General features: G+C 70.2%; 42 protein-coding genes and 1 tRNA gene (1 of these 43 running past the window's edge). 21 read left to right on the top strand and 22 right to left on the bottom strand.

From position 1 onward, the window contains the following. Positions 1-113: 113 nt before the first annotated feature. The gene (locus SSP24_RS27020; protein WP_141312310.1) at positions 114-2,264 is read right to left on the bottom strand and encodes an MDR family MFS transporter; all 2,151 of its coding nucleotides are present in this window, start codon (positions 2,262-2,264) and stop codon (positions 114-116) included. Between the two features lie 116 nt (positions 2,265-2,380). On the opposite strand from SSP24_RS27020, the gene SSP24_RS27015 reads away from it, so the two are divergent. Continuing rightward, entirely contained in the window at positions 2,381-3,277 is an 897-nt protein-coding gene (locus tag SSP24_RS27015) for a peptidoglycan-binding domain-containing protein (protein ID WP_141312309.1), read from the top strand. A gap of 22 nt (positions 3,278-3,299) precedes the next feature. Here SSP24_RS27015 and SSP24_RS27010 read toward each other — a convergent pair whose 3' ends face one another. Together SSP24_RS27010 and SSP24_RS27005 are read right to left on the bottom strand one after the other, a co-directional pair. Continuing rightward, positions 3,300-3,959, bottom strand: a complete 660-nt coding sequence (locus tag SSP24_RS27010; RefSeq protein ID WP_174864719.1) for an HAD-IA family hydrolase — start codon at positions 3,957-3,959, stop codon at positions 3,300-3,302. Positions 3,960-4,129: 170 nt separating this feature from the next. Next, positions 4,130-4,711 carry a TMEM165/GDT1 family protein gene (locus tag SSP24_RS27005; RefSeq protein ID WP_141312308.1) on the bottom strand — a complete coding sequence of 194 codons (582 nt, stop codon included), beginning with the start codon at positions 4,709-4,711 and terminating at the stop codon, positions 4,130-4,132. 398 nt (positions 4,712-5,109) lie between these two features. Between SSP24_RS27005 and SSP24_RS27000 the strand changes: the two genes are divergently transcribed. The 5 genes from SSP24_RS27000 to SSP24_RS26980 all read left to right on the top strand — a co-directional run bounded on the left by SSP24_RS27000 (position 5,110) and on the right by SSP24_RS26980 (position 11,005). Next, entirely contained in the window at positions 5,110-5,754 is a 645-nt protein-coding gene (locus SSP24_RS27000; protein WP_141312307.1) for an HNH endonuclease family protein, read from the top strand. 188 nt (positions 5,755-5,942) lie between these two features. Further along, positions 5,943-7,583 (top strand): alkaline phosphatase D family protein, encoded by a 1,641-nt coding sequence (locus SSP24_RS26995; RefSeq protein ID WP_141312306.1) that lies wholly within the window; start codon positions 5,943-5,945, stop codon positions 7,581-7,583. 236 nt (positions 7,584-7,819) lie between these two features. Next, complete coding sequence (locus tag SSP24_RS26990) at positions 7,820-9,721, top strand: FAD/NAD(P)-binding protein (RefSeq protein WP_229865143.1); 1,902 nt, start codon at positions 7,820-7,822, stop codon at positions 9,719-9,721. 78 nt (positions 9,722-9,799) lie between these two features. Continuing rightward, positions 9,800-10,267: a DoxX family protein gene (locus SSP24_RS26985; RefSeq protein WP_141312304.1), complete on the top strand. Its 468-nt coding sequence runs from the start codon at positions 9,800-9,802 to the stop codon at positions 10,265-10,267. A 123-nt stretch (positions 10,268-10,390) separates the two neighbouring features. After that, entirely contained in the window at positions 10,391-11,005 is a 615-nt protein-coding gene (locus SSP24_RS26980; protein WP_167529718.1) for a DedA family protein, read from the top strand. A gap of 484 nt (positions 11,006-11,489) precedes the next feature. Here SSP24_RS26980 and SSP24_RS26970 read toward each other — a convergent pair whose 3' ends face one another. After that, positions 11,490-11,723, bottom strand: coding sequence for a DUF2277 domain-containing protein (locus SSP24_RS26970; RefSeq protein WP_141312302.1), 234 nt, complete (start codon positions 11,721-11,723; stop codon positions 11,490-11,492). A gap of 210 nt (positions 11,724-11,933) precedes the next feature. Between SSP24_RS26970 and SSP24_RS26965 the strand changes: the two genes are divergently transcribed. After that, on the top strand, positions 11,934-12,836 hold the full coding sequence (locus SSP24_RS26965) for a ketopantoate reductase family protein (RefSeq protein ID WP_141312301.1): 903 nt from the start codon (positions 11,934-11,936) through the stop codon (positions 12,834-12,836). A gap of 55 nt (positions 12,837-12,891) precedes the next feature. Here the strand turns inward: SSP24_RS26965 and SSP24_RS26960 are convergent, their stop codons facing one another. The 3 genes from SSP24_RS26960 to SSP24_RS26950 are packed head-to-tail and all read right to left on the bottom strand — an operon-like array spanning position 12,892 to position 14,522. Next, positions 12,892-13,257, bottom strand: a complete 366-nt coding sequence (locus SSP24_RS26960) for an iron chaperone (protein WP_141312300.1) — start codon at positions 13,255-13,257, stop codon at positions 12,892-12,894. A 9-nt stretch (positions 13,258-13,266) separates the two neighbouring features. Next, complete coding sequence (locus tag SSP24_RS26955; protein ID WP_141312299.1) at positions 13,267-14,094, bottom strand: NAD(P)H-binding protein; 828 nt, start codon at positions 14,092-14,094, stop codon at positions 13,267-13,269. After that, positions 14,091-14,522, bottom strand: coding sequence for a nuclear transport factor 2 family protein (locus SSP24_RS26950; protein ID WP_141312298.1), 432 nt, complete (start codon positions 14,520-14,522; stop codon positions 14,091-14,093). Before SSP24_RS26950 ends, SSP24_RS26955 begins: the two co-directional genes overlap by 4 nt. Positions 14,523-14,654: 132 nt before the next feature. Here SSP24_RS26950 and SSP24_RS26945 point away from each other — a divergent pair, with 132 nt between their 5' ends. Beyond that, the gene (locus SSP24_RS26945) at positions 14,655-15,242 is read left to right on the top strand and encodes a TetR/AcrR family transcriptional regulator (protein ID WP_141312297.1); all 588 of its coding nucleotides are present in this window, start codon (positions 14,655-14,657) and stop codon (positions 15,240-15,242) included. Positions 15,243-15,272: 30 nt separating this feature from the next. On the opposite strand, the gene SSP24_RS26940 is transcribed toward SSP24_RS26945, so the two are convergent. Further along, positions 15,273-16,583: an MFS transporter gene (locus SSP24_RS26940; RefSeq protein WP_308439632.1), complete on the bottom strand. Its 1,311-nt coding sequence runs from the start codon at positions 16,581-16,583 to the stop codon at positions 15,273-15,275. A gap of 387 nt (positions 16,584-16,970) precedes the next feature. Between SSP24_RS26940 and SSP24_RS26935 the strand changes: the two genes are divergently transcribed. After that, positions 16,971-17,519: a DinB family protein gene (locus SSP24_RS26935; protein WP_141312296.1), complete on the top strand. Its 549-nt coding sequence runs from the start codon at positions 16,971-16,973 to the stop codon at positions 17,517-17,519. A gap of 193 nt (positions 17,520-17,712) precedes the next feature. Then, positions 17,713-18,063, top strand: coding sequence for a DUF8825 domain-containing protein (locus SSP24_RS26930; protein WP_141312295.1), 351 nt, complete (start codon positions 17,713-17,715; stop codon positions 18,061-18,063). Between the two features lie 113 nt (positions 18,064-18,176). Here SSP24_RS26930 and SSP24_RS26925 read toward each other — a convergent pair. Further along, positions 18,177-18,251, bottom strand: a tRNA-Val gene (locus SSP24_RS26925). A gap of 220 nt (positions 18,252-18,471) precedes the next feature. Between SSP24_RS26925 and SSP24_RS26920 the strand changes: the two genes are divergently transcribed. From SSP24_RS26920 to SSP24_RS26905, 4 genes are all read left to right on the top strand, one after another. Continuing rightward, the gene (locus SSP24_RS26920) at positions 18,472-19,308 is read left to right on the top strand and encodes a DUF4097 family beta strand repeat-containing protein (RefSeq protein WP_141312294.1); all 837 of its coding nucleotides are present in this window, start codon (positions 18,472-18,474) and stop codon (positions 19,306-19,308) included. Positions 19,309-19,382: 74 nt separating this feature from the next. Then, the gene (locus SSP24_RS26915) at positions 19,383-20,774 is read left to right on the top strand and encodes a coiled-coil domain-containing protein (RefSeq protein WP_141312293.1); all 1,392 of its coding nucleotides are present in this window, start codon (positions 19,383-19,385) and stop codon (positions 20,772-20,774) included. 134 nt (positions 20,775-20,908) lie between these two features. Next, positions 20,909-21,493, top strand: coding sequence for a DUF4383 domain-containing protein (locus tag SSP24_RS26910; RefSeq protein WP_141312292.1), 585 nt, complete (start codon positions 20,909-20,911; stop codon positions 21,491-21,493). A gap of 9 nt (positions 21,494-21,502) precedes the next feature. After that, positions 21,503-21,724 carry an FmdB family zinc ribbon protein gene (locus SSP24_RS26905; RefSeq protein WP_141312291.1) on the top strand — a complete coding sequence of 74 codons (222 nt, stop codon included), beginning with the start codon at positions 21,503-21,505 and terminating at the stop codon, positions 21,722-21,724. A 33-nt stretch (positions 21,725-21,757) separates the two neighbouring features. On the opposite strand, the gene SSP24_RS26900 is transcribed toward SSP24_RS26905, so the two are convergent. Then, the gene (locus SSP24_RS26900) at positions 21,758-22,402 is read right to left on the bottom strand and encodes a response regulator transcription factor (RefSeq protein ID WP_174864718.1); all 645 of its coding nucleotides are present in this window, start codon (positions 22,400-22,402) and stop codon (positions 21,758-21,760) included. Then, positions 22,393-23,487, bottom strand: coding sequence for a sensor histidine kinase (locus SSP24_RS26895; RefSeq protein WP_229865141.1), 1,095 nt, complete (start codon positions 23,485-23,487; stop codon positions 22,393-22,395). The genes SSP24_RS26900 and SSP24_RS26895 overlap by 10 nt, the downstream gene beginning before the upstream one ends. Positions 23,488-23,664: 177 nt before the next feature. Here SSP24_RS26895 and SSP24_RS26890 point away from each other — a divergent pair, with 177 nt between their 5' ends. Beyond that, positions 23,665-24,477: a DedA family protein gene (locus SSP24_RS26890; protein WP_167529717.1), complete on the top strand. Its 813-nt coding sequence runs from the start codon at positions 23,665-23,667 to the stop codon at positions 24,475-24,477. 44 nt (positions 24,478-24,521) lie between these two features. Here SSP24_RS26890 and SSP24_RS26885 read toward each other — a convergent pair whose 3' ends face one another. The 3 genes from SSP24_RS26885 to SSP24_RS26875 all read right to left on the bottom strand — a co-directional run bounded on the left by SSP24_RS26885 (position 24,522) and on the right by SSP24_RS26875 (position 29,580). Then, positions 24,522-25,334 (bottom strand): HAD family hydrolase, encoded by an 813-nt coding sequence (locus SSP24_RS26885; RefSeq protein WP_141312288.1) that lies wholly within the window; start codon positions 25,332-25,334, stop codon positions 24,522-24,524. After that, positions 25,334-28,255: a phosphoribosyltransferase gene (locus SSP24_RS26880; protein WP_141312287.1), complete on the bottom strand. Its 2,922-nt coding sequence runs from the start codon at positions 28,253-28,255 to the stop codon at positions 25,334-25,336. The genes SSP24_RS26885 and SSP24_RS26880 overlap by 1 nt, the downstream gene beginning before the upstream one ends. A 155-nt stretch (positions 28,256-28,410) precedes the next feature. Beyond that, a complete protein-coding gene (locus tag SSP24_RS26875; protein WP_141312286.1) occupies positions 28,411-29,580 on the bottom strand; it encodes an HpcH/HpaI aldolase/citrate lyase family protein in 1,170 nt (389 codons plus the stop codon). 209 nt (positions 29,581-29,789) lie between these two features. On the opposite strand from SSP24_RS26875, the gene SSP24_RS26870 reads away from it, so the two are divergent. After that, on the top strand, positions 29,790-30,677 hold the full coding sequence (locus tag SSP24_RS26870) for a TerD family protein (RefSeq protein ID WP_141312285.1): 888 nt from the start codon (positions 29,790-29,792) through the stop codon (positions 30,675-30,677). A gap of 57 nt (positions 30,678-30,734) precedes the next feature. Here the strand turns inward: SSP24_RS26870 and SSP24_RS26865 are convergent, their stop codons facing one another. The 6 genes from SSP24_RS26865 to SSP24_RS26840 all read right to left on the bottom strand — a co-directional run bounded on the left by SSP24_RS26865 (position 30,735) and on the right by SSP24_RS26840 (position 35,335). After that, a complete protein-coding gene (locus SSP24_RS26865; protein WP_141312284.1) occupies positions 30,735-31,472 on the bottom strand; it encodes a TerD family protein in 738 nt (245 codons plus the stop codon). Positions 31,473-31,663: 191 nt separating this feature from the next. Then, positions 31,664-32,800 carry a DUF475 domain-containing protein gene (locus SSP24_RS26860; protein WP_141312283.1) on the bottom strand — a complete coding sequence of 379 codons (1,137 nt, stop codon included), beginning with the start codon at positions 32,798-32,800 and terminating at the stop codon, positions 31,664-31,666. 162 nt (positions 32,801-32,962) lie between these two features. Next, positions 32,963-33,538 (bottom strand): TerD family protein, encoded by a 576-nt coding sequence (locus tag SSP24_RS26855; RefSeq protein ID WP_141312282.1) that lies wholly within the window; start codon positions 33,536-33,538, stop codon positions 32,963-32,965. 101 nt (positions 33,539-33,639) lie between these two features. Further along, positions 33,640-34,215 carry a calcium homeostasis/redox stress adaptation protein gene (locus SSP24_RS26850; RefSeq protein ID WP_141312281.1) on the bottom strand — a complete coding sequence of 192 codons (576 nt, stop codon included), beginning with the start codon at positions 34,213-34,215 and terminating at the stop codon, positions 33,640-33,642. Between the two features lie 113 nt (positions 34,216-34,328). After that, positions 34,329-34,787, bottom strand: coding sequence for a peroxiredoxin (locus tag SSP24_RS26845; RefSeq protein ID WP_141312280.1), 459 nt, complete (start codon positions 34,785-34,787; stop codon positions 34,329-34,331). Between the two features lie 110 nt (positions 34,788-34,897). After that, positions 34,898-35,335, bottom strand: coding sequence for a DUF3052 domain-containing protein (locus SSP24_RS26840; protein WP_167529716.1), 438 nt, complete (start codon positions 35,333-35,335; stop codon positions 34,898-34,900). Positions 35,336-35,720: 385 nt separating this feature from the next. On the opposite strand from SSP24_RS26840, the gene aceE reads away from it, so the two are divergent. Together aceE and SSP24_RS26830 are read left to right on the top strand one after the other, a co-directional pair. Beyond that, on the top strand, positions 35,721-38,468 hold the full coding sequence (gene aceE, locus SSP24_RS26835; RefSeq protein ID WP_141312278.1) for a pyruvate dehydrogenase (acetyl-transferring), homodimeric type: 2,748 nt from the start codon (positions 35,721-35,723) through the stop codon (positions 38,466-38,468). Between the two features lie 72 nt (positions 38,469-38,540). Then, entirely contained in the window at positions 38,541-39,284 is a 744-nt protein-coding gene (locus SSP24_RS26830; RefSeq protein WP_141312277.1) for a potassium channel family protein, read from the top strand. A 624-nt stretch (positions 39,285-39,908) separates the two neighbouring features. Here the strand turns inward: SSP24_RS26830 and SSP24_RS26825 are convergent. Then, positions 39,909-40,214 carry a small hydrophobic protein gene (locus SSP24_RS26825; RefSeq protein WP_141312276.1) on the bottom strand — a complete coding sequence of 102 codons (306 nt, stop codon included), beginning with the start codon at positions 40,212-40,214 and terminating at the stop codon, positions 39,909-39,911. A gap of 271 nt (positions 40,215-40,485) precedes the next feature. Further along, complete coding sequence (locus tag SSP24_RS26820) at positions 40,486-42,105, bottom strand: MFS transporter (protein ID WP_141312275.1); 1,620 nt, start codon at positions 42,103-42,105, stop codon at positions 40,486-40,488. A gap of 115 nt (positions 42,106-42,220) precedes the next feature. Here SSP24_RS26820 and SSP24_RS26815 point away from each other — a divergent pair, with 115 nt between their 5' ends. The 3 genes from SSP24_RS26815 to SSP24_RS26805 all read left to right on the top strand — a co-directional run. After that, the gene (locus tag SSP24_RS26815) at positions 42,221-42,880 is read left to right on the top strand and encodes a TetR family transcriptional regulator (protein WP_141312274.1); all 660 of its coding nucleotides are present in this window, start codon (positions 42,221-42,223) and stop codon (positions 42,878-42,880) included. A gap of 259 nt (positions 42,881-43,139) precedes the next feature. Beyond that, entirely contained in the window at positions 43,140-44,357 is a 1,218-nt protein-coding gene (locus SSP24_RS26810; RefSeq protein WP_141312273.1) for an alpha/beta hydrolase, read from the top strand. A gap of 66 nt (positions 44,358-44,423) precedes the next feature. Continuing rightward, positions 44,424-45,259, top strand: the 5' portion of a protein-coding gene (locus SSP24_RS26805) for a DUF4429 domain-containing protein (protein ID WP_141312272.1). Its footprint extends 13 nt past the window's final position; the window shows 836 of its 849 coding nt (coding positions 1-836); it begins with the start codon at positions 44,424-44,426; the stop codon falls past the right edge of the window.

Genomic DNA, 45,259 nt, shown 5'->3' with positions numbered 1-45,259 from the left:
CTACAGCAACCACGCACCCACAGCCACAGGCCGCCGCAGGCATGGCACCGGCACCCGTAGGCCCTACCGCCACCACGCACCCACAGCCCAAGGCCGCCGCAGGCACCCGCCCCTTACCTGAACCGCACCCCCGCCCGCACATCATGCGGCTGCTCCCGATCCGACCCGCACAGCTCCTCGTTCAACTCCCGCACCAGCTGCACCAGATCGGTAGGCCGCTCCGGCCCCCACCAGTCACCGAGCAACTCGGCCAGCGACTCCTCCCGCGCCCGCGCCAGCCGTTCGGCCACCACACGCCCCTGCTCGGTCAGCACAAGGTCGAGACCGTCGCGCACGGCAAGCCGCCGCACCTCGACCTGCCGGGCCCCTTCGAGGATGACCCCCAGCGGCACGGTACTGCGCTCGGCGAGCACCCCCGGCTCCACCCGCCCGTACCTCTTGATCCGCAGCAGCAGCCAACTCGCCGCAGGCACCAGCTCGTCGTACCCCGCCCGCACCGCGATCTTCCGGTACACCTCCTGCCGCCCCTCCCGCGTCCCGAGCACCGACAACGCACGGCACACCTCGTCGTACGACGACCGCTCCACCGGATTGCTCGCGAGCGTCTCGGTGACATCGGGCGCCGTGACGGACACCCGCAGCCGGTCCTCCTTCAGGAACCACGCCAGCACAAAGGCGAGGAACGCGACAGGAGCGGCGTACAGAAATACATCCGTGATGGCAGACGCGTAGGCGTGCAACGCCGGCGCCCGCAGCTCCGGCGGCAGATCGCCGATCCCCCGCGGATCCGCCTCCAGCCCCTCGATGGACACACCGCCCGGCAGCGGCACACCACGAAAGGCGGACGCCAGCTGATCATCGAGGCGCCCCGCGAAGACCGTACCGAACACAGCGACACCGAACGCCGCCCCGATCGAACGGAAGAAGGTCGCCCCGGAGGTGGCGACGCCCAGATCCTCGTACGACACCGCGTTCTGCACGATGAGCACCAGCACCTGCATGACCAGCCCGAGCCCAAAGCCGAACACGAAGAACGAACCGCTGATCACGACGTCGGAACTGTGCTCGTCGAGCTCGTCGAGCAACAGCAGCCCGACTGTGGTGACAAAGGTGCCCACGACGGGAAAGACCTTCCACCGCCCGGTCCGGCTGACGATCTGCCCGGACCCGGTCGAGGCCAGCAGCAGCCCCAGCACCATCGGCAGCATGTGCACACCCGACATGGTCGGCGAGACACCCTGGACGACCTGGAGGAAGGTCGGCAGATACGTCATCGCGCCGAACATCGCGAACCCGATGATCAGGCTGATCGCGGCCGCGAGGGCGAACGTACGGATGCGGAACAGCTTCAACGGCAGCACAGGCTCCGCCGCCCGCCGTTCAACGACGACGAACACCACGGCGAGCACGACGGCCACCACGACCAGCCCGACGATCTGCGGTGAGCCCCACCCCCAGGTGGTGCCGCCGAGCGAGGCGACCAGAACCAGACAGGTGGCGACGGCGGCGACGAGGAAGGTGCCGAGATAGTCGATGACATGCCGGGTCGCCGTACGCGGCAGACGCAGCACACTCGCGATCACGACAAGCGCGACGACCCCCACCGGCAGGTTGATGTAGAAGACCCACCGCCAGCTCAGATGCTCGGTGAACACCCCACCCAGCAACGGCCCGAGCACACTCGACGCCCCGAAGACCGCACCGAACAGCCCCTGATACCGCCCTCGGTCACGCGGCGGAACCAGATCCCCGACGATCGCCATCGACAAAACGATCAGCCCGCCACCACCCAGTCCCTGCACCGCACGGAACGCGATGAGCTGCGGCATGTCCTGCGCGATCCCGCACAGCACGGAGCCGACGAGAAAAATCACGATGGCGGCCTGGAACAGCCGCTTCCGCCCGTACTGGTCCCCCAGCTTCCCCCACAGCGGCGTCGCGGCGGTCGAGGCCAGCAGATACGCGGTGACGACCCAGGACAGATGCTGCAGCCCGCCGAGCTCGCTGACGATGGTCGGCAGCGCGGTCGCCACGATCGTCTGATCGAGGGCGGCGAGCAACATGCCGAGCAGCAGCGCGCCGATCGACACGAGCACGTTCCCGGACACCTGCTCCCGGTCCACGGCACCCGGCACCTGCGCGGCCCTGCCGCCGTGCGTCTCCCCGACCATGCGCACCTCCGGGGCTGCTCGCCGGTCGTCACCTCCTCCATCGTGGGCGGTGTGCCCGGTTATGGCCTGTCGAGCCCTTTTGGAGGCGGTCATTCCGGCGCGATTACGGGGGCTTCGCGAACACGACGCACACGGGATCTGCATAATCTCTAGCCCACGGGGCGGCTTCTCCGGGACCACGGGGCGGCCGCGAGGGGAGGGACGGACGCGTGGCGGAGCCGAAGGGACACCAGTGCCCGGAGTGCGGGGCGCCCAGAGGGGCGGACAACACCCCGTCGTGCGCCTGCGGCGAACGCGCCGCCGAGGCCCTGCGCGACGCGCGTACGGCGGAACAGGCGGCGGCGGAGGACTTCGACCCCCTGCGCATACGCCCCTACGTCGCCCTGGACGCGACCGCACCGGACACGCCGGCCGAGGCGGCACCCCCGGCGGAACTGACCCTGCCGCTCCCCCCGCTCCCGCCGCCGCCCACTCCGACCACCACGCAGGCCACGGAACCCGAGGCACGCCCCCGCACCCCTCGCCACCGCACGGCACTGCTGGCGGCGTCCGGCGTGGTGATCACGGCGGCAGCGGCGGCAGGTTTCGCGAGCGGCCTGTTCTCGTACGAGCCCCCGGCCCGGGACAGCGCGGCTCCGGAGTCGGTACGAGAGGCAGTCCCGGAGCCCCGCACAACGCAGCCGAGCCCGACACCGACGGCAACGACACCACCGGCGACGACCCCGACACCGGAATCCCCGTCCCCGACGCCGACACCAAGCCCGACCCTGACGCTCACCACACCACCGGCGTCCCCGACACCCACGCCCACCCCCACCCAGCCGCCCCCACCCACGGCTCGCGCAACGGGCTCCCTGACCCCCTCGGCCCGGGACGAGCCCGCCCAGACCCTCCGCGGAGGCGATTCCGGCCCCGAGGTGACAGAGCTCCAACTCCGCCTGCACCAGCTGTACCTGTACAACGACGACCCGCACGGCCACTACACGCGAGAGGTCGAGAACGCCGTACGCAACTACCAGTGGGCCCGCGGCGTACAGACCGACGAACTGGGCGTCTACGACGAGGAGACCCGGGAGAAGCTGGAGTCGGAGACGTCGGAGCCCTGACGCTCGACGGCGGGGAAGGCCCCTACCCGAACGAAACCCGAATCTCCCCATCCCCCGCGGCCTCAACCCGCACCCCACTCAAATCCCCCACCAACACATCCGGCCGATGCACAGAGGCCCGCGCCCCCACCCCCACCACCCGCATCCCCGCAGCACGCCCCGCCGCGATCCCCGCCCCGGAGTCCTCGAAGACCAGGCAGTCCGCGGGAGCCACCCCCAGTTCGGCGGCCCCCTTGAGGAACCCCTCGGGGTCGGGCTTGCTCGCGCCCACGGACTCCGCGGTCACCCGTACGTCCGGCAGCGCCAGCCCCGCCGCAGCCATCCGCGCCGTGGACAGCGGCACATCCGCCGAGGTCACCAGCGCGTGCGGCAGCCCCCGCAGGGACGCCAGAAACTCCGCCGCACCGGGGATTGCGACGACGCCCTCCATGTCCGCGGTCTCCTCCGCGAGCATCCGCGCGTTGTCCGCCAGGTTCTGCTCCATCGGCCGGTCCGGCAGCAGTACGGCCATCGACGCGTACCCCTGCCGCCCGTGCACGACCTTCATGACCTCGTCCCCGTCCAGCCCGTGCCGCTCGGCCCAGCGTCGCCAGATGCGCTCCACGACGGCGTCGGAGTTGACGAGGGTGCCGTCCATGTCGAGCAGGAGGGCGCGGGCGGTGAGCACGGTGGTGGCCGTCATCGGCAGCTCCAGGACGCGGGTGAGGGGCGGCGAAGGCGCCGGGCCCGGGGGACAAGGCGGCCCCGCCCGCCGGTCAGGGAAAACGGGCGGGAGCCACTTTGTTCCCCCACGGTACAAAACAAGCCGCGCTCCCGCCACCGCCGTAGCCAACCCTTCACCTACCGTTCAGCTCACCCGGTCACGGCCTCCCAAAGGCTCCACACCCCGAGGCCGAGCATCAGCAGCGCCGCGATCTTCGTGATCAGCTCCAGCGGCACCCGCTTCATCAGCGCCCTGCCGCCGACGATGCCCAGCGCGGCCACCGCCCACAGCGCCAGCACCGCACCCAGGCCGACGGACAGCGGGTCGTCGTAGCGCGCCGCGAGATTCGCGGTCATGATCTGGGTGAGATCACCGAACTCGGCGACCAGGATGAGCATGAACCCGGCTCCGGAGACCTTCCAGAAGGACTGGTCCTGCGGCCTGCGGATCTCCTCCTCGCCGTCGTCCTTCTTCATCAGCAGCATCGCCGCGCCGCCCAGGAAGAGCACACCGGTCAGCGCGTGCACCAGTTGCTGCGGCAGCAGCGTCAGCACACTGCCCGCCGCGACGGCGAGCGCGACATGCAGCGCGAAGGCGGCGGCGACCCCGGCGAAGACGTACGAGGCGCGGTAGCGGGTGCCGAGGACGAGCCCGGCGAGTGCGGTCTTGTCGGGCAGTTCGGCGAGGAAGACGACGCCGAAGACGAGCGCCGTGACGGTGAGGCTGATCAAGGTTCCTCAATCGGTCGGGGCCACCGGCCGAGAGTCGTAAGTCCTGACGGGGATCGGACCTCGGCACGGCAGCACACGTGGCACCCGTGCCGTACGGCACGGGCGTGTACTGCTTGCCGAAGGTCTCGCCGGCCGGCCTCGCGATCGAGGCCCGCCTCCGGGCGCCGGCTCGGATCCCTCGCGGGCTGAGCAGTATGTCGACGGTCCGGCTAAGGGCTACTCCCCTTCTGCGCCGTCCATCGTACGCGACGGCCCGGAAGCCGAAAGTTCGGTCTTGAACCTTGTCGTGTCATGCACGCGTCATTAGCTTCTCACCCAACGCACACCCGTTCGCAACACGGCACCGACAGCATTCCCTCGCTCGCACGCCAACACCCCCACACTCCAAGGGAGTTCGCATGCCCAGGTTCTACGCGCGTCGACGGCTGAGCATAGTCGCGGCGATCAGCGCCTTCGTGGCCTCCGTGGCCCTGTTCAACGCCCCCACCGCCTCCGCCGCCCTCCCCACCCCCGTCAGCGGCGCCACCGCCCGCTCCTACCTCGCCCAGCTCACCGTGGCGAGCGAGGACCGCACCGGCTACAACCGGGACCTCTTCCCGCACTGGATCACGCAGTCGGGCTCCTGCAACACCCGTGAGACCGTCCTCAAGCGCGACGGCTCGAACGTCGTCACCGACTCCTCCTGCTACGCCACCAGCGGCAGCTGGTACTCCCCGTACGACGGCGCGACCTGGTACGCCGCCTCCGACGTCGACATCGACCACCTCGTCCCGCTCGCCGAGGCCTGGGACTCCGGCGCCGACAGCTGGACCACCTCCCGCCGCCAGGCCTTCGCCAACGACCTGACCCGCCCGCAGCTCCTCGCGGTCACCGACAACGTCAACCAGTCCAAGGGCGACCAGGACCCGGCCACCTGGATGCCGTCCCGCACCGCCTACCGCTGCATCTACGTGCGCGCCTGGGTCCAGGTGAAGTACTACTACGACCTCTCGGTCGACTCCGCCGAGAAGAACGCGCTCACCAACTACCTGGCGTCCTGCTAGGACCTGTCGTCCGTCGCGCGCCAGGGCCCGCGGCGCCGCCTGATCCACACGACCGGCCCTGAGCAGCCACCGCCCTGGCTTTCTGGCCCGGAACCTACCCGCCGGCCTCCGTCGTTCCGTACCGTACGGGGCGACGGAGGAGGCGAGCCGACAGGGGCGCGCCGGCCGGAGCAAAGGCGGGCGATGACGTGGCGGGACTACGCCTGGGACCACTGCTGAGATACGTCGACGACTCGACCGCGACCGTCTGGGTCGAGGCGAGCCGTCCGTGCACCGCCGAGGTGCGCTGCGCCGACGGCGCCCACGGCACGGCCCGCACCTTCCAGGTCGCCGGCCATCACTACGCCCTCGTGCCGGTGACCGGCCTGACAGCCAGGACGACGACGTCGTACGAGGTGCTGCTCGACGGCACACGCGTGTGGCCGCTGCCCGACTCACCGTTGCCGCCCTCGGTGATCCGCGCCGGGTTCGTCGACGACACCGTCAAGGTCGCCTTCGGCTCATGCCGCTGGGCCGCGCCCCCGGCCGACGGCAAGGACCCGGTCGGCCCCGACGCCCTGGACACCCTGGCCGCCCGCATCGCAGCCGCCCCCACGGCCGAACGACCGGACGTCCTGCTGCTCCTGGGCGACCAGGTCTACGCCGACGAGACCTCCAAGGTCACCCAGCGCCGACTGGCCGCCCGCCGCGATCTCAAGGAGCCGCCGGGCAGCGGAGTGGCGGACTACGAGGAGTACACGCAGCTCTACTACGAGTCCTGGCTCGACTCCCAGGTGCGCTGGCTGCTGTCCACCGTGCCCACCTGCATGATCTTCGACGACCACGACGTCATCGACGACTGGAACACCTCCGCATCCTGGGTCGCCGACATGCGGGCCACGGACTGGTGGCAGGAGCGGGTGCTGAGCGGCCTGATGTCGTACTGGGTCCACCAGCACCTGGGGAATCTGTCCCCGACCGAGCTGGCCGCCGACCCGCTCTACGCGGCCGTACGGGACACCCCGGACGCCACCGACCTGCTGCGCGCCTTCGCCCACGACGCCGACGCCAACCCGACGTCCGTGCGGTGGAGTTACCGGCGCGACTTCGGGCGCGTCCGGCTGCTGATGGTGGACACGCGCGCGGGCCGCGTCCTGGCGGAGGGCAAGCGCTCGATGCTCGACCCCGGCGAGGAGGCGTGGCTGCGCACCGAGGCGCTGGACGAGCCGGGATCGTACGACCATCTCCTCATCGGCGCCTCCCTCCCCTGGCTGCTGCCGCACCTGGCGCACGACGCCGAGGGCTGGAACGCGGCGCTGTGCCGGGGTGAGAAGGGCGAGCGCTGGGCGCGCTGGGGCGAGAAGATGCGGCGGGCGGCAGACCTGGAGCACTGGTCGGCCTTCCCGGAGTCCTTCGACGCGCTGGCGGCGCTGATCGCCGAGGTGGGCTCGGGCGACAGGGCACCGGCGACCGTGTGCGTGCTGTCGGGAGATGTGCATCACGCGTACGTGGCCGAGCCGACGTGGCCTTCCGGCGGGCCGCACGCGCGCGTGCTCCAGCTCACCTGCTCGCCGGTCCACAACTCCATCCCGTCGGTACTCAAGTGGGGCTTCCGCTTCGGCTGGAGCGGCGTCGCGCGGTTCCTGGGCCGCCGGATCGCGGGGCACGGCAAGGTGCCGCAGCCGTCGATCGACTGGCGGTGCACGGGCGGGCCCTGGTTCGGCAACCAGCTCATGACGCTGACGCTGAAGGGGCGTTCGGCACGGCTGCTGCTGGAGCACACGCGGGAGGACGGGCGGGGCGGAGCGCGGCTGACGACGGTGGAGGAGTCGGTCCTCACCACCGCATGAGGTACATCCGGGACCTGTGGGACGCGCGTTGGCTTCTGGTGTCCCCGACGGCATGATGAGGCGGGCCGTCCGCTTGGCGCGGGCGGTTCGCCGCACTGTGCCGCACCTGCCCGGGAGTCACCGCTTTGTCTGCACCGACCGCGGAGTCCATGTCGGAGCCCTCGATATCGGAGCCCTCTGTATCGGGCGCTCCCTCGGAGGCGGCACTTCTGCGGGGGCCGTCCTCGACGCCGTCGTTGGCCATCGCCCTGGTCGGTGCCGGGCCGCGCGGTACGAGTGTGCTGGAGCGGCTGTGCGCCTCCGCCGCCGAACTCCTCCCGCCCGGGACGCCGCTGACGGTGCACGTGATCGATCCGGCACCGCCCGGCCCCGGACGCGTGTGGCGCACCGCGCAGTCGGCCGAGCTGCTGATGAACACGGTCGCCTCGCAGGTGACGTTGTTCACGGACGAGAGCGTGGACTGCTCGGGGCCGATCCGCCCGGGCCCGAGCCTGTACGAGTGGGCGGACGGCGAACTCGGGCCTGACGACTATCCGACCCGGGCGCAGTACGGCCGCTATCTGGAGTGGGTGTTCGCGCGGGTGGTGCGGGACGCGCCGCCGGGGGTGCGCGTCGAGACCCACACGGCCCGCGCGGTCCGGCTCGACGACGGTCCCGACGGCTGCCAGGTCCTCGCCCTGGACGACGGCCGGGTGCTGACCGGGCTCGCCGCCGTCGTCCTCGCACAGGGCCATCTGCCGACGGCACCGGACGCGGAACAGCGGCAGCAGACGTCGTACGCCGACCGGAACGGCCTGCGGTACATCCCGCCCGCCAATCCGGCGGACGTCGACCTCACCCCGCTGTCCCCTGGCGAACCGGTGCTGCTGCGCGGCCTGGGCCTGAACTTCTTCGACCACATGGCCCTGCTGACCACCGGCCGCGGCGGCCGCTTCGTCCGCACCGGGGACGCGTTGCGCTACATCCCCTCCGGCCGCGAGCCCCGCCTGTACGCCGGCTCCCGACGCGGCATCCCGTACCAGGCACGCGGCGACAACGCCAAGGGCCCGTACGGCCGCCACGAGCCCCTGGTCCTCACACCGGAGGCAATCGCGGGCTTCCGCAAGCGCGCGGACTCCGGGGATGCGCCGGACTTCCTGGGGGAGGTGTGGCCGTTGGTGGCGAAGGAGGTCGAGACGGTTTATTACGCGGCGGTGCTGGGCGGGGACGGCGCGGGGGTGGGCGGGTCCATAACGCCGTTGGGCGGGCCTCGGGAATTCGTTGAGCGGTATCTCGCCGTTCCTCATGGCGATCCTCAGGAGGCGCGGCTGCTGGACGAGTTCGGGGTTCCGGTCGCCGATCGCTGGTCGTGGGAGCGGGTCTCCCGGCCGTATGCGGGGCGGGCGTTCGACGGGCCCGGGTCCTGGCGGGACTGGCTGCTGTCGTATCTGCGCGAGGACGCCGCGCAGGCCGCCCTGGGTAATGTGCGCGGCCCGCTGAAGGCCGCCCTCGACGTACTGCGCGACCTGCGCAACGAGATCCGGCTGATCGTCGACCACGCCGGACTGACCGGCGTGTCCCGCCGGGACCACCTGGACCGCTGGTACACCCCGCTCAACGCCTTCCTCTCCATCGGCCCTCCCCGGCGTCGCATCGAGGAACTGACCGCGCTCATGGAGGCCGGGGTGGTGGAGGTGCTCGGGCCACGGCTGGAGGTGCGGTGCGCGCAGGGGGCGTGGGTGGCGCACTCGCCGGAGGTGCCGGGGTCGGCCGTGCGGGTGACGACCCTTATAGAGGCCCGGCTCCCGGAACCCGACCTGCGCCGCACCGCCGACGAACTGCTCGCCCGCCTCCTGCGGACCGGGCAGTGCCGACCGCACACGATCGACGGATACGAGACGGGCGGGCTGGACGTGACCCGGCGGCCGTATCACCTGATGGCCCGTCAAGGTCAGCCGCACGAAGGGCGGTTCGCGTTCGGGGTGCCCACGGAGGGGGTGCACTGGGTGACGGCGGCGGGGGCGCGGCCCGGGGTGGACTCGGTGACGCTGTCGGACGCGGATGCGGTGGCGCGCGCGGTGCTGCGGGTGGCGGTGGGATCGGAGGCGGGAGCCGGGCCGCACCAAGGAGAGAATGTTGAAGTTGCAAGCATTGATTAGGTGTGCCTAACGTGAAGGGGCCACTCGGTTCTGTCCCCGACGGGTCCGCGCGACCCGCCCACCGAAGGAGCCCCCCACATGACCGAACGCCTCCACACCGCTCAGCCCTACGCAATCGGCCTGTTTCGCATTGTGACCGGCCTGCTCTTCCTCTGCCACGGCGCCGCATCCCTGTTCGGCGTCCTCGGCGGCGCCGCGGGCACCGAAGGCGGCACGATCGCCGCCGGCACCTGGCCGGGCTGGTACGCCGCCATTATCCAGCTGATCGGCGGCGGCCTGGTCATGCTGGGCCTCGGAACCCGCGTGGCCGCGTTCGTCGCGTCGGGTTCGATGGCGTACGCGTACTTCTACGTGCACCAGCCCATGGGCCTGTGGCCGATGGCGAACGGCGGCGAGGCCTCGGCCATGTTCTGCTGGGCCCTGTTCCTGCTGGTCTTCACCGGTTCCGGCGCCCTCAGCCTGGACGCGCTGCTCGCCCGGCGCGCCGGGGCCAAGCGGAACCCGGGGGCGTCCACGGAGGCGCGGGAGTCGCCGGTCGCGGCCTGACGGAACGCCGTTTCTTTGTATGAGAAGTGAACATCCCGCACCGAACACATGAGCCCCCCGCGCACCTCCTGTCACACCCCAGGCGTACGCTGTATGGCTTACGGGGGATGACGGGGAGTCGCGGTGCTGGAGAGTGTGGGGTCACTGACGGGCAGCCCATGGATCTACGCGATGGTGGCCGCGTCGATCCTGCTCGACGTGTTCGTTCCGGTGCTGCCGAGCGGGGTGCTGGTCATCATGGCGGCGACGGCGGCCGCAGCGGGCTCCGGCGCGGCGACCGGCCAGGTCCCGACCGACGTCCCCGACATCCTGCTCCTCACGCTCTGCGCCACCACCGCGTCCGTGCTGGGCGACCTGGTGGCCTACCGCCTCGCCTGGCGCGGCGGCGCCCGCCTGGACCGCGCGCTGGCCCGTTCACCCCGCCTGAGCACCGCGCAGGAACGTCTCGGCACGGCGCTGGCCCGAGGCGGCGGCGCCCTGGTCGTCCTGGCCCGCTTCGCCCCCGCCGGCCGCTCGGTCGTCTCCCTCACCGCCGGCGCCGCCCACCGCCGCCCCCGGGACTTCGTCCCCTGGTCGGCCCTGGCCGGCCTCACCTGGGCCACGTACAGCGTCGCCCTCGGCTACTTCGGCGCCCACTGGCTGGGCACGACATGGCTGGCAACGGCCGTCTCAACCCTGGCCCTCGTCGGCGCAGGCGCGGCGGCGACGTACTTGATGCGCCGCCCGAGGACGTCGTAGAGGATCCGCCGCGGCGGGGCCGCGGGCGCACCACTGGACCGCGGCACGCAAGCTGCCCCACCGACGAGCCCACCCAGCCACGGCCGGACAGCACCCCGCAGAGCAGCGGGCAGCCAAAACCGCGCAGCTACGACCGGTCACCAAACCCACACAGCGCGAACGGCAAACCGCGCAGCTGGGGCAGGGAATCCGCCTAGCTATGACCCGTCACCAACCCGCGCCGCCGCAGACAGGCAAACCCCCGCAGGCGGAGGCAGACCAACCGCCCAGCTGCTACCCGCCACCAACCCGCACAGCTGGGACAGGCCAACCACCTAACTGCGACCCGTCACCAACCCGCGTAGCTGCGGGCAGTCGTGCCGCTGGGGCGGCACGGGTGGGCGCAGCGGCACCCCGCCAGCGCGGACGAGCGACCCGACCCCCGCCCAGCACGAGCGCCGGCCCGCCCCCCAACCAACGCTTACCGGACCCCGCCCAGCACTCCCTACCCCGCCTTACGAGCCACCCCCTGCCCCCGCACCTCCAACCCGCCCAACAACTCCGCCGTAGCCTCGGCGATCACATCCACAGCCCGATCGAAAACCTCCTGATTGTGCGCGGCAGGCACCCGAAACCCGGAAACCTTCCGCACATACTGCAAAGCGGCAGCCCGGATCTCGGCCTCAGTGGCCTCCTCGGGCAATACAGGCGGACGAAGCGTCTTGATACTGCGGCACATACCCCCAGTCTCCCGCCCACCCCGACTCCCGCCCACCCCGCAACCGGCACCCTTCAAACCAGTTCAAACCACAGCCCTCAGAACCGCACCTTCAGAACCGCACCCCTCAAAAATGCCCCAGTCCCCCTCTCGCCCCCTCCCACTCCCCCCTGCGATGATCCACTCCAAGGCGGCCACCTCCCCGGGGCCGACCGACGAGAGGAACCACACATGGCGCACGACAAGCTCACCGTGGCCGTCCTGGGCCCCGGCGGCGTAGGCGGCCTGCTCGCCGCCCTCCTCGCCCGCGCCGGCCACCGCGTGATCTGCCTGGCCGGCGACACCACGGCCCACACCCTCCGCACCACCGGCATCCACGTCCGCAGCCCCCGCTACGGCGACTTCACCACCCCCGTCGAAGCCGACACCGAACTCCGCGAACCGGTCGACGCCTGCCTGATCACCGTCAAGCACACCACCCTCGACGCCGCACTCCCCCGTATCCCCGCCCCCGCCCTCGGCGACGCCCTGCTCGTCCCCTTCCTCAACGGCGTGGAACACCCCACCCACCTACGCTCCCGCTACCGCCCCCACCAGGTCGCCCCCGCCGTCATCCGCGTCGAGTCCACCCGCGTCACCCCGGGCGAGATCGAACACACCAGCCCCTTCGCCGAGATCGACCTGACCGGCGACCCCGTCCCCCGGCACCGCCTCGACACCCTGGCCGCCGCCTTCACGACCGCCGGCCTCACCACCCGCGTCCTGGACGACGAGGCGGCCGCCCTTTGGGCGAAGATGGCGTTCCTCGCCCCCTTCGCCCTGCTGACCACCCGCTACGCCCTCCCCCTCGGCGACATCCGCACCCACCACCGCGACGAACTCACCGCCCTCGTCGCGGAAACGGCGGCCGTCAGCCGCGCCTGCGGCGGCCCCGCCGACCCGGCCGAGGCACTCGCCCGCTTCGACGCCTTCCCGCCGGGCACCAAGTCGTCCATGCAACGCGACGCCGAGGCAGGCCGCCCTCTGGAACTGGACGCCATCGGCGGCGCGTTGCTCCGCGCGGCCGAGCAGCACGACGTATCCACCCCCGTGGCGGCCAAACTTGTGCGGGAGTTGAAGGAAGCAGGCCACTGACCGGCCGACCTCTACTCGGCCTGCGACCAGGACGCGCTCCTGCGACGGCTGCCGCTCAGCAGACCTGCCCCGGACCGGCGGCCGTTGCCTTCAGCAGATCGCGCACCAGATCGAAGTCGATCAGCTCGGGCTTGCGGAACCGCAGGCACCCCTTGCCCATGTCCTGCCCGGCCAGCCGCTCCTCGAAGGCCTCCCGGACGTCACTGCGCATCAGATAGAAGGAGATGTACTGCTTCTGGCTGGCGAAGGCGATCTCCGCGGTTCCGTCGCGCTCATAGGCGGGCATCCCGTACGCCATCACCTCACGGAACCCGGACAGCTCCGCCCGGCACAGCGCACGCAGCCGGCCCAGCGCCTCGCGGCGTTCCTCCGGCACCTCGGCGAGATATGCGTCGACGTCTTCAGCCTTGCTCTGCACCATGGCCCGAGCCTACCGAGGGCCGGTCCGCTCCACATGGGCACGGAAGCTGCGCGGCGGGCGGCCCGTGAGGCGGAGCACGGTGTCGGTGGTGCGGTCCTCGGCCCCTTCGGCGATCGCCCGTTCCAGGTCGGCGAGCATGGTGGCGAACTCGTACGGCCTCGCGGCCGCCAGGCGATCGCGCAGGTCCTCGTACGTCAGCGGGTGGTGGGTGACCGTACGCCCGGTGACCTCGGTCAGGACGGCGGCGACGTCGGCGTGGCTGAGCGCCTCCGGGCCGGTGATGACGAGATCGGTGTTGGGCGCCTGGGCGTCGGTCAGCGCGTGCGTGGCGACGGCCGCGATGTCGTCGGCGTCGACGAACGCCACGCGCCCCTCGCCCGTCGCGGTCATGATCACGCCCTCTTCGCGGATCGTACGGGCGTGCTGGTGGTCGCCGGTGAAGTTCTGCATGAACCACGACGGCCGCAGCACGGCCCACTCCTCGAACAGCGCGGGCAACGCCTGGTGCACCTGCCCGACGGCCGGGCCTCCGGCGGGGATCGCCGAGGAACCGAGCAGCACGGCCCGTCGTACGCCCGCCGCGCGGGCCTTCTCCAGGACGGGCAGCATGACGTCGGCGGGTGTGGACGTGGCCAGGGGTGGGACGAGGTAGACGCGGTCGGCGCCGCTGAGCGCATCGTCGTAGGTGCCGGGGTCGTACCAGTCGAAGCGCACCGTCCCCGGCCCGGTATTGGCCCGCCGACCGGCCGCCCTGACCGGGACCCCGCGCGCGGCCAGCTGCGCGCACACGCGGCTGCCGGTGGTACCGGTGGCTCCCAGAACCAGCGTCGCGCTCATCGGCCGCCCGCCCCCGTGAAGTCGGCGGCGCCGTCCTGGGGGATGGCGAGGGGATTCCAGTAGTCGCGGTAGTGGGTGATCCGTCCGTCGGTGACCGTCACGACGGCGATGTACGCCATGTCGTAGGGCTCTCCACTCTTCACCAGCCGTCCCACACCGCGCATCTCGACCACGATGGTCCCGGGGTCGTCGGTCCGGTGGATCTTCAGGTCGGGGATGTCGTGGAGGTCGATGTGGTCCGGGTAGCCGCGCATGTAATCGGCGACGGCAGCCTTGCCCTCCAGCCGCCTCGGCCACCCGTCGGGCGCGAACGGGAATTCGAACACTCCGTCGTCGTCCCACAGGTCGACCCAGGCGGGGATGTTCTTGTCGAGCAGCAGCCGCAGGCCATGGCGGTACAGCTCCGCCGGCTGGGTGGGTGTGGTCATGGGTGTCCCCTCGGATACGATACGAGACTATGCGGACCAGCGGTCCGCTTACTGTGCCCCAACATACGGACCGCCGGTCCGGTTATGCAACCGACGACCGGCTTCTGGTTTCTGGCTTCTGGAGGATGTGGCGTGCCCGAGCGCAAGCCCCGTGCGGACGCAGCGCGCAACCGCGAGGCCGTACTCGCGGCGGCCGACCGGCTGTTCGCCGAGAGCGACAGCCCCGAACAGGTGACCATGGCCCACATCGCGGCCGCCGCCGGCGTCGGCAAGGGCACGCTCTTCCGCGGCTTCGGCGACCGTCCGGGCCTGATCCGCGCCCTGTACGAGGCCCGCCTGGAACCAATCCGCCAGGCCGTCACGGACGGCCCCCACCCCCTCGGCCCCGACACCCCACCCCAGGAACGCGTCCCCGCCCTCCTCGACGCCCTCCTCTGCTTCAAGCTCGACCACCGGCACCTCTCCCTCGCCCTGGAGGAGTCCGGCGCGGGCAACAGCCCCTACCGCACCCAGCACTACGACTGGTGGCACGCCACACTCCGGGACACCCTGGACCGGCTCCCCGGCTACACCGGCAGCGACTTCACCGCACACGCCCTGCTGGCCGCGGTCCGCGCCGACCTCGTCGACCACCTGACCGGCCCGAGAAACCTGCCCCGAGAGCACCTACGGGCCGAACTGGCCGCATTCACGGCAAGGATCCTGAGCGGGCCGTCCTGAGCGGGCCGAACCCCCACAGCCCGGCTGCCGTCACGCCGACGGGACCGGAGTGTCCGGCGGGGCGGGGAGCGTCCGTCCCAGGCGGGCGAGTGGGGACAGGGCCATCAGTGCCGGCGACAGCAGCATGCCTGCGGCTGCTACCAGGAGGCTCGTGCGCGTCCCCCACGCTTCCGCGAGAACGCCGCCGAGCAGCGAGCCGAACGGGGTCATCCCCATGCCGACGAAGTTGATCGTCGCGGCCACGCGGCCCTGCATCCCGTCCGGCGTGACGGTCTGCCGGACGGCCATGACCGTGACGTTCACCAGCTGGCTGAAGGTCCCGAAGACGAAGTTGACCATAAGGAGCGCGAGAACCGTCACCGCAGAGGAGCCGTGCAGCGCGGGCACAAACAGGAACACGCCGTCGCCAAGTGCTGCGGCGGATACGAGCACAGTGCCGTATCCGAAGCGACTCGGCAGGCGGGCGGCCAGCAGCGAGCCCAGGAGCGCGCCCGGCCCCGTCGCCGCGAGTGCCAGCCCGACGGCGGTGCCCGACAGCTGCAGGTCCCGTGGCAGGAACAGCAGATAGACGGTCATCACGGCCGCGAAGAAGAACTGGAAGGCGGCTGACGCGAGGCACACAGTCCACAGCGAGGTGTCGCCGACGACAAAGCGGAGGCCCTCATGGATCCGCCGCCAGACCCGGGCAGGACGTTCCGAGCGTTCCGGTTCCGGGATGGTCTCGCGGCGCCCGATCCGTCGGATCGACAGGAACGACAGCGCGAAAAACGCTGCGCTGGAGGCGGCGGCGATCGGCGCCGACAGCACAGACACCAGCGCACCGCCGAGGGCGGGACCGCCGATCTGCGCGGCGGACCGACTGCCCTCGAGCGCGCTGTTGCCCCGTACCAACTGATCCCGTTGCACCAGCCGTACAAGAGACGCCTGGTAGGCCACGTCGAAAACCACGGACAGCGCCCCGACGACGAAGGCGACCACTAGCAGCGCGGGCAGTCCGAGCCAACCAAGGAGTCCGGCCACGGCGGCGGCGCCCAGCGCCAGGGCCCGACCGGCGTCCGTCAGCACCATCAACGTGCGGGTCCGCCACCTGTCCACCCACGCGCCGGCGAGAAGCGACAGCAGCAGGATCGGTGCCTGCCCCACCGCGCGCAGGGCGCCCAACTCGCCGGCACCGGCGTTGAGCGTCAGGACGGCGAAGAGCGGCAGAACCACCAGACCTGCATGTTCGCCCAGTTGGGAGGCGGTCTGACCCACCCAGAGCCTGCGGAAGTCGCCGTTCCGCCACAGGCTTGACGGAACAGGTCGACCGGAATCGGATACAGCAGAGGAAGAGGACGGCACAGGGACCCCTCGGATGACCGAAGACGAGACCCGCCAACCGGCGCACGTCAGGTGCACCGACCATGTCAGGCAGCGCGAAAGGAAGGCTCGCTGTGCCGCGCATCAAGGGCAGCACGCGATGACAGACCGCTTACGGCCTCACGTCAACGCGTGCTCGAACGACCGACCATGTCTTCGCTCCTCGTGAGTCACTCGCTGCGCGAACACTAGCTACGGCTCGGCAGGGCACGAAAGGCAATTATCGGCAGGGGCACGAAAGGCGATCAGGCGAAGGACTCCGGCAAGGCCCAACTCCTCACAGCCAAAGGAGACTTGCAGAAGCCGCGAGCGACCCGATGTCAGTGGTGCCTGTCAGACTCGGCCCATCCCCGACCAGGAAGGCAGACGATGACCGGCAAAGCCGCCCCCAAGCACTACGCACCCCGGTGGAACAACGACACCCGCCCGACCCCGCCCGCCGTCGGGAGTGAGAGGGAGATCCTGAGTGCCGTCCTGGACTGGCACCGTGCAACCTTCGAGCTCAAGTGCGCCGGCGTGCCTCCGGAGCGGCTGTCCGAACGAGCGGTGCCGCCGTCCGGCCTGTCCCTGCATGGCATGGTGCGGCATCTGGCCGGCGTCGAGCGCTGGTGGTTCCGCATCCAGTTCGCCGGCGAGAACGTTCCGATGCTCTACTACTCCGACGACGACCCCGACCAGGATTTCGACAGCCTGGACGGTGACGTCGACGAAGCCTTCGCCGTCTGGCGTGCGGAGTGCGAGCACTCCAGGCAGATCACGGCCGCTGCCGCATCGCTGGATGAAACAGGGATCCGCAAGAGGACCGGTGAGCCGATCTCCCTGCGAAGGATCATGGTGGACATGATCGCCGAGTACGCACGGCACAACGGCCACGCCGATCTCCTGCGCGAATGCATCGACGGCTCCACCGGGATGTGACCCCGCGAGAAAAGTCCCGATGGCGTGACCTGCTGAACATGCATCCCGACGCCGGGGGGACGTTGGCAGGCGCGACAGCGCTTCGGCGCCGCAGGTGGTGCTCCAACCGATCGGAGCGCTCAGTCACACCCGTTCGCGTGAACCGCCGTAAGAAACTCGCCACTCAAAATCGAACAGGCGTAGCATTACGGCCGTGGCTACGACCTACGACTTCCCTAGCGACCTCCGCGCCGGTCAGGAGGAGCTGCATCAGGTCCGGGCCGAGCTGTCGGCCCTGCTGAAGCGGCTCCCCTGGTCGGTCGAGCCCCTGGACGGCTTCAGCGACGCAGGCGGCTGGCGCAAGATCGAACGCCCCGCCTCCCCCGGCTGGACCGCCGACGAGCAGGCCGAGGTCGAGAAGCTCCGCCGCCGCGAACGCGAACTCGCGATCTTCGTCAGTACCCACCGCTACTGGTCGGAACTCACCGGCCCCGACCACGTCGACGCCCGCGCCAAACTGAAACACGCCGACGGTTCACCACCGGACCCCGAACGGGACGTGTGACGCAGACCGGCGTCCGAAGCACCGGCTGCGTGAGGCAGCGGGGCGTCTGAAACCGAACAAGGCCCAGATCTCCGGGTTCCCCCGTTGACCTGGGCCTTGCTGTGTCCTGCGACTGGTGGGCGCGGACGGTTTCGAACCGCCGACATCCGCCTTGTAAGGGCGGCGCTCTACCGCTGAGCTACGCGCCCAGGACGAGTCGACAGCCTACCTTGCCTGGGGCAGTGCCCTGCAAACCCGTATCGGGGGAGGTGTGCGGGGGTGGGATCGGGGGTTAACCCCACCCCGGATCCGGGAGTGGTCCGGATCCCCTGGTGGAGGCCGGGTCCGTACCGTCGAGGAGTCGCCTTCCCCGCCGATTCCGGCCCTTACGGGAGGCATGCCACAGCCTGCCCCAGGGGGAGATCCGTCATGGCCCGTACCGTTTCCGCTCCCGTGTCCGCCCGCGCCGCCACCATCGCCGGTGCCGTCGTGGTCGTCGTCGCGGGTGTCACCGGCTGCGGTGCGGCCGCCGGGGACGACCAGGAGCCCGAGCGGCAGTCCTTCCCGCTGCAGGGCTCCACCCTCACCATCGACTCCGACGACTCCGCCCTGGAACTCATCGCCACGGACGCCAACCCCAAGGGCCGTATCCAGGTCACCCGCTGGTTCGAGGGCTCGGTCGTCCTGGGCGAGGACCCCAAGGTGACCTGGGCCATGGACGGCGACCGGCTGGTGCTACGTCTGAAGTGCTCCGGCTTCGTCGCCGACTGCTCGGCCAAGCACCGCATCGAGGTGCCGCGCGGCGTCGCCGTCGATGTCAAGGACGGCGACGGCAGCGTGCGCGCCCGTGGCTTCGAAGATGCGCTGAACATCCGTACCGGCGACGGATCCGTCCGCGTCAACGACACCACCGGCGCCGTGAAGGTCCACACCGGCGACGGTTCCGTCCACGTCGATGCCGCCACCGGACCGCTTGACCTGCGCACCCAGGACGGTTCCATCCGCGCCGACGTCACCTCCCGCCAGGTCCGCACCCACACCGCCGACGGCTCCACCCACCTCGAACTCGGCGCCGTACCCGACCTGGTGGACACCCGCAGCGGCGACGGCTCCGTCACCGTCTCGGTGCCCCGGGCCACCTACCGCGTGTCCACCGACACCGGCGACGGCGCGGTCCAGGTGTCCGTGCCCCGCGACGACTCCAGTCGGCACGTCGTCTCCGCCCGCACCGGCGACGGCAAAGTCACGGTACGAACAGCGAACTAACAGCCCCGTGTGTTCGTCCTTAACCGGTGGGAGAATGACACCGGGCAGGGCGGATGACAGCACGGGAGAGGGATGTGACGGCGACACCACCTCAGCCGGACTCGCCGTCGATGCCGCGTGCGCACCACTCACCCCGGGTGCCCACCGCGATACGTGACACCCTCACCCTCCTCTCTCTGCCGCTGGTCGCCGCCCTAGTACTGCCCGCCGCGTTCGCCGGTGGCGGCACCCGGCGCTGGTTCGGCGGGCGTGCCGAGAGCCAGCGTGCCGAGGCGCAGGCCGCGAAGGACGCCGCCGCGGCCGCGTTCTACGAACTCGACACCGCCCAGCGCGATCTGCGCATCTCGATCGAGACCATCGCGGCCGTCGACGACTCCCCCGCCGCCCGCCGCGCCGCCGCCGACTTCGAGGCGCTCGGCCGCCGCATCGACGAAGCCAGCCACCGCTACATCAACGCCGTCGACGCCCACGACCTCGACCGCGACGACCTGGAGGCCTCGGCCGCCGCCCGCGCCCGCACCGAGCTCACCCAGGCCAAGGACGAGCTGGGCCGGGTCAAGCAGGACCTGGACCGCTTCGCCGACGGCCTCGGCCCACTGCTCGGCAAGGCCGAGACCCAGCTCGCCCGCCTGGCCCCCGCCGTCGAACGCGCCCGCCAGTCCCTGCTCGCCGCCTCGAACGCCCTGGACGCCGCACGAGCATCAGGGCTGAAGGCGGACGACCTCGCCGCCCGTCTCGCCGCCCTCGCCCCCGAGCTGACCAAGCTGAACCAGGGCGCCGGCCAGCACGGCGTCCCCCAGACCCTGGAACGGGCCGAGCGAGTCGCCCGGGAGGCGGAGGCCATCCGCGCGGAGGCCAAACGGCTTCCCGAGAGGGCGGCCGAGATCGACCGCCGCCTGGTCTCCCTGCGCACCCGCGCCCAGGCCCTGACCACCCGCGCCGGTCAGGTCGAACCGGTGCTCAGCGAGCTGCGGCGGCGCTTCACGGTGGCCTGCTGGCAGGACCTGCAACGCGTCCCCGAGCAGGCCGCGGAGAGTGTCCGCCAGGCCGAGCTGAAGCTGACCGAGGCCCAGACGGCGCGCCAGGCCCAGCGCTGGCCCGACGCGACCTCCCTGCTGTCCACCGCCCGGGCCCTGCTGAACTCCACCGACGAGGCCGTCTCGGCCGCCGGCGACCGCCTCAAGCGGCTGAACGCCGTCCAGAAGGACTCCCAGCAGGAAATCGAACGGACCCGGTTCGCCATCCGGGACGCCCAGCGCCTCGCCATGGCCGGCCGCAACACCCCCGATCCCCGTCACGCCCGCCCCTTGGACGACTCCGTCGGCCGACTGGAGCGCGCGATCGCCACCCTGGACGGCCGCCACCCCGACTACTGGCACTTCCTGACCGAGATGGAAGCCGTCCGGCAGACGGTGGCCCGTGTCGTCGCGCAGATCCGGGAAGAGCGCGGAACCACCGCCCACTGACCCACCCGATTTGCCCGCGCTGAGCTGGGCCGAAGCCCGGATGTCACCTCCTTGTGTTGCCCACCCGGGCTGGGCGGGCAGATATTGAAGAGAAAGGGACGCACGGCCTCCGCTATCGCCCTTAGGGAGGCGACATGGCCACACACGCAGCGCACGGGGGAGAACGGCGGCGGATCCGGTTCGACGAGCATCTCCCCGTCGACCACCGCCTGAACCAGGTCTACCGCTTCGGCGCCGGACTGATGGGTCTGGTGCTGATCGCCTTCGGCATCCTCGGTCTGCTCGGCAAGGTCGGCTTCTTCGACACCCGCGGTGACCAGGTCGCGGGCCTCAACACCAACGGCGCACTGAGCGTCCTGTCGATCTGCGTGGGAGTGCTCCTCTTCGTGGGCATGGTGATCGGCGGCAACCTCGCCTCAACGCTCAACATGGTGGTCGGCATCGCCTTCATCCTCAGTGGCTTCGTGAACCTGGGGCTCCTGGACACGGACTACAACTTCCTGGCCTTCCGCATCCAGAACGTGCTGTTCAGCTTCGTTTTCGGTGTGGTCCTGATGTTCTTCGGGATGTACGGCAGGGTCGGCTCGGCCCTGCCCCACGACAACCCCTACTGGCGTGCCCGCCACCCCGACCTGATCGAGCCCGAGCCCCGCGAGCAGGGCCGTGGACCGGCGGTGGCGCTCGACGAGTCCCGACGGCCGCCGGAGGACACCCGTTAACCTGTGGGTATGCCTCGCTACGAGTACCGCTGCCGGACCTGCGGCGACACCTTCGAACTGAGCCGCCCCATGGCCGAGTCCTCCGCCCCGGCCACCTGCCCCACGGGCCACGACGACACGGTGAAGCTCCTGTCGACCGTCGCGGTGGGCGGCTCGGCGTCGGCCCCGGCACCGCGCGCGGGCGGCGGGGGTGGCGGTGGCGGGTGCTGCGGTGGGGGTTGCTGCGGCTGACGCTGCCGGCGTCGCTAGAGATCACCGCCCGCCTCAGGTCCCCAAGTAGCGCAGCACCGCCAGCACTCTGCGCGAGTAGCCCTCCTCTCCCGTCAGTTCGAGCTTGTCGAAGATCGAGTTGATGTGTTTCTCGACGCCGCTGCGGGAGATGTGCAGGCGCTCGGCGATCGCCGCGTTGGTGTGCCCCTGCGCCATCTCGGCCAGCACGTCCCGCTCCCGGGCGGTGAGCCGGCCGAGCAAGTCGGTGTGCTTGCTGCGGCCCAGCAACTGCCGCACGACCTCGGGGTCGAACGCCGCCCGCCCCCGCGCCACCCGCTCCAAGGCGTCGAGGAACTCGTCGACTTGGACCACCCGGTCCTTCAGCAGATACCCCACCCCCTCCGACGCGCCCGTCAGCAGCTCGGTCGCGTACCGCTTCTCGACGTACTGCGACAGCACCAGCACCCCGACCCCCGGCCAGCGCTCCCGGATCTCCAGCGCAGCGCGCAGCCCCTCGTCACTGTGCGTGGGCGGCATCCGGACGTCGGCCACGACCACGTCGGGCTGCTCCTCCGCGACGGCCTTGAGCAGCAGCTCCGCGTTGCCGACCGCGGCCGGCACCTCGTGCCCCTCCTCGGTGAGCAGCCGTACCAGGCCCTCTCTCAACAGCGTCGAGTCCTCCGCAAGGATCACCCGCATGGCAGCTCCGCGGTGACGAGCGTCGGACCGCCCGGCGGGCTGATCACATTCAGGAGGCCGTCGAGGGCGGCGACGCGACGCGCCAGCCCGAACAGGCCGCTGCCCTTCGGATCCGCCCCGCCACAACCGTCGTCCTGGACACACACGTACAAGAAACCGTCCTCCGTTCCAACTCGCACGACTATTCGGCTCGGCGCAGCGTGCTTGACCGCGTTGGTGACGGCCTCGCAGACGACGAAGTACGCCACGGTCGCGGCCGTCTTGTCCGGCTCCTCCTCCAGGTCGCACTCGACCAGCACCGGCACGGACGACCGCTCGGCGACCGTCTCCAGGGCCGCGCTCAGACCCGCCTCATCCAGTGCGGTCGGATATATACGCCAGGCGACGTCCCGCAGCTCCCCGAGCGCCTGCCGGCTCTCGTCGTGGGCCTGCCGCAGCAACCGGTCCACATGCTCGGCCTCTCTGCTGCGCAAGGCCCGGCCGAGCAGCATGCCGAGGGCGACCAGACGCTGCTGCACGCCGTCATGCAGGTCGCGCTCGATGCGGCGCCGTTCGTCATGCACGGCGTCGACCACCGCTGCGCGACTCTCGGCCAGCTCGACAATCCTCCGCTCCAGCTCGTCCTGATGGCTGGGTCCGAGGATGCGCTGCGCCAACTGCCGCTCCAGCTCGGCGACTCCGAATATCCCCTGTACCGCGAGGAACAGCAGGAAGAGCCCGCCGAGAGTGCCGATGGCCACCGATCCCGGATGTGTGACGTCGACCAGCAGCCAGCCGTACGTCCAGAAGGTGCCGTAGGCGACGCCGAACACGACCGACAGCATCACGATCGCGCCCAGGACGCCGAGGGCCCAGCGCACGGAGACATATCTGAGAGCGCGGGCGTCCTCGTACGCGGGTGCGACGGGATATCCGAGCCAGATTCTGATCCGGGCCCGCTCCAGCTCCGCCAGTCTTCGCGCGCCCGCGAACACCGTCCTGAGCACGGCATGTCGGCCGCGCGGCCAGGCCAGCACGGGGAGCAGGGCCAGTCCGGACAACGCGGCGAAGGGCAGCTCGACGGCGGCCGTGGCGGCTCCCGTCATGAGTCCGACCCCGCACCGCGTTCCACGTCGTGCCACATCTCGCATGATCGCCACGCTAGCCGGGCGGCGAGGCGGTGCACACTGCGGAAAACCGCAATTCCGGGCTGCGGTTGACCGCACGGCATCGTGTGGTCTTCCTCAGGGTTTCTTCAGCTTCGGTTTTCTAGCGTGATCGTCATGACAGCCATCGCCGCGCAGACGGCACCACAGTGGATCAACGAACTCATGGACACTCTCGGCGCACCCGGCGCCGGACTCGCGGTAGCACTGGAGAATCTCTTCCCGCCGCTGCCCAGCGAGGTGATCCTGCCGCTGGCCGGGTTCGCCTCCAGCACGGGACGTATGAATCTGTACGCCGCGCTGATCTGGACGACGGCCGGCTCGGTGATCGGCGCGCTCGCGCTGTATGGCGTGGGGGCGCTGCTCGGCCGTGACCGCACGCTGGCGATAGCGGCGCGGCTGCCGCTGGTGAAGGTCGCGGATATAGAGAGGACAGAGGCCTGGTTCGCCAGGCACGGGACGAAGGCCGTGTTCTTCGGGCGGATGATCCCCATCTTCCGCAGTCTGATATCGGTCCCGGCCGGGGTTGAGCGCATGCGCCTGCCGGTGTTCCTGGGCCTGACGGCACTGGGCAGCGCGATCTGGAACACCGCGTTCGTCCTCGCCGGATACGCGCTGGGCGAGAAGTGGACCGAGGTGACGGCCGTGGTCTCCACGTACTCAAAGGTCGTCCTCGCCGCGTCCGCCGTGGCGGTCGTGGCCTTCATCGGCATACGGCTGCTGCGCCCTGGCGGCGGCGCGAGGAGGCGGGGTCGCGGTGGTGGGTCGGGGGCGGTTTCGGCGGGGGGTGCGGATACGGACGGGGGTGCCGGCGGGACAGCAAGTGCGGATCGGGGGACCGGCGGGATAGCAGGTGCGGACAGGAACGCAGGCGGGATAACGGAGCCGCGCCCCTGGCGGACCCCGTCCGTAACGGAGCCGCGTCCCTAACGGAGCCCCGTCGCCGGCTTCGCCCCGTCGTCGGCGCCTCGTCGCTACGGGCGATCCCCCGACGCGCGTAGGAACTCACGCAGGATTCGTTCGCCCGCCAGTACGCCCCGCTCGGGAAGGGAGGTGATATCGGGGGCGGTCCAGCCGCTGTCGGCCAGTTCGCCGTGGCTCGGGCGCCAGCCCTTGTCCGCGGCGAGCAGGAGGTCGGCGTCGAGGAGGGAGTCGCCCGCGGCGAGAGTGAGGTCGGCGCCGGTGCGGCGGGCGACCTCGTGCACGGCGGCGCTCTTGGTGAGCGGCTTCGGCACGGCGTAGATCTTGCGGCCCTGGAGGGAGACCGTCCAGCCGCGGTTCTCCGCCCACACCGCCAGCTCCTTCACCCAGTCCTGGGGCAGCAGTTCGCGCTCGACGACGAGGTAGGCGAAGAGGTCGTCGGCGACCCGGTGCTTGCGCACCCAGACCGGGTCAGCGGCCCTCAGCAGGTGTTCCTGCACCTCGGCCAGCGACGCGCACTCGTCGGCCAGCCGCGCCGTGACGCTCGCGTGCCAGTCGTAGTCGGAGACACCGTCCACCAGCAGGTGCCCGCCGTTGGCGCAGATCGCGTACTTCGGTGTGGGGCCAGGGAGATTGATGCGGAGGTACTGCTTGCGGGTGCGGGTCGTGGTCGGCACGAAGACCGCGGCGTCGGCGAGGTCGGTGAGCAGTCCCGCCGCCGTCTCGGTCATGTACGACAGCGGCTTGCTCTCGTGCACTTCGACACACAGCAGCCGGGGCGCTCGCGCGTCCGGCATGGTCAGCGACAACGCAGCGGAGGAGTAGATGAGCGTACGGTCGAGGTCACTCGCCACCAGCACCGGCATCAGACAGCCACCGCCTTTCCGTCGGCGCCCGTCGCGCCACGCGTGTACTTGGGATGGATCAACCCCACGCAGGTGTAGGGGAGTTCGCCAACCTCCTCGACCGGCACGCCGCGCTGCTCGGCCAGCAGCCGGACGTGGTCGAGGTCGGGGCCCGCCCCGGCCCGGGCCAGGATCTTCCAGGGCACGCGGCGCAGCAGCACGCGGGTGGTCTCGCCGACGCCGGGCTTGACGAGGTTCACGTCGTGGATGCCGTACTCCTCACTGATGCGCTCGACGGCCGCCCAGCCCTCCCAGGTGGGGGTGCGGTCGGCGGACAGCAGTTCCTTGGTGGCCGTGTCCACGGCGTCGGTGACCTCGTCGAAGCGGGCGGAGATGGCGTCGAGGAAGGCGGTGGAAACGTCGGCGCCGGCGAGTTCGCGGTAGAACTTCGCACCGTGGAAGTCGTGCGGGCCGACCAGGTCGGCGCGCAGGACCGTGCGGGATATCAGGCCGGACACTGTGGAGTTGAGGCAGGCGGACGGGATGAGGAAGTCCTCGCGGGTGCCGTAGGTGCGGACGCATGAGCCGGGGTCGGCGAGTACGGCGATCTCGGGGTCGAATCCGGTGACGCCCTCGGCCTCCTCGAATTCGCGCAGGGCAGCGGCGAGTTCGCGGGTGATGGCGCCCTTGCCGGTCCAGCCGTCGACGAAGACGACGTCGCGCGGGTCGTGCCGGTCGGCCAGCCAGCGCAGCGCGTTGGCGTCGATGCCGCGGCCGCGCACGATGGACACGGCGTAGTGCGGCAGGTCGAGGCCGTGCCGGTGCTGGGCCCAGCGGCGCATCAGGACACCGACCGGGGTGCCGGCGCGGGCGAGGGAGACCAGGACGGGGCGGGGGATGCGGGTTCCCCCGCTCGATCGAAGCCGAGAGTGAGGGAGCTCGGCCAGGACGGTCTCGGTCACGACGCCGACGGCGTGGGCGATGCGGGCCGCGGAGGTCTCCAGGGCCGCGTGGAACAGCGCCTGGTACTGCTCGCTGGGCTGGTACTCGACGGGCAGCGACTCGGCGTAGTGCGCGCCGCCGCTCTGGATCGCCTCCTCGCGCTCCTCGGTCGGCGCCTCCAGGGTCACGTCCGACAGGTCCTGGAGCAGCCAGCCGACCTCTTCGGGCGCGTAGCTGGAGAAGGCGGGGCCGCGAAGGGGCTCGGGCAGCATGGCGGGCCTTTCGGGGGCGGGCGAGGCCGCGGGGACGTATGACGGGACGACCGCGAGCAGGATGTGCGGGGTGTGCTGCGCGAGCTGGGCGAGGAGACCGTCGGGGGCGTGCAGGGCGGGAGTGTCGGCGGTGGAGTCGACGACGGCGACCACGGCGTCGAAGGTGCCACCGGCGACGTTGTAGGCGTAGCGCTTACCGGGGCCGTCGGCGGGGTTGTCGTGGGCCGGGAAGACGAGGCGGGTGCGGATGGCGTAGCCGGGGTCGTCGACGGCGAGGACGGGAGAACGGGTGGTCGTGGAGAAGCGGATGTCCGCAGGAGAGACGAGGTGCTCCAGCTCGCGGGCGAGGCGTAGCGGGGCGTACATCAGCTCCTCGCAGCCGAGGACCAGCACACGTCGGGCCCCGGGCGGCAGCGCCTCGGCGAGACGGGCGCCCATGGCGGGCAGGGCCGTCTCCAGACGTCTGCGATGAGCGGCGGTAAAGCCATGCCGGCCACCGTCGGGCACCCCGACGGGCCAGCGCAGATCGACCCGCGTGACCCACCCGCGCTCGGCCACCACCGGCCCGCCCTGCTCGGCCCCGGCCACGTCGGCACCGGCGCCGGCGCCGGCGCCGGCGGATTCTGCCGCGGTCACCACGGCACCGGCCGAACCGGCCCCGGCTACGACAGCACCGGCCGAATCTCCCCCGGGCACGACGGCACCGGCCGAATCTGTCGCGGTCATCACGGCACCGGCCGAACCGGCCCCGGCCACCACAGCACCGGCCGAATCTCCCCCGACCACCACTGCATCCGCCGGATCCGGCTCCCCCACAACCGACGCAGACGGCTCAGGCTCAGTCACCCCAGCGGCGGCGTGCCCAACCTCGCTCACGCCCGCCGAGGCCTGCCCAACCCCTGCCACCCCAACCGCACCCCACTCATGCGCGGCGACCAACGCCTGCCCCTTCTCCAGCACCCCGTCCGGCAGCCGTACCGTCCCCCGCGCTGCCGTGACCAGGTCGATGCGGGTGGCTATCTCGGTGGCGAAGTCGGTCAGGCGGTTCTGGTCGGCGGTGGAGCGCATGTCGACCAGGGCGACCACGACGTACCGGTCGCGGGGGTAGCGCTCGTGGAGGGCGCGGATGGTGTTGAGGATGGTGTTGCCGGTGGAGAACTCGTCGTCGACCAGGACCAGCGGGCCGTCCCCGGAGAGGAGGTTCGGGTCCTCGGGCAGGAGGAGGTGGGACGTGGCGTGCGAGTGGGACTCCTCGAAGCCGCCGGCCCGGGCGACGCCTGGTACGGGACGGCGAGTGGAGTGGAGGTAAGGGGCCTGGCCGAGGCCGTCGGCGACGGCATGGCCGAGACCGGTGGCCGTCTCGGCGTAGCCGACGACGACGGCGGAACGCGCCCCGGCGGCGCCCAGCAGCTCCCGCACCCTGCGCCCGAGGGCGAAGCCGGAGCCGTACACGACCGACGGGGACTGCGGGACGTGCTTGCCGAGCACGTTCGACACGAGGAGGTGGGCGCGCTTGGGGTTGCGCCGCAGGGCGAGACCGAGGAGGTCGGTGAGGGTGTCGTCGCCCAGGAGTTCGACGCCGAGCCGCTCGGCGACCCAGCTCCCGGACCAGATCCCGCGGCTCTGGCCGACCCGGTTGGCTCCGGTGGCTCCGTTGACTCCGTTGACTCCGGTGGCTCCGGTGGCTCCGGTGGCTCCGGTGGCTCCGTCGTTCACTGCCTTGTCCATGCGTTCCTTGTGTTCAGCGGTCTTCAGCGGTCTTCAGCGGTCTTCAGCGGTCTTCAGCGTGTTCAGCGTGTCCAGCCGAGTTCGGCGGTCTTCAACCATCTTCGGCGGCGTTGACTGTGGTGGGTGGCGTTCGCCGTTGGGATGCTGTACGGCGTTCAGCCGGGGATCCCCGCGGCGAGCAGTTCCACGAAGCCGATGTCCTCGTTGGCGACGCCGAAGACCTCGGCGCGCAGCAAGGTCCGCTCGGCCCAGGCGCGGTGTGGCTTCACCTCGTTCATCTTGTTCGTGTACGCCGACCTCAGCACTCCGCCGCCCAGCCGTTCCGGCCGCAGGATGTCCTGGGCGTCGCTGAACTCCTCGTGACTGACGACCGACAGCGCGTGCACGGGCAGGACGTGCGAGGGGTGGATGCAGGTCTTGCCGAGCAGACCGTTGGCCTGGTCCAGCGTAATCTCCCGCAGGAGCCCGTCCATGGCGTGCTCGATCAGGGCCTCACGGAGTTCCTCGGCCTGGCCCTCCAGGAAGGGGCTGCGCCGCAGCTGAGGCTTGAACATACGTTCCTGCACGCGGAAGTACTCCCAGACCGGCCCGGTCACCGTGAATCCGGTGCCGTCGGCCCGCCCCAGCATGTTCACCACGTCGGCGATCACGGAGGCGACGATCTGGACGTCGTACGCGGTCATGTCGGGGGCTCTGCGCAGCCCGTACGACGAACAGAAGTCGGTGACGCCCAGCCGCAGCGCCAGCACCCGGTCCCGGTACTTGTTGACGGCCCGGAAGATGCCCTCCAGGGTCTCCACCCGGGACTCCCGGTACAGCAGCTCGGGGGACTCCAGGACCGGCATGGCGAAGAGTCGCCGTCCGCTGGCCGTCTCGGTGAGGGCGAGGGCCTCCAGGAAAGGGATGCCGCGCTCCTCGGTGAACTTCGGCAACACGAATCCGGACAGCAGCCGGACGGCGGGGCCGAGGCGGCGGACCAGGTCGGGGATTTGTTCGGGTGTGCGGACGCGGATGAACAGCAGGGGGAGGTCGGCGCCGGAGGTGCGCTCGGCGAGGTCGGTGAACTGGCGTACGAGGTTCTCCTCGCCGGCCGGGACGTCCCCGTCGCCGATCGAGTCCTCCAGGCACAGGACCATCGAGACCACACCGCGGCCGGTCTGCTTGACGATGTCCTCGGCGAGCCGCGGCCTGGTGGCCGGGCTGTACAGCGTGGCACCCAGGGCCGCGGAGAGCAGCCGGGCCGGAGAGTCGGCCGTGAACTCGCACGGCTCCCGGTGGAAGAGGCGCTGCCGCACCTCAGGGGCGATGTGCCCGAAATGACGCATATGGCTTCCCCGTGGTGTTCGAGCGGCCTGGGTTCCGGCTGAAGGTGGCCGGTAATAGTACGTAGAAGTCCATGTCATGGGTTCCCGCCAGGCATGAATTTCAAGTAACGCAGGGATGGGCAGCGCTGTCTTGACGGCGCTGCGGGGCGGGTCCGGGACCTGCCGACCCCGCGTTGTCGTGAGCAGGACCGAGAGGGCAGGATGACCGCATGACGCACGCGATGTTGAAGGGGTCGAACGTCCCGCTCGAAGCCACGACGGTGCGCGCCGTGCTGCGCTGGACGCCCGGGCAGGGGGTCCCGGATGTCGACGCCTCTGCGCTGCTCCTCGGCCCCGACGGTCGTGTGCGCTCCGACGAGGACTTCGTCTTCTACAACCAGCCCCGGCACCCCTCCGGGAAGGTGTGGCGGCTCGGCAAGAAACGCGTTGCCGAGGGCCTGACCGACACGATCCAGACGGATCTGTCCGGTGTCGAGTCCGACGTCAGCCAGATTCTTCTGGTCGCTTCGGCGGACGGGGTCACGTTCGATCACGTACGGTCACTGCGCATCATGCTGTACGACGCGGCGGCGCCCGAGGGGGAGCCGCTGGCGTACTTCGAGGTCAAGCCGGAGACCGGGCAGGAGACCGCGCTGATCTGCGGGGAGCTGTACCGCCGTGGGGAGGGGTGGAAGTTCCGGGCCCTCGGGGAGGGGTATTCGAACGGGCTGAAGGGGCTGGCCACCGACTTCGGGATCTCCGTGGACGAGGCGGAGGCCGCGGAGGGGGAGTCTTCGGCCGACGCCGACGGTACGTCCGCCGCTGCTCAGGCGGGGCCCGAGGTGTCGCGGCCGCTGCCGCCGGAGCAGCCGACGGCGGTTGTGCCGCAGCAGACCGCGCAGCCGGCGTACGGCTATCCACAGCCGCAGCAGCCCGCGGCGACGCAACCGGCGTACGGCTACCCGCATCCGACCAGCCAGCCCGCCTACGGCTACCCGCAGGCGGCACCGCCGACCGCCCAGTCCGGGTACGGCTACCCGCCGCCAGTGCCGGTGCCGACGGCCCCGGATCCCGACTTCCGGCTGCCGCCGCAGGGGCCCCAGTTCATCGGCCGCTAGCACCCACGCCCTCAGCGGCACGCGACCTCAGCGGCACGACCACCCCAGGGCGCCCCTTCACCGCTGCGACTTGACCTTGTGCCCCCTCCCCCACTGCAACCCCCACCCGTACAACCGGTCCAGCTCCGCCTGGAAGCCGTAGACGAACTTCACCTCGCGCCGCACCCACACCTCGTTCTTCACGTTCTCGATCATCACGACCGCGCAGGAGCGGGCCTGCGGGTGGCGTTCGTCGAGGTGGATCTCGATGCGGGGGCCGTTGCTGGGGTAGAGCGTGACGATCGCGTGGGTGCGGTCGAACGCGGGGGTCTGGTCGTAGATGTAGACGAACACCAGTAGGCGCTTTATCGCCTCGCGTTGGTCGAGGTTGACGTAGATCGTCTCACCGGACGCCGAGCCGAACCGGTCGTCGCCGCTGAGTTTGACGTACGGCGGTGCGTTGACGTCGCCGAAGTAGCCGCCGAGCGGCTGTACGACGCCCTTGGTGCCGTCCTGGAGCTCGTACAGGCAGCCGAGGTCGAGGTCGACGTTGACCATGCTCTGGCTGTGGCCCAGGACCTCCGGTGGCTTGAGGGCCTTGAAGGGGTGCCGCAGCAGGCTCTCCCGCTGGGGCCCGCCGATGTCGGAGCTGCGCATCCGCCAGGTCAGGTTGATGCGCAGATTCCCGGTCGCCGCCCCCTGTTTGTTGAGCGACACCTGGCTGTGCCGCTTGGTCAGTTCGATCGCGTTGCTGGCCGCGCTGCCCGAGTCGAACTCGGCCGTGCGCCCGCGCCAGAGCCCGTCAAACAAGCCCATTCCCGCCCCCAGACTCCCCACTCACCGTGCCGTACCCGACAACACCGACGGGCGGCCTTCGTGCCGTACCCGACAACACCGACGGGCGGCCTTCGTGCCGTACCCGACAAACACCGACGGGGCGGCCTTCGAGGACATCACGTCATCCTCGACGGCCGCCCCGCACAGAGCGTTCCTCACCCGGGCGGGCGTCACACCCCGGACGAGACCTCAGTCTTGTCGTCCGAGCCGGCTTTTCCCTCGGCGGCCGCCAGCGCGCGGTTGCGGCGGACGGAGGACCAGAAGGACCAGGCGATCAGGACGACACCGATCAGACCGGTGATGAACTCGGAGATCTCGTACTGGATGGTGACGAGCAGGATCACCGCGAGCGCACCGATGGCGTAGTGCGCGCCGTGCTCCAGGTAGACGTAGTCGTCGAGGGTGCCCTGGCGGACCAGGTAGACGGTCAGCGACCGGACGTACATGGCGCCGACGCCGAGGCCGAGGGCCATCAGCACGATGTCGTTGGTGATGGCGAACGCGCCGATCACGCCGTCGAAGGAGAAGGACGCGTCCAGGACCTCCAGGTAGAGGAACATGAAGAACGCGGCCTTGCCTGCCAGCAGCATGACGGGCTTGCCGGTGCGCTTGGCCTCTTCCTCCTGCTCGTGCTCGCGTTCCTCTTCTTCCTCGAGCTTGTCCTCGAAGTAGCCGGAGAGACCGCCGACGATCATGTACGTGATGAGGCCGGCGACACCGGAGAGGAGCACCGTCGCCGACTTGTCCGCGGGCCCGGCGTGCAGGTGGGCATGGGTCGCGAAGGTCATCGCGGTGACCAGCAGGACGATCAGGGCGATGCAGACCGACAGCATGTCGACCTTGCCGAGCTTGGCCAGCGGGCGCTCCAGCCAGCCCAGCCACTTGATCTCCCGGTCCTCGAAGATGAAGTCCAGGAAGATCATCAGCAGGAACATGCCGCCGAAGGCCGCGATCGCCGGGTGGGCGTCGGTGACCAGCTCCTGGTAACGCTCCTTGTCGGTGAGCGCGAGGTCGACGGCCTCGATCGGCCCGAGCTGCGCGCTGACGGCGACGATGACGACCGGGAAGATCAGCCGCATGCCGAAGACGGCGATCAGGATGCCGATGGTGAGGAAGATGCGCTGCCAGAAGGCGTTCATCTTCTTCAGGATCCCGGCGTTGACCACTGCGTTGTCGAAGGACAGCGAGATCTCGAGGATCGACAGGATCGCCACGATGCCGAAGGCGGTCCACCCCCCGTAGAAGACCGCCGCGACGAGGCCGAGCGCGGTGACCGCGAACGACCAGCCGAAGGTTTTCAGAACCACTGGCTACCCAATCCTCTGTGTACGGGGCTCCCCCGCGTGTGTACGGGGCTCCCCCGCGCCACGCTCGGCTTTACGAAAGTTTGAACCGAAGTCTAGTCGGCCGTGCCCAGCGGCCTACGCGGCCCCGGCTTTTGCTCATATCGCGCCAGGAGACGTCTCGTGCTATGAGACGTTGACGCCGAAGTCCAGGGCGATGCCCCTCAGCCCCGACGCGTACCCCTGTCCTACCGCCCGGAACTTCCATTCTCCCTGGTAGCGGTAGACCTCGCCGAAGATCATGGCGGTCTCCGTGGAGGCGTCCTCGCTGAGGTCGTAGCGTGCGAGTTCCTGGCCGTCGGCCTGGTTCACCACGCGGATGAAGGCGTTGCTGACCTGGCCGAAGGTCTGGCCGCGCTCGTCCGCCATGTGGATCGAGACCGGGAAGACGATCTTGTCGCACTGGGCGGGCACCTTGGAGAGGTCGATCAGGAGCGACTCGTCGTCGCCGTCCCCCTCACCGGTGAGGTTGTCACCGGTGTGCTCCACCGAGCCGTCCGGGCTCTTGAGCTGGTTGTAGAACACGAACCACTCGTCGCCGAGCACCCGCCCGCTGCTGCACACCAGGGCACTGGCGTCGAGGTCGAACGGGGCTCCGGTGGTGGAGCGCGCGTCCCAGCCGAGCCCGATCATCACCTGTGTGAGGTTCGGCGCGGCCTTGGACAGGGAGACATTGCCCCCCTTGGCGAGCGTGACGCCCATGATGCTGGTCCTCCCCTGGGTGCTGCCTGATGTGGTTGTCCTGCGCGTCCGGCGCCGCACGCAAACGTGCGGCGCCGGACGGGCGGAGCGGACACGACGGCTCAGACGTTGACGCCGAAGTCCTGCGCGATGCCGCGCAGACCCGAGGCGTACCCCTGGCCGATGGCGCGGAACTTCCACTCCGCGCCGTGCCGGTACAGCTCGCCGAAGACCATGGCGGTCTCGGTCGAGGCGTCCTCGGAGAGGTCGTACCGCGCGATCTCGGCGCCGCCGGCCTGGTTGACGACGCGGATGAACGCGTTGCGGACCTGGCCGAAGGACTGCTGGCGGTTCTCGGCGTCGTAGATGGACACCGGGAAGACGATCTTCTCGATGTCGGTGGGGACGCCGGCCAGGTTGACCTTGATCTGCTCGTCGTCGCCCTCGCCCTCACCGGTGAGGTTGTCGCCGGTGTGCTCGACCGAGCCGTCAGGGCTCTTGAGGTTGTTGAAGAAGATGAAGTGCTGGTCGTTGCTGACCTTGCCGGAGTTGTTCAGCAGCAGCGCGCTCGCGTCGAGGTCGAAGTCCGTGCCGGTCGTGGTGCGCACGTCCCACCCCAGACCGACGATGACCGCGGTCAGGCCCGGGGCCTCCTTGGTCAGCGATACGTTGCCGCCCTTGCTGAGGCTGACTCCCACGAGTCCTCCATTGGTGTCCGGGGGCGGGGTGCCCCGTCGTGCGTTGGTATCGGATCAAACGAGTCGATCCTAGTGACGGGTTCCCGGCCGTCCCAGGCCTTGGGACCGAACAATCACAGGGTGTCGAGCGCCTTGACGTACTCGTTCAGGTCACGGGCGTCCGGCAGGCCGTTGACCACGGTCCAGCGGACCACGCCCTCCTTGTCGATGACGAAGGTGCCGCGCACCGCGCAGCCCTTGTCCTCGTCGAAGACGCCGTACGCGCGGCTGACCTCGCCGTGCGGCCAGAAGTCGCTGAGCAGCGGGTATTCGAGGCCCTCCTGTTCGGCGAAGACACGCAGGGTGTGGATGGAGTCGTTGGAGACGGCGAGCACCTGGGTGTCGCGGCCCTCGAACTTCGGCAGGTTGTCCCGGACCTCGCACAGCTCGCCGGTGCACACGCCGGTGAAGGCGAAGGGGTAGAAGAGCAGCACCACGTTCTTCTCGCCGCGGAAGTCCGAGAGCTGCACGGCCCGGCCGTGGTTGTCCTTCAGCTCGAAGTCGGGGGCCTTCTCGCCGACCTGGATCGCCATCGTCGTCCCTTCGGTGGGGCTGTTCGGGTGGACACCCACCCTACGCAGCGAGCACCGACGGCCGACGGACGGGCTGACCTCGGTCAGCCCGTCCCACGTTCAACGAACGGTCACCGCTTGGACTTCGCGGCCTTCGGCGTCGCCAGGCGGCTGCCGCTCCAGTCCTTGCCGACGCTGACGCTCTTGGACGCGGTCAGCCCGGCCGTGGTCGCGGCTTCCGAGATGTCGCTCGGCTCCACGTACCCCGACCGGCCGGTCTTCGGCGTGAGGAGCAGGATCGCGCCGCCTTCCTCGATGTACGTGGTGGCATCCACCAGCGCATCCGTCAGGTCGCCGTCGTCGTCACGGAACCACAGCACAACGGCGTCGGCCACGTCGTCGTAGTCCTCGTCCATGAGGTCGCCCTCGATGGCTTCCTCAATGGCCTCGCGGAGCTCCTGGTCGACGTCGTCGTCGTAGCCGATCTCCTGGACCACCTGCCCGGGCTGGAACCCCAGCCTGGCGGCAGGGTTCGTCCGCTCCTCCGCGTGGTCCGCGGTCGCGCTCACGGGTTGCCTCCTGATCATGTCTTGGTGAATTTCTCAGCCACGCGCGTGCGCGAAGCATTGGCCGTAGTCCACACGGGCGGGGCGGATCGCGCAAGTACCCGGCGTTTCAGACCGCCGAAACGGTGACGATCCGGGCCGTGTCGCCGCAACTCCAGGCATGCCGTCCGCACCGATGGTGACGTACACCACACCTATCTGCCCCGTATGCCCGTTTGGGAATCATCCCTGGGTACGAGATTCGAACGGCTCTGCACGCAGAGCCGACCAAGGAACTTCGTTACCTCTCGGTAGAGGTGACGATTGGAGCCCCGAGGTACACGATGGGGAACGGTGCAGGCATACCGCAAACCCTCGATAATCGGCCCTCTGACAGGTAAGGAACAGCGTGGCTTCCGGATCCGATCGCAATCCGATCATCATTGGCGGCCTTCCGAGTCAGGTTCCTGACTTCGATCCCGAGGAGACCCAGGAGTGGCTCGACTCCCTCGACGCCGCCATCGACGAGCGCGGCCGTGAGCGGGCCCGCTATCTGATGCTGCGCCTGATCGAGCGGGCCCGCGAGAAGCGCGTGGCCGTGCCCGAGATGCGCAGCACGGACTACGTCAACACCATCCCCACCAAGAACGAGCCGTTCTTCCCGGGCAACGAGGAGATCGAGCGCAAGATCCTCAACGCGACCCGCTGGAACGCGGCCGTGATGGTCTCCCGCGCCCAGCGCCCCGGCATCGGCGTCGGCGGCCACATCGCCACGTTCGCCTCCTCGGCCTCCCTCTACGACGTCGGCTTCAACCACTTCTTCCGCGGCAAGGACGAGGGCGACGGCGGCGACCAGGTCTTCTTCCAGGGGCATGCCTCACCGGGCATCTACGCGCGCGCGTTCCTGCTCGACCGCCTCTCCGAGCAGCACCTGGACGGCTTCCGGCAGGAGAAGTCCAAGGCGCCGTACGGCCTGTCCAGCTACCCCCACCCGCGGCTGATGCCGCAGTTCTGGGAGTTCCCGACCGTGTCGATGGGCCTCGGCCCGATCGGCGCGATCTACCAGGCGCGGATGAACCGCTACATGCACGCGCGCGGGATCGCGGACACCTCGAAGTCGCACGTGTGGGCGTTCCTCGGCGACGGTGAGATGGACGAGCCGGAGTCGATCGGCCAGCTGACCATCGCCGCCCGCGAGGGCCTGGACAACCTCACCTTCGTCGTCAACTGCAACCTGCAGCGCCTCGACGGCCCGGTGCGCGGCAACGGCAAGGTGATCCAGGAGCTGGAGTCGGTCTTCCGGGGCGCCGGCTGGAACGTGATCAAGCTCATCTGGGACCGCACCTGGGACCCGCTGCTGGCGCAGGACCGGGACGGCGTGCTGGTCAACAAGATGAACACCACGCCGGACGGCCAGTTCCAGACGTACGCGACCGAGACGGGCGCCTACATCCGCGAGCACTTCTTCGGCGACGACCACCGGCTGCGCGCGATGGTCGAGAACATGACAGACCACCAGATCCTGATGCTGGGCCGTGGCGGTCACGATCACCGGAAGATCTACGCGGCGTACAAGGCGGCCGTCGAGCACAAGGGCCAGCCGACGGTGATCCTGGCCAAGACGATCAAGGGCTGGACGCTCGGCCCGAACTTCGAGGGCCGCAACGCCACGCACCAGATGAAGAAGCTGACGGTCGACGACCTCAAGCGCTTCCGGGACCGCCTGCACCTGCCGATCTCCGACCAGGACCTGGAGTCCGGCCCTCCGCCGTACTACCACCCGGGCCGGGACTCGGAGGAGATCCAGTACATGCACGACCGCCGCAAGTCGCTCGGCGGGTACGTCCCCACGCGCGTCGTCCGCTCCCAGCCGCTCGCGCTGCCGGACGACAAGGCGTACGCGACCGTGAAGAAGGGCACGGGCCAGCAGTCCATCGCGACAACCATGGCCTTTGTCCGACTGCTCAAGGACCTCATGCGGGACAAGGAGATCGGCAGGCGGTTCGTGCTGATCGCGCCGGACGAGTACCGCACGTTCGGCATGGACTCCTTCTTCCCGAGCGCGAAGATCTACAACCCGCTGGGCCAGCAGTACGAGGCCGTGGACCGGGATCTGCTGCTCGCGTACAAGGAGTCGCCGACCGGGCAGATGCTGCACGACGGCATCTCCGAGGCCGGCTGCACGGCCTCGCTGATCGCGGCGGGCTCGGCGTACGCCACGCACGGCGAGCCGCTGATCCCGGTGTACGTCTTCTACTCGATGTTCGGTTTCCAGCGCACCGGCGACCAGTTCTGGCAGATGGCCGACCAGTTGGCGCGTGGTTTCGTACTGGGTGCGACCGCGGGGCGTACGACGCTGACCGGTGAGGGCTTGCAGCACGCGGACGGGCACTCGCAGTTGCTCGCCTCGACGAACCCGGGCTGTGTGGCGTACGACCCGGCGTTCGCCTACGAGATCGCGCACATCGTGCGGGACGGGCTGCGCCGGATGTACGGCGGGACGCCGGAGCACCCGCACGGCGAGGACGTCTTCTACTACCTCACCGTCTACAACGAGCCGATCCAGCACCCGGCCGAGCCGGAGAACGTGGACGTCGAGGGCATCCTCAAGGGCGTCTACCGGTTCAGCGAGGGCACGTCGGGGTCGATTCCGGCGCAGATCATGGCGTCGGGTGTGGCGGTGCCGTGGGCTGTGGAGGCGCAGCGTCTGCTCGCCGAGGAGTGGAACGTACGGGCCGATGTGTGGTCGGCGACCTCCTGGAACGAGCTGCGGCGGGAGGCCGTGGCGTGCGAGGAGCACAACCTGTTGCATCCGGAGGAGGAGCAGCGGGTGCCGTACGTCACACGGAAGCTGAGTGGTGCGGAGGGGCCGTTCGTGGCCGTTTCCGACTGGATGCGGTCGGTTCCGGATCAGATCGCTCGGTGGGTGCCGGGGACGTACCAGTCGCTGGGGGCGGACGGGTTCGGTTTCGCGGACACCCGTGGGGCGGCTCGTCGCTTCTTCCACATCGACGCTCAGTCGATCGTGGTGGCGGTGCTGGCCGAGTTGGCGAAGGAGGGGAAGGTGGATCGGTCGGTGCTGAAGCAGGCGATCGACCGGTACCAGCTCCTTGACGTCTCGGCGGCGGATCCGGGGGCCGCGGGCGGCGACGCGTAGCCGTAGGCCGGTGGACGCGAGGGCGGTGGGGCCTGGCCTCGCCGCCCTTGTGCGTTTCCTTACGATGCGGGCATGAAGGAGCAATCGGCGCAGGTGCGGTGGGAGCGGCGTACCCAACGGCCGCTGTTGGTGCTGGCCGTGGTGTTCGCCGTCGCGTATGCGGTGCCGATCGTGGACAGTTCGGCGGGGCGGACTCTGACGGCCGTTTGTCTGGTCGTGGAGTGGGTGGTGTGGGGGGCGTTCGCGGGCGACTACGCGGTGCGGCTGTGGTTGGCGCCGGATCGGCGGTATTTCGTACGGCGGAACTGGGTGGACCTGTGTGCGGTGGTGCTGCCGTTGCTGCAGCCGTTGCGGTTGCTGCGGCTGGTGTCGACGCTGCTGCTGGTGGGGCGGCGGGCGCGGATGGCTTCCCAGATCCAGCTGACGACGTATGTGGCCGGCGCGGTGGTGGGGCTGCTGATGTTCGGGTCGCTGGCCGTGCTGTCGGTGGAGCGGGACGCGCCCGGCGGGAACATTCGGACGCTGGGTGATGCGGTGTGGTGGTCGTTCACGACGATGACGACCGTGGGGTACGGGGATCATGCGCCGACGACCGGGGTGGGGCGGTTGCTGGCGGTGGGTTTGATGCTGTCGGGGATCGCGCTGCTGGGTGTGGTGACGGCGAATATCGCGGCGTGGTTCATTGCGCGGTTCGAGATGGATGATGCGGAGGAGCGACGACAGACGGAGGCCATTGCGGCGCTGACGGAGGAGGTACGGGCGTTGCGGGCGCAGGTGGCTGCGTTGTCGGGGCCGAGTGAGGAGCGGCAGCGCTAGAGCGGGTGCCGTGCGCTGCGTTGTGGGGGTTGGTTGCGCAACCGGCGCTGAAGGGGGGCCGGCGTCGCGCTGTGGGGGTCGGGTCGCTCGCCCGCGCTGGCGGGGTGCCGCTGCGCCCCACCCGTGCCGCCCCAGCGGCACGACTGCCCGCAGCTGCGCGGGCTTCACGCACAGGCCCAACCGCCGCAACCGCGCCGGTTCGCCGCCACCGCTGCCGGACGGGCCGCCGCCCCAGCGGCACGACTGGCCACAGCTGCGCGGGCTTCACGCACAGGCCCAACCGCCGCAACTGCGCCGCTTCACCGCCACCGCTGCCGCGCGGGCCGCCACACCAGCGGCACGATTGCCCGCAGCTGCGGGGAGTTCACGAACGGGCACACCGCCGCGACCGCGCCGATTCACCGCCACCGCTGCCGCGCGGGCCGCCACACCAGCGGCACGATTGCCCGCGGCTGAGGGGGTTTTGCGAGCGGGCACGCTGCCGCAGCTGCGTGGGCTTTGCGGCCAGGCACGGCTGGCGCAGTCGCGCGCGCTTTACGACCAGGCGGAACCGCCCGCCGCGGGGTCACCCACGTGAGTGGGGCCCCCGGCCGTGTGCCGGAGGCCCTCCTCACTCCCCCCGGTTCAGAACAACCCGTAGCCAGGAGTTGTCGCCCCCGTCAGCCGGATGAGGGCCAGGAGGGTGTCTATCGTGCCCAGGACCAGGGCTGTCAGGGCCGGGAGCGAGCGGGTGCTCGTCCAGGTTCGGCCCATCGCGAGCCAGCCGCAGGCGATGGCCACTGGGCCCAGGATGATGCCCAGTACGAAGAAACCGGCGATCGCACAGATGGCGCCGATGATCCCGAGTTGCGCGCGATCCGGCCCGGTCCGTGACCACCTCCGGCCACGTGAGCGGGGGTACCTGCGCGTTCCTTGCCCGAAGCCCGCCATCAACTCATCAACTCCCTGAACCTCGCGGTTCGTTCGGGTCGATCGATGTGGCGGGTACCCCCGCTGCCGTTTCCATGCCTGACGGTCTGTCGGCGCGCCGCCCCCCTCCGGCAGCGCGCCGCAGCCCCGGCCGCCCTCGTCGTCGTACGAACTTGCCACAGGAACATGCCGTACGGAGGGCTTGACCCACTGTGACCTGCGACGCGTGCCGGGTGGGAGGGATCCTCGCGACTGTCACCCTGATAGGTGAGTTCCCGTCAGGTGTACGCCGCTAGATGTGCGCCGCTCCCGCGCCCGCCTCCGCGTTCTCCCCGCGCTTCGTCAGGAAGGCGACCAGCACCGCCACCGCCGCGACCCCGGCCGCGACCAGCGACGCCAGGCTCATGCCGGAGATGAAGGTGTCGTGGGCGACGTCGGTGATCTTCCCGGCGATGGCGTCCGGCGTGCCCGGCGCCACCGGCGCGGCACCCTGCTGGACCGCTTCGGCGGCCTGCGCCTCCTGCTCCGGGGTCAGCGGCGGAAGCCCCGCCTCCGCCCAGTTGCCCGGCAGGTCGCTGTCCACCTTGGAGGCCATCACGGCGCCCAGCACGGCCGTACCGAGGCTGCCGCCGATCTGCATGGCCGCCTGCTGGAGACCGCCGGCCACACCGGACAGCTCCATGGGCGCGTTGCCGACGATGACCTCGGTGGCACCCACCATGACCGGCGCGAGGCCGAGGCCGAGCAGGGCGAACCACAGCGACATGACGCCGCTGCCGGTGTCCGTCTCCAGCGTGGACATGCCGTACATGGCGAGCGCGGTGCACGCCATGCCGAGGGCCAGCGGCAGCCGCGGGCCGAACTTGGTGATCATCGCGCCCGCGAGCGGCGAGCCGACGATCATCATGCCGGTGAGGGGCAGGAGATGAAGGCCCGCGTCGATCGGGCTCATGCCGTGCACGTTCTGCAAGTAGAACGTCACGAAGAACAGGCCGCCCATGAACGCGATGGCCATGAGGACCATGAGCACGACACCCGCGGAGAGCGGGATCGAACGGAACAGGGCGAGCGGGATCAGCGGCTCGCGGACCCGCTTCTCCCAGAAGGCGAAGAGCGCGAAGCCCACGACCGACGCGACTATGAAGGTCCACGTCTGGCCGTCGCCCCAGCCCCATTCGGGCGCCTTGATGAGCGCCCAGACCAGGCAGAACATCGCGCCCGACAGCAGGGCGATGCCGAGGATGTCGAAGGAGCGCGGGGCGTTCTCCGCGCGGTGGTCGGTGAGGATCAGCAGGCCCAGGACGACGGCGAGGATGCCGACCGGCACGTTGATGAAGAACACCGACTGCCAGTTGACGTGCTCGACCAGCACACCGCCGAGGATCGGGCCACCGGCGGTGGAGGCACCGATGACCATGCCCCAGATACCGATGGCCATGTTGAGCTTCTCGGCCGGGAAGGTGGCCCGCAGCAGGCCCAGCGCGGCCGGCATCAGCAGGGCGCCGAACAGGCCCTGGAAAACCCGGAAGACGATGACCGCGGCGATCGAGTCGGACAGGCCGATCGCCCCGGACGCGGCGGCGAAGCCGACCACGCCGATCAGGAAGGTCTGCCGGTGGCCGAAGCGGTCACCGAGCTTGCCCGCGGTGATCAGGGAGACCGCGAGGGCGAGGAAGTAGGCGTTGGTGATCCACTGGACCTCTGCCAGATTGGCCTTCAGGTCGGTGGCGATGGCCGGGTTGGCGATGGCGACGATGGTGCCGTCGAGGGCCACCATCATGACGCCCACGGCGACGGTGATGAGGGTGAGCCAGGGATGGCCGCGCAGGCCCTTGACCGGCGTGGGGTCCGACGGGGTGGCGGGTGCCTTGTCCCCCGGCCCCGTCTTGTCGATGGTGGTCTGACTAGTCATGCGATCGAGGCTAATGACAGCCTCTGACAGTTGACAAACCAATTCACAAGTCGGTAACTGTCACGACACTCACATATAGCCTGATCAGGCAGAACAGTTCGCAGGAGAGGCCCCCATGGACACGGTCGGCAACACACGGACAGGGCCGCGGCCGGGTCTGCGCGAACGCAAGAAGCAGCGCACCCGGGACGCGCTGCTGCGCGCGGCGGTGGAGCTCTTCACCACCCGCGGCTACGACCACACCACCGTCGACGAGATCGCCGCGGCCGTCGATGTCTCGCAGCGCACCTTCTTCCGCTACTTCTCCGGCAAGGAGGAGGCCGCCCTCGCCCTGCAGGCGATGACGGTGGCGCACTTCGTTGCGGCGGTGCGGGCTCGCCCCGCGCACGAGCCGCCGATGGAGGCGCTGCGCCGGGCGGTGCTGGACGGCTGGGACCGGATCAGCGAGGTGATCGAGGCGGTCGTCCCGGTGGAGCTGTATCTGCGGATGTACCGGGTGATCGAGTCGACGCCCGTCCTGCTCGCCGCGCATCTGCGCCGGTCGGCGGAGACGGAGGAGGAGCTGGCGCGGCTGATCGCCGAGCGGGAGGGCCTGGACGTGGACGCCGATCCGCGGCCGCGGGTGGCGGTGGCGGTCTTCGGCGGGGTCATCCGGGTGACCGAACGGCTGTGGAGCACGGGGCCGGACGTGAGCCTGGAGGCGATGCGCACGTTGACGGCGGAGTACCTCGATCAGGTGGGTCCGGTCCTGGCGGGCGACTGGCGCGTGCGCTGAGTCGGGCGCCGACGGCGAGCGGGCACGGGCCACGACAAGATCGGGCACAGGCCACGACACGAGCAGGCGCAGGCCAGGACAAGAGCGGGCACAGGCCACGACGGAGGCGGGCGCAGGCCGCGGACAAGGAGGGTGCAGGCCACCACAAAGGGGGCGCGGTGCGGTCAGCCCCCCACTGCGATCAGGTGACCTTCCTCAAACGTGATCCGCGACACACGGTTCACGCGAGACCCTCCCGTTCTCCTAGTGTGTCCTCCCAGTGACTTCCTTCGAGACCTCCCCCTCACTCAACGTCTGGCGCGCCCTGCTCGCGCTGGCCGTGGTGTTCGTGATGCTGGCGACCACCGGCTGGACCGCCCTGCGCAACCACCGGTCGGACACTCCGCTCCAGGCCTCCCTCTCCGCCTGGGAGCACGGCCGCCTCGACGGACACCGGCTGCCGGACCCGGACACCGCACCCGCCCGGCTCGCCGCCTTCTTCGCCTCGCTCACCGACGGGCAGCGCATTCACCTGGCCCGCCGCTATCCGCTCGCGGTCGGCAACATGAACGGCGCCCCCGTCCAACTGCGCTACCGAGCCAACCGCATCGCCCTCGACCAGGCCCGCAAGGTCGAACTCGAACGCATGCACGACAACCGGCTCAGCCCCACGGGCCAGCACGAGGCGGGACGCCGTATGCACCGCTTCGAGTCGCTGATGCGGGCGAACCGGCACATCCTCGCCTTCGACCCCGACGGCTCCGGCCGGGTCGCCGAGGTGTTCGGCGACCTCGACCGGGCGGAGCGGGTCTCCGTCGTCGTCCCCGGCGTCGACACCGACCTGCTCACCTTCCAGCGCACCAATCGCAGATACACCGCCCCGGTCGGCATGGCGAAGTCCCTCTACGCCGCCGAGCGCGCCGCCGGCCCCGCGACGCGCACGGCCGTGATCGCCTGGGCCGACTACACCGCGCCCAACGGCCTCGGCATGGAGTCGGCCACGGCGATGCGCGCCGAGGCCGGGGCGGTCCGGCTGAACGCGCTGGTGCGCGCGCTGCCCGGGAACGCGCCGGTCTCGCTGTTCTGCCACAGCTACGGCTCCGTGGTCTGCGGGGTCGCCGCGCATGCGCTGCCCGGCCGGGTGGCCGACATAGCGGTGGCCGGCAGTCCCGGCATGCGGGTCGCCAAGGCCTCCCATCTGCGCACCTCCGCGCGGGTGTGGGCGATGCGGGACGCCGACGACTGGATCCAGGACGTGCCGTACATGGAGTTCGGCGGACTCGGACACGGTGCGGATCCGGTATCCGCGGCGTTCGGGGCGCGCGTGCTGTCGGCGCGCGGCGCCCAAGGACACGCCGGGTACTTCGAACCGGGTACGGAGAGCCTCGCCAACTTCGCCGAGATCGGGGTTGGCGCGTACCGCGCGGTGGACTGCGCCGACGATGCGGGCATGTGCCGGGCGGGTTTGTCCGGCACGACGACTGCCGGACGCGCGTAGAGGCGCAGAAACTGCGGTCTGCGCAGGGAGGGGACGAAAGAGCGCGTGCCGCATACGATGAGCCGCATGGGTGACGTACTGGCCGGATTTCATGCCGCCTGGGAGTTCGAGTCCGACTCCGTGCTCATCCGCTACGAACGGGGGATTCGAACACCTAAGCTCTTCCAGGCGCTCGGTGAGCGGCGGGTGCCGCTGGCGGCGTTGCAGGGGGTGACGCTCTCCCCCGGGCGGCGCGGGACCGTCGTCCTGCGTGCGGAACCCCGGCCGGGGGCGGATCCGTTGATCGAGGCGGCGGCCGGGCAGTTGAAGGAAAGCAGTGATCCCTACCGGCTGGTGCTGCCCGCCGAGCGGGAGACACTGGCCGAGTACTACGCCGATGAACTACGCGCCCTGCTGACCGAGTCGGGGCCCGCCGAACGCCATCTCGTCGCGGCGCCCGAAGCGCCGCTGCACTTCAAGGCGTACGACGGGAAGGCGTCCTTCGACGGTACGTCCGTGTCGTTCCGGTGGTTCTGGACGGGGGCGTCGTCGGCGAAGTGGAAGGCCGGGGACCAGAAGTTCGCCGTGGCGGAGCTGAACGGGGTGGAGTGGCGGTCGCCGGAGGTGTTCGAGGGGCATCTGCGGTTGCTGCGGCGGGATGCCGGGAAGCAGCCGGCGCAGGCCGATCAGGATCCGGCGGCCGTGGTGTTCGGGCTGGGGTACGGGCCGGTGCACGAGTCGTTGCCGTTCGCGGCGGCCGTGTTGTCGGCGGTTCGCTCCGCGGGTTCGGCGGGGGCTGTCGTTGCCGCCGCTCCGCGGAGGGATCCTGCGGATATCGCGGAGCGGATTCGGCATCTTGGGGAGCTGCATCGGGCCGGGTTGGTCACCGATGAGGAGTTCTCTGTGAAGAAGGCTGAGTTGTT

Source organism: Streptomyces spinoverrucosus, assembly GCF_006539505.1.
Lineage (GTDB): Bacteria > Actinomycetota > Actinomycetes > Streptomycetales > Streptomycetaceae > Streptomyces > Streptomyces spinoverrucosus.
This window is presented reverse-complemented; position numbering and strand designations above follow the sequence as displayed.

What these genes read in the sequence shown, in the direction of transcription:
- SSP24_RS27020 (WP_141312310.1), bottom strand. Translation starts at nt 2,264, where the DNA reads ATGACCGCCTCCAAAAGGGCTCGACAGGCCATAACCGGGCACACCGCC.
- SSP24_RS27010 (WP_174864719.1), bottom strand. Translation starts at nt 3,959, where the DNA reads ATGACGGCCACCACCGTGCTCACCGCCCGCGCCCTCCTGCTCGACATG.
- SSP24_RS27000 (WP_141312307.1), top strand. Translation starts at nt 5,110, where the DNA reads ATGCCCAGGTTCTACGCGCGTCGACGGCTGAGCATAGTCGCGGCGATC.
- SSP24_RS26985 (WP_141312304.1), top strand. Translation starts at nt 9,800, where the DNA reads ATGACCGAACGCCTCCACACCGCTCAGCCCTACGCAATCGGCCTGTTT.
- SSP24_RS26970 (WP_141312302.1), bottom strand. Translation starts at nt 11,723, where the DNA reads ATGTGCCGCAGTATCAAGACGCTTCGTCCGCCTGTATTGCCCGAGGAG.
- SSP24_RS26965 (WP_141312301.1), top strand. Translation starts at nt 11,934, where the DNA reads ATGGCGCACGACAAGCTCACCGTGGCCGTCCTGGGCCCCGGCGGCGTA.
- SSP24_RS26960 (WP_141312300.1), bottom strand. Translation starts at nt 13,257, where the DNA reads ATGGTGCAGAGCAAGGCTGAAGACGTCGACGCATATCTCGCCGAGGTG.
- SSP24_RS26955 (WP_141312299.1), bottom strand. Translation starts at nt 14,094, where the DNA reads ATGAGCGCGACGCTGGTTCTGGGAGCCACCGGTACCACCGGCAGCCGC.
- SSP24_RS26950 (WP_141312298.1), bottom strand. Translation starts at nt 14,522, where the DNA reads ATGACCACACCCACCCAGCCGGCGGAGCTGTACCGCCATGGCCTGCGG.
- SSP24_RS26935 (WP_141312296.1), top strand. Translation starts at nt 16,971, where the DNA reads ATGACCGGCAAAGCCGCCCCCAAGCACTACGCACCCCGGTGGAACAAC.
- SSP24_RS26920 (WP_141312294.1), top strand. Translation starts at nt 18,472, where the DNA reads ATGGCCCGTACCGTTTCCGCTCCCGTGTCCGCCCGCGCCGCCACCATC.
- SSP24_RS26910 (WP_141312292.1), top strand. Translation starts at nt 20,909, where the DNA reads ATGGCCACACACGCAGCGCACGGGGGAGAACGGCGGCGGATCCGGTTC.
- SSP24_RS26905 (WP_141312291.1), top strand. Translation starts at nt 21,503, where the DNA reads ATGCCTCGCTACGAGTACCGCTGCCGGACCTGCGGCGACACCTTCGAA.
- SSP24_RS26900 (WP_174864718.1), bottom strand. Translation starts at nt 22,402, where the DNA reads ATGCGGGTGATCCTTGCGGAGGACTCGACGCTGTTGAGAGAGGGCCTG.
- SSP24_RS26895 (WP_229865141.1), bottom strand. Translation starts at nt 23,487, where the DNA reads ATGACGGGAGCCGCCACGGCCGCCGTCGAGCTGCCCTTCGCCGCGTTG.
- SSP24_RS26890 (WP_167529717.1), top strand. Translation starts at nt 23,665, where the DNA reads ATGACAGCCATCGCCGCGCAGACGGCACCACAGTGGATCAACGAACTC.
- SSP24_RS26885 (WP_141312288.1), bottom strand. Translation starts at nt 25,334, where the DNA reads ATGCCGGTGCTGGTGGCGAGTGACCTCGACCGTACGCTCATCTACTCC.
- SSP24_RS26880 (WP_141312287.1), bottom strand. Translation starts at nt 28,255, where the DNA reads ATGGACAAGGCAGTGAACGACGGAGCCACCGGAGCCACCGGAGCCACC.
- SSP24_RS26875 (WP_141312286.1), bottom strand. Translation starts at nt 29,580, where the DNA reads ATGCGTCATTTCGGGCACATCGCCCCTGAGGTGCGGCAGCGCCTCTTC.
- SSP24_RS26870 (WP_141312285.1), top strand. Translation starts at nt 29,790, where the DNA reads ATGACGCACGCGATGTTGAAGGGGTCGAACGTCCCGCTCGAAGCCACG.
- SSP24_RS26865 (WP_141312284.1), bottom strand. Translation starts at nt 31,472, where the DNA reads ATGGGCTTGTTTGACGGGCTCTGGCGCGGGCGCACGGCCGAGTTCGAC.
- SSP24_RS26855 (WP_141312282.1), bottom strand. Translation starts at nt 33,538, where the DNA reads ATGGGCGTCACGCTCGCCAAGGGGGGCAATGTCTCCCTGTCCAAGGCC.
- SSP24_RS26845 (WP_141312280.1), bottom strand. Translation starts at nt 34,787, where the DNA reads ATGGCGATCCAGGTCGGCGAGAAGGCCCCCGACTTCGAGCTGAAGGAC.
- SSP24_RS26830 (WP_141312277.1), top strand. Translation starts at nt 38,541, where the DNA reads ATGAAGGAGCAATCGGCGCAGGTGCGGTGGGAGCGGCGTACCCAACGG.
- SSP24_RS26825 (WP_141312276.1), bottom strand. Translation starts at nt 40,214, where the DNA reads ATGGCGGGCTTCGGGCAAGGAACGCGCAGGTACCCCCGCTCACGTGGC.
- SSP24_RS26820 (WP_141312275.1), bottom strand. Translation starts at nt 42,105, where the DNA reads ATGACTAGTCAGACCACCATCGACAAGACGGGGCCGGGGGACAAGGCA.
- SSP24_RS26815 (WP_141312274.1), top strand. Translation starts at nt 42,221, where the DNA reads ATGGACACGGTCGGCAACACACGGACAGGGCCGCGGCCGGGTCTGCGC.